The organism is Verrucomicrobiaceae bacterium, from assembly GCA_016713035.1.
Classification (GTDB): domain Bacteria; phylum Verrucomicrobiota; class Verrucomicrobiia; order Verrucomicrobiales; family Verrucomicrobiaceae; genus Prosthecobacter.
The window spans coordinates 632916-690586 of the sequence record JADJPW010000001.1; the positions used below are offsets into that span (position 1 = coordinate 632916).

53 protein-coding genes and 2 pseudogenes (2 of these 55 cut by a window edge) are annotated in these 57671 nt (G+C 58.9%); 22 read left to right on the top strand and 33 right to left on the bottom strand.

From position 1 onward, the window contains the following. A protein-coding gene (locus tag IPK32_02660) for a class I SAM-dependent methyltransferase (protein MBK8090916.1) crosses the window boundary here: on the bottom strand, positions 1–433 show its start. The gene continues 512 nt to the left of window position 1, outside the view; 433 of the gene's 945 nt are visible here — the first part of the coding sequence; the start codon lies at positions 431–433; its stop codon lies beyond the left edge, outside the window. Positions 434–569: 136 nt separating this feature from the next. Between IPK32_02660 and IPK32_02665 the strand changes: the two genes are divergently transcribed. Beyond that, entirely contained in the window at positions 570–1229 is a 660-nt protein-coding gene (locus IPK32_02665) for a hypothetical protein (GenBank protein ID MBK8090917.1), read from the top strand. 14 nt (positions 1230–1243) lie between these two features. Here IPK32_02665 and IPK32_02670 read toward each other — a convergent pair whose 3' ends face one another. The 5 genes from IPK32_02670 to IPK32_02690 are packed head-to-tail and all read right to left on the bottom strand — an operon-like array spanning position 1244 to position 5051. Next, positions 1244–2521, bottom strand: coding sequence for a hypothetical protein (locus tag IPK32_02670; protein MBK8090918.1), 1278 nt, complete (start codon positions 2519–2521; stop codon positions 1244–1246). 49 nt (positions 2522–2570) lie between these two features. Beyond that, positions 2571–3431 carry a hypothetical protein gene (locus tag IPK32_02675; protein MBK8090919.1) on the bottom strand — a complete coding sequence of 287 codons (861 nt, stop codon included), beginning with the start codon at positions 3429–3431 and terminating at the stop codon, positions 2571–2573. Continuing rightward, positions 3355–4311 carry an AAA family ATPase gene (locus IPK32_02680; GenBank protein MBK8090920.1) on the bottom strand — a complete coding sequence of 319 codons (957 nt, stop codon included), beginning with the start codon at positions 4309–4311 and terminating at the stop codon, positions 3355–3357. Before IPK32_02680 ends, IPK32_02675 begins: the two co-directional genes overlap by 77 nt. 6 nt (positions 4312–4317) lie before the next feature. After that, on the bottom strand, positions 4318–4800 hold the full coding sequence (locus IPK32_02685) for a DUF3368 domain-containing protein (GenBank protein MBK8090921.1): 483 nt from the start codon (positions 4798–4800) through the stop codon (positions 4318–4320). Then, positions 4797–5051, bottom strand: coding sequence for a UPF0175 family protein (locus IPK32_02690; protein ID MBK8090922.1), 255 nt, complete (start codon positions 5049–5051; stop codon positions 4797–4799). The genes IPK32_02685 and IPK32_02690 overlap by 4 nt, the downstream gene beginning before the upstream one ends. Before the next feature lie 213 nt (positions 5052–5264). Here IPK32_02690 and IPK32_02695 point away from each other — a divergent pair, with 213 nt between their 5' ends. Continuing rightward, complete coding sequence (locus IPK32_02695; protein ID MBK8090923.1) at positions 5265–6383, top strand: DNA-directed RNA polymerase subunit alpha; 1119 nt, start codon at positions 5265–5267, stop codon at positions 6381–6383. Between the two features lie 66 nt (positions 6384–6449). Further along, complete coding sequence (gene rplQ, locus IPK32_02700; GenBank protein MBK8090924.1) at positions 6450–6998, top strand: 50S ribosomal protein L17; 549 nt, start codon at positions 6450–6452, stop codon at positions 6996–6998. A gap of 231 nt (positions 6999–7229) precedes the next feature. Here the strand turns inward: rplQ and IPK32_02705 are convergent, their stop codons facing one another. The 3 genes from IPK32_02705 to IPK32_02715 form a co-directional block, all read right to left on the bottom strand. After that, entirely contained in the window at positions 7230–7475 is a 246-nt protein-coding gene (locus IPK32_02705) for a hypothetical protein (protein MBK8090925.1), read from the bottom strand. A gap of 6 nt (positions 7476–7481) precedes the next feature. Beyond that, positions 7482–7703, bottom strand: coding sequence for a hypothetical protein (locus IPK32_02710; protein MBK8090926.1), 222 nt, complete (start codon positions 7701–7703; stop codon positions 7482–7484). A gap of 276 nt (positions 7704–7979) precedes the next feature. Next, entirely contained in the window at positions 7980–11504 is a 3525-nt protein-coding gene (locus IPK32_02715; protein ID MBK8090927.1) for a CHAT domain-containing protein, read from the bottom strand. Between the two features lie 35 nt (positions 11505–11539). Here IPK32_02715 and IPK32_02720 point away from each other — a divergent pair, with 35 nt between their 5' ends. Both IPK32_02720 and ggt read left to right on the top strand, forming a co-directional pair. Further along, positions 11540–11734, top strand: a complete 195-nt coding sequence (locus IPK32_02720) for a hypothetical protein (GenBank protein MBK8090928.1) — start codon at positions 11540–11542, stop codon at positions 11732–11734. A gap of 203 nt (positions 11735–11937) precedes the next feature. Beyond that, on the top strand, positions 11938–13599 hold the full coding sequence (ggt, locus tag IPK32_02725) for a gamma-glutamyltransferase (protein MBK8090929.1): 1662 nt from the start codon (positions 11938–11940) through the stop codon (positions 13597–13599). A gap of 36 nt (positions 13600–13635) precedes the next feature. Here ggt and IPK32_02730 read toward each other — a convergent pair whose 3' ends face one another. Next, positions 13636–14967, bottom strand: coding sequence for a CCA tRNA nucleotidyltransferase (locus tag IPK32_02730; GenBank protein ID MBK8090930.1), 1332 nt, complete (start codon positions 14965–14967; stop codon positions 13636–13638). A 142-nt stretch (positions 14968–15109) separates the two neighbouring features. On the opposite strand from IPK32_02730, the gene IPK32_02735 reads away from it, so the two are divergent. Further along, entirely contained in the window at positions 15110–16552 is a 1443-nt protein-coding gene (locus IPK32_02735) for a DUF1501 domain-containing protein (GenBank protein MBK8090931.1), read from the top strand. A 63-nt stretch (positions 16553–16615) separates the two neighbouring features. Here the strand turns inward: IPK32_02735 and IPK32_02740 are convergent, their stop codons facing one another. The 5 genes from IPK32_02740 to IPK32_02760 all read right to left on the bottom strand — a co-directional run bounded on the left by IPK32_02740 (position 16616) and on the right by IPK32_02760 (position 20385). Continuing rightward, positions 16616–17773, bottom strand: a complete 1158-nt coding sequence (locus tag IPK32_02740) for a 1-deoxy-D-xylulose-5-phosphate reductoisomerase (GenBank protein ID MBK8090932.1) — start codon at positions 17771–17773, stop codon at positions 16616–16618. Positions 17774–17807: 34 nt separating this feature from the next. Continuing rightward, positions 17808–18341 carry a hypothetical protein gene (locus tag IPK32_02745; GenBank protein MBK8090933.1) on the bottom strand — a complete coding sequence of 178 codons (534 nt, stop codon included), beginning with the start codon at positions 18339–18341 and terminating at the stop codon, positions 17808–17810. 312 nt (positions 18342–18653) lie between these two features. Continuing rightward, a complete protein-coding gene (locus IPK32_02750; protein MBK8090934.1) occupies positions 18654–19382 on the bottom strand; it encodes a segregation/condensation protein A in 729 nt (242 codons plus the stop codon). Positions 19383–19424: 42 nt separating this feature from the next. Further along, positions 19425–19973, bottom strand: coding sequence for a hypothetical protein (locus IPK32_02755; protein ID MBK8090935.1), 549 nt, complete (start codon positions 19971–19973; stop codon positions 19425–19427). 25 nt (positions 19974–19998) lie between these two features. Further along, on the bottom strand, positions 19999–20385 hold the full coding sequence (locus IPK32_02760; GenBank protein ID MBK8090936.1) for an iron-sulfur cluster assembly accessory protein: 387 nt from the start codon (positions 20383–20385) through the stop codon (positions 19999–20001). A gap of 217 nt (positions 20386–20602) precedes the next feature. On the opposite strand from IPK32_02760, the gene IPK32_02765 reads away from it, so the two are divergent. Together IPK32_02765 and IPK32_02770 are read left to right on the top strand one after the other, a co-directional pair. Beyond that, on the top strand, positions 20603–21430 hold the full coding sequence (locus IPK32_02765) for a hypothetical protein (GenBank protein ID MBK8090937.1): 828 nt from the start codon (positions 20603–20605) through the stop codon (positions 21428–21430). A 305-nt stretch (positions 21431–21735) separates the two neighbouring features. Then, positions 21736–22881: a hypothetical protein gene (locus IPK32_02770; protein ID MBK8090938.1), complete on the top strand. Its 1146-nt coding sequence runs from the start codon at positions 21736–21738 to the stop codon at positions 22879–22881. A 5-nt stretch (positions 22882–22886) separates the two neighbouring features. Here IPK32_02770 and IPK32_02775 read toward each other — a convergent pair whose 3' ends face one another. The 10 genes from IPK32_02775 to IPK32_02820 form a co-directional block, all read right to left on the bottom strand. Continuing rightward, the gene (locus tag IPK32_02775) at positions 22887–23324 is read right to left on the bottom strand and encodes a prepilin-type N-terminal cleavage/methylation domain-containing protein (protein MBK8090939.1); all 438 of its coding nucleotides are present in this window, start codon (positions 23322–23324) and stop codon (positions 22887–22889) included. 8 nt (positions 23325–23332) lie between these two features. Further along, a complete protein-coding gene (locus IPK32_02780; GenBank protein ID MBK8090940.1) occupies positions 23333–24016 on the bottom strand; it encodes an arginine-tRNA-protein transferase in 684 nt (227 codons plus the stop codon). After that, positions 24013–25518 (bottom strand): hypothetical protein, encoded by a 1506-nt coding sequence (locus IPK32_02785; protein MBK8090941.1) that lies wholly within the window; start codon positions 25516–25518, stop codon positions 24013–24015. Before IPK32_02785 ends, IPK32_02780 begins: the two co-directional genes overlap by 4 nt. Positions 25519–25582: 64 nt before the next feature. Continuing rightward, positions 25583–25723: a hypothetical protein gene (locus IPK32_02790; GenBank protein ID MBK8090942.1), complete on the bottom strand. Its 141-nt coding sequence runs from the start codon at positions 25721–25723 to the stop codon at positions 25583–25585. Positions 25724–25763: 40 nt separating this feature from the next. Then, positions 25764–26594, bottom strand: a complete 831-nt coding sequence (locus IPK32_02795) for a hypothetical protein (GenBank protein ID MBK8090943.1) — start codon at positions 26592–26594, stop codon at positions 25764–25766. 81 nt (positions 26595–26675) lie between these two features. Then, positions 26676–27374, bottom strand: coding sequence for a hypothetical protein (locus IPK32_02800; protein ID MBK8090944.1), 699 nt, complete (start codon positions 27372–27374; stop codon positions 26676–26678). 20 nt (positions 27375–27394) lie between these two features. Then, on the bottom strand, positions 27395–27577 hold the full coding sequence (locus IPK32_02805; GenBank protein ID MBK8090945.1) for a hypothetical protein: 183 nt from the start codon (positions 27575–27577) through the stop codon (positions 27395–27397). A gap of 31 nt (positions 27578–27608) precedes the next feature. Then, the gene (locus IPK32_02810; GenBank protein ID MBK8090946.1) at positions 27609–28259 is read right to left on the bottom strand and encodes a GNAT family N-acetyltransferase; all 651 of its coding nucleotides are present in this window, start codon (positions 28257–28259) and stop codon (positions 27609–27611) included. A 12-nt stretch (positions 28260–28271) separates the two neighbouring features. Beyond that, positions 28272–31805 (bottom strand): pyruvate carboxylase, encoded by a 3534-nt coding sequence (locus IPK32_02815; protein ID MBK8090947.1) that lies wholly within the window; start codon positions 31803–31805, stop codon positions 28272–28274. Between the two features lie 109 nt (positions 31806–31914). Then, positions 31915–32652: a hypothetical protein gene (locus IPK32_02820; GenBank protein ID MBK8090948.1), complete on the bottom strand. Its 738-nt coding sequence runs from the start codon at positions 32650–32652 to the stop codon at positions 31915–31917. 239 nt (positions 32653–32891) lie between these two features. On the opposite strand from IPK32_02820, the gene IPK32_02825 reads away from it, so the two are divergent. From IPK32_02825 to IPK32_02850, 6 genes are all read left to right on the top strand, one after another. Next, entirely contained in the window at positions 32892–33974 is a 1083-nt protein-coding gene (locus tag IPK32_02825) for a hypothetical protein (GenBank protein MBK8090949.1), read from the top strand. 50 nt (positions 33975–34024) lie between these two features. Continuing rightward, complete coding sequence (queD, locus tag IPK32_02830) at positions 34025–34390, top strand: 6-carboxytetrahydropterin synthase QueD (GenBank protein MBK8090950.1); 366 nt, start codon at positions 34025–34027, stop codon at positions 34388–34390. 51 nt (positions 34391–34441) lie between these two features. Continuing rightward, positions 34442–34927: a GNAT family N-acetyltransferase gene (locus IPK32_02835; protein ID MBK8090951.1), complete on the top strand. Its 486-nt coding sequence runs from the start codon at positions 34442–34444 to the stop codon at positions 34925–34927. 78 nt (positions 34928–35005) lie between these two features. After that, positions 35006–35878 carry a UTP--glucose-1-phosphate uridylyltransferase gene (locus IPK32_02840; GenBank protein ID MBK8090952.1) on the top strand — a complete coding sequence of 291 codons (873 nt, stop codon included), beginning with the start codon at positions 35006–35008 and terminating at the stop codon, positions 35876–35878. A gap of 74 nt (positions 35879–35952) precedes the next feature. Further along, positions 35953–37164 carry an ankyrin repeat domain-containing protein gene (locus IPK32_02845; protein ID MBK8090953.1) on the top strand — a complete coding sequence of 404 codons (1212 nt, stop codon included), beginning with the start codon at positions 35953–35955 and terminating at the stop codon, positions 37162–37164. Positions 37165–37253: 89 nt separating this feature from the next. Next, on the top strand, positions 37254–39275 hold the full coding sequence (locus tag IPK32_02850) for a VCBS repeat-containing protein (GenBank protein MBK8090954.1): 2022 nt from the start codon (positions 37254–37256) through the stop codon (positions 39273–39275). 199 nt (positions 39276–39474) lie between these two features. Here IPK32_02850 and IPK32_02855 read toward each other — a convergent pair whose 3' ends face one another. The 7 genes and pseudogenes from IPK32_02855 to IPK32_02885 form a co-directional block, all read right to left on the bottom strand. Next, the gene (locus IPK32_02855) at positions 39475–41175 is read right to left on the bottom strand and encodes an arylsulfatase (protein MBK8090955.1); all 1701 of its coding nucleotides are present in this window, start codon (positions 41173–41175) and stop codon (positions 39475–39477) included. Positions 41176–41321: 146 nt separating this feature from the next. Then, positions 41322–41747 (bottom strand): DUF393 domain-containing protein, encoded by a 426-nt coding sequence (locus IPK32_02860; protein MBK8090956.1) that lies wholly within the window; start codon positions 41745–41747, stop codon positions 41322–41324. Then, a complete protein-coding gene (locus tag IPK32_02865; GenBank protein ID MBK8090957.1) occupies positions 41744–42196 on the bottom strand; it encodes a hypothetical protein in 453 nt (150 codons plus the stop codon). The genes IPK32_02860 and IPK32_02865 overlap by 4 nt, the downstream gene beginning before the upstream one ends. Further along, positions 42193–42609 carry a hypothetical protein gene (locus IPK32_02870; GenBank protein MBK8090958.1) on the bottom strand — a complete coding sequence of 139 codons (417 nt, stop codon included), beginning with the start codon at positions 42607–42609 and terminating at the stop codon, positions 42193–42195. Before IPK32_02870 ends, IPK32_02865 begins: the two co-directional genes overlap by 4 nt. A gap of 54 nt (positions 42610–42663) precedes the next feature. Beyond that, entirely contained in the window at positions 42664–43587 is a 924-nt protein-coding gene (locus IPK32_02875) for an acyl-CoA desaturase (GenBank protein MBK8090959.1), read from the bottom strand. Between the two features lie 87 nt (positions 43588–43674). After that, a pseudogene (locus IPK32_02880) lies at positions 43675–44198 on the bottom strand (transcriptional regulator). Positions 44199–44250: 52 nt separating this feature from the next. Continuing rightward, positions 44251–44829 (bottom strand): hypothetical protein, encoded by a 579-nt coding sequence (locus IPK32_02885; protein MBK8090960.1) that lies wholly within the window; start codon positions 44827–44829, stop codon positions 44251–44253. Positions 44830–44879: 50 nt separating this feature from the next. Between IPK32_02885 and IPK32_02890 the strand changes: the two are divergent. The 6 genes and pseudogenes from IPK32_02890 to IPK32_02915 all read left to right on the top strand — a co-directional run bounded on the left by IPK32_02890 (position 44880) and on the right by IPK32_02915 (position 55883). Then, positions 44880–45778, top strand: a pseudogene (locus IPK32_02890) (DUF4159 domain-containing protein). A gap of 234 nt (positions 45779–46012) precedes the next feature. Beyond that, positions 46013–46726 (top strand): hypothetical protein, encoded by a 714-nt coding sequence (locus IPK32_02895; GenBank protein MBK8090961.1) that lies wholly within the window; start codon positions 46013–46015, stop codon positions 46724–46726. A 179-nt stretch (positions 46727–46905) separates the two neighbouring features. Next, a complete protein-coding gene (locus IPK32_02900; protein ID MBK8090962.1) occupies positions 46906–49389 on the top strand; it encodes a DUF1549 domain-containing protein in 2484 nt (827 codons plus the stop codon). Positions 49390–49449: 60 nt separating this feature from the next. Further along, positions 49450–50757 carry a DUF1501 domain-containing protein gene (locus tag IPK32_02905; protein MBK8090963.1) on the top strand — a complete coding sequence of 436 codons (1308 nt, stop codon included), beginning with the start codon at positions 49450–49452 and terminating at the stop codon, positions 50755–50757. A gap of 149 nt (positions 50758–50906) precedes the next feature. Then, positions 50907–54689, top strand: a complete 3783-nt coding sequence (locus IPK32_02910) for a c-type cytochrome (protein MBK8090964.1) — start codon at positions 50907–50909, stop codon at positions 54687–54689. 156 nt (positions 54690–54845) lie between these two features. Continuing rightward, positions 54846–55883, top strand: a complete 1038-nt coding sequence (locus tag IPK32_02915) for an IS30 family transposase (protein ID MBK8090965.1) — start codon at positions 54846–54848, stop codon at positions 55881–55883. A 95-nt stretch (positions 55884–55978) separates the two neighbouring features. Here the strand turns inward: IPK32_02915 and IPK32_02920 are convergent, their stop codons facing one another. Beyond that, entirely contained in the window at positions 55979–56521 is a 543-nt protein-coding gene (locus IPK32_02920; protein ID MBK8090966.1) for a hypothetical protein, read from the bottom strand. Positions 56522–56870: 349 nt separating this feature from the next. Between IPK32_02920 and IPK32_02925 the strand changes: the two genes are divergently transcribed. Both IPK32_02925 and IPK32_02930 read left to right on the top strand, forming a co-directional pair. Next, on the top strand, positions 56871–57344 hold the full coding sequence (locus IPK32_02925; GenBank protein ID MBK8090967.1) for a hypothetical protein: 474 nt from the start codon (positions 56871–56873) through the stop codon (positions 57342–57344). After that, positions 57262–57671: the 5' portion of a hypothetical protein gene (locus IPK32_02930; GenBank protein ID MBK8090968.1), read on the top strand. The gene runs 373 nt beyond the window's last position; 410 of the gene's 783 nt are visible here — the first part of the coding sequence; the start codon lies at positions 57262–57264; the stop codon falls past the right edge of the window. The genes IPK32_02925 and IPK32_02930 overlap by 83 nt, the downstream gene beginning before the upstream one ends.

The following is a 57671-nucleotide window of genomic DNA, read 5'->3' on the forward strand; positions in this document are numbered from 1 at the left end:
GTGCTGCGTGCAGTTTGGCACGGTTCGCCCGCTGATCGAGGAATAGGCCGTGGCTGTAGCCAGCGCCGAAGTCCAGTGCATATCGGATACCTGCCTCTGTGACCACCGTGGTCAGTGGCAGGGCGGCATCTCCACGGCGCAGCACAGGGGCGATGCGGTCGGCATTTTTCAGCGGCAAAAAGCGGGTAAAGACGCGTGCTGGTGCCCATGGGCCGGGGCTGCACCATGCGTCCAGGGCTGCGGCGAGCTCATCGAGCGCCGCATCATTCTTGTGGGAGATCATCACATCCTCTCCGAGCCGCTCTACCCAGCCCTCGGAGCCAGAGGCTAGGCGGTGTGCACGCGTGCCCGCTGCCTCGATGGCCGCCATGTCCTCTGGCGTGATCCAGAGCGCAGGTTGGACAGGTGGGCGGCGGTGGGGGGATGGATTCACAGGTGGTTAGCCTGTCGCAAGATCTCGACGTGAGCAATGAAGCATGCTTCTGCGGATTTGAAAAAGCGCATGATCCGCCCGATGGAGGGCACCGGCTCTGAAAGAACCCAGGCCACCAACTAGTTTCGATCACATCATGATGAAAAATATCCTCTCCACTTTCCTCCTCGCCGCTGCACTGCCTGCCACCGCGCAGGAGATGAAGAAGCTCGATATCCGATTCGATGACATGGCAGCAGGTGCGCCGCCGGAGCAGGTCTTTGTGATCGACGGCAATATCCAGATCGCTGAAAAAGACGGTGGCAAGGCCCTGGTCATCGACCCAGGGACCGAACTGGTGGAGGGAGCCGCCCAACTCGGCGACTCTGCTGCTGGGAATGCCAGCGTGCAGGTCAAAGTGTTGGCGAGCAAGCAAGGGCGCAGCACGCCGCGTTTCGGCATCAGTGTGCATGGCATGAGCGGCTACCGCTTCTATGTGAATCCCGCGAAAAAGCAGCTGGAGCTCATCAAAGCGGATCAAACCGTGGCCTCTGCCCCCTTCATCTGGAAAAGTGATGCGTGGCTACACCTGAAGCTAGAGGTCAAAAAAGCCGCTGGTGACGCATGGTACATCACCGCTAGCGCCTGGCCCGCTGCGGACACCGCTGCACCTGCCGAGCCCCAGCTCAAGCACAGCGACAAGGGACTCAAAGGACAAGGCAAATGCACGCTATGGGCCACGCCCTTCAGCGGCAAGCCCGTGTACTTCGATGATGCCCATGTGGAGGTAGAGACAGCGCCTGCTGCTGCGAAGTAAGCGCTACGACTGGATCAGGCCGTCATGAGGCGGCCATGCTTTGGCACGCTGGGTCGTTTGCTGGCATCTTTGAGGTGTGCGGTGACGAGGTCGATGAAATAGCGCACAGGAGCATCATCGCGGTCCTCAATGGTCGCATTTTGGAAGCTGGCGAGCGCTTTGTCGTTCTCGCCCTGGCGATACTGCACCACCCCCTGCCAGAAAGCATCACGGGCGCGGGCATCTGCCTCTGGCAGGGTGCCTTTTTCAGCCAGTAGCTCGTAGATCTCACCGAGTGGCTGCCCACTGGCGGTGTAGAGCATCTCCAGAGGCCGCACCTCGATGCTGTCCTTCACCTTTGCGTAGGTGCGTGGGGCGATGAGGACGCGGGAGCCGTAGATGCCATTGAGCACGCTGAGGCGGTCGGTGAAGTCGCAGGCCTCGCCGCTGGCGCTGAAGCTCTGAAAGTCCTCCATGCCCAGCAGGCCGCACATGGCCTCACCTGTATTCAAAGCCACGCCGAAGCGTGCCTTCACACCACAGAGATGCTCTGACTCACGGGCGAGGGCGCTGAGCTGTGCCCGCAGTGCAGCAGCTACCTGCGCGGCATGCAGTGCATGGTGCTCATCCGCATGGGGGTAGCCGAACAGCGCACGTATGCTGTGTGCATCACAGTCATCGAGATACCCGCCGCGTGTGACGATGAACTCCGACACACCGCGCTGGAGGATGCTGATGAGGCTCTCGTATTTTTCACCGTCTGTCTCAGAGCCGAGCTCGGTCGGATTGAGCAGGCGGCAGCTCAGGATGGTGAGCTCACGCTTTCCAGTGAGCTCGGCGGGCTTATCCCGCTGCACCAGCTCATCAAAGGCCTGCGCGGAGATACGGCCCGCAAAGAGACCGCGCATGATGTGTGCTCTGCGACCATTCAGACTGCCACTGACGGCGATGGCGGCGATCCCAGCTCCCCAAATGGCCGAAATGCCAGAAACAGGCTCAAAGAGCGTGCCGGTGAAAACCAGGATGAGTCCGAGTGTGCGGGTCAAAAATGTCGCTGCGAGCAAAAAGGCCAAGCGTGGCCAGTTCGCGGGCATCTCGATGCAGACCCAGGCTGAAACGAAGGCCATGAGCGTGTAGTAGCCGTATTGCAGCATCTTCCCATGCCACAAGGGCTCCTCCACCGCGAAGATGCGTGCATACAGTGCATCAAACCAACGTGCGACATCCGCGAAGAAGCCTAGCTCATAGAGAGCCAGTAGCGGGATGCAGATCAAACAACCGATGAGGATGGCTGCGGTGCGATTTCGATTCATGGGGACTGGGGAGTGCGGTTTTGACGATGGGGAATGGGTAGCAGAGGCATCAGGCGGCAGCAGCAGCAGGCGGTGCGGCGTCTTCCACCGTGGTGGCTTCTTCCTGTGGTGGGCGGCAGGCTTGGACCACGAGCTCACTCAGGTAGGAGTCTGTATTGGCGATGGCGGATGCGGGGATGTCGAATTCATCATTGTCCGTGCCGCGTGCGACGAGCGTCAGGCCAAAGGGGTAGTCTTTAAAGAGCTTCTGACACATGCTGGGCACATCCAGCCCCTCTAGCAAGGCACGGCGGGCGATGGCCGTGATGGCCTCTGCATCGAACCGCAGGAGAAAGCCGTGCTCACGATCAAACCGCTCCACAAAGGCATTCACCTCCCCTGTATGCGCAGCGCTGAAATCATGGACGATGCGGGATGCAGCCTCACGGCAGCGATGCATGGCCGCAGCGGGTTTTTCGATCAAAGCGGCGTCGATCTCGATCTCTGGCAGACCCAGGCTGGGCAGCTCGAATTTAAAATCCCGCAAAACACGCTCCCAGGCTGTGACTAGGCCGCGTGCGCCCGTTTTCTCCTCCGCAGCTCGTTTCGCGATGAGATGCAGTGCATCGTCGGTGAAGGTGGCTTTGACCCCATAGGCACCGAATTCACGCTCATACTGGCGGATGAGGCTGCCCTCAGAGGTTTTCATGATGTCAAAGAGGTCCCCCGCACTCAGCGGGTCACAGACGACTCGCACCGGCAGACGACCGATGAATTCTGCCTCGAATCCGTAGTCGATGAAGTCCTTCGTGGCAGACTCACGGAAGAGGTGCTCGACCGGTGTGCGCTCACCATCAGCCTGCGGTGACGAAACCGATCGCCTTGCGGTTCGTGCGGCGCTCGATGAGCTTTTCCAGGCCACTGAAGGCACCACTGACGATGAAGAGGATGTTCCGCGTATTGATGATCTCGCGGCCGGTGCGGCCTTTACGCGTATCAAACATCATCTGCATCTGGCTGCGGATGTCATTCTGAGCGTAGAGTGGCACCTCTGTCTCCTCCATGATTTTCAGCAGCGCGGTCTGCACGCCGCGCCCGCTGACATCACGTCCGAGCTTCTCCGTGCCGGAGCAGAGCTTGTCGATTTCATCGAGATAAATGATGCCATGCTCCGCCAGCTCGATGTCGCCATCTGCTTTGTAAACGAGCTCGCGGATCATGTCGTCCACATCAGCGCCGACATAGCCGGTTTCGCTAAATTTGGTGGCATCCGCCTTCACGAAGGGCACACCGACGAGATCGGCGATGTGTTTGACGAGATAGGTCTTTCCCACGCCGGTGGGGCCGATGATGATGACGTTTTGCTTGGAGAACTCCAGCGGGGTGCCATTGGGATTCGCCTCCCGGTGCTCACGCAGCATGCGAGCGTGGTGGTAATGGTCACAGACAGCCGTGGCGAGCACCTTCTTGGCCTCATCCTGGCGGATGACGAAGCGGTCCAGATGGTTCTTGATGTCGATGGGCTTGAGATTGAACTCAAAGCGGGCGCTGTTATCCGGCTGCGGCTCGGCGTCAGCGTTTTTATCGTCGCCATCCTTTGCGGGGCGCGGGCCTTCGATCCGGGTGAAGAGCACCTGCCCACCGAGCGTGTTCTTGATGAAGTCCTCCAGCTTGGTGGTGATCTCCTCCGGGGAAAAGGGCTTCGGACCATCCGGCGGCGGTGGCGGCTCAGCCTTTGCCACCGGCTCAGATGCGGGGGAATCTGGTGCGGGCGGTGAATCAGGCGGGGAATCTTGCGTGGGGGCGCTCATGGAGGCTCAATTTAAGTGAAGTTCGTTGCGGAAGCGATGCAGCAGACTGGAAGAAAGGCGGAATCCATGCCTTTGAAGCTCTTCCATGGCACTGTCAAAATCGAGTTGCCCTTTGCGATGCGCCTCCGCGACCAGCGCCGCCAAACCGCGCACTTTCAGGCCTAGTGCCTGAGCAATTGCTCGACCTGAGCGTTCATCAATCAGGAGGAGCGATTCGGAGCGGTACTGCCAAGCTAGGCTGATGGCAGCAGACTCACCTGGGTCCAATGACACGGTTTCAGGCAAAATCGCTTGGGGCTCCTCTACCGCTATAAATGAGGGTAATTGACCACTGAACACCCGGCGAAGCTCCAGCGGAGCCTCTGGGTGCAGGCATTCATCGAGCACTTTCTGCGGCAAAATAACGTGCCCGAAGAAACTCTTCAATAGTTCCAATTTTCCGATCAAGGCCAGATAACAGAGAACCGATGTATCACTAATGACCGTCATGCCGAGAGTGAAGTGAGCTCATCTGCCATGTTCGACTCATCGTAGGAAGGCCAGGCTCCCATTTCAGAGAGAAATCGCTGGGTCGCCCAACGAGAATCTAGACAGAGCAACTCACCGACCTGGGCCATCGAAAGGACTCCACGGCGATAGGCACTCACCGCGACCCCCTCCAAAGCTGCACGGTTCAGATCTAGCAGACGCTCCTGGAGAGGCGCACGCAGAGCTTCAGGAATGGATATTTCGATATTCATATGGGTAAACATGCGGCATGTGCGGCAGCCTGACAAGCACGGTCCGTTCCCAAGGCAAAATCCGTGCTTGCAAAGGGAAGACGGCCCCGCATTATCCGCCCCCCGCGAGTTCCCCCCCACAGACAATTCGCCGTTGGTCTCCGAGCCACGTATTCTTTCAGAATGCGCTGGATGCTCGCCCGGAGGTAACCCGGCCAAATCCTACAACATCCCATGTCCGCACGTCTTGCCCGCTTCGAGATGCCGAACCGCCTCGTGAAAAACGAAGCCACGGCCACCGAAACCTACGCCCAGTTCGTCGCCGAGCCTTTTGACAAAGGTTACGGTCACACCATCGGCAACTCCATCCGCCGCGTCCTGCTTTCCTCCCTGGAAGGTGCCTCCATCACTTCCGTGAAAATTCGCGGTGTGGAGCATGAGTTCTCCACCCTCCCTGGCATCGTCGAAGACGTCGTCCAGATCGTCCTCAATCTGAAGAAGATCAAATTCCGCCACAACAGCGAAAACAAAGAGCCCCGCCTGCTCTCCATCCTGGTGGACCGCGCTGGCGTCGTCACTGCGGGTGACATCAAAGAGGACAATCACTTTGAAGTGATCAACAAAGACCAGGTCATCTGCACCATCGACAAAAAGACCAAATTTGAGGCCGAATTCGAAGTCCGCGTGGGCCGTGGTTTCTCCACCTGGGAAGAAAACAAGCGCCAGGACACCCCCATCGGCGTCATCCCCATCGACAGCATCTACAGCCCTGTCACCCGCGTCAAATACGCCGTCGAAACCACCCGCGTCGGTCAAAACACCGACTATGACAAGCTCGTGCTCGACGTGTGGACCGATGGCCGCATCACTCCGCAGGATGCCCTTCTCCAATCCGCCGCCATCCTCCGCCACCACCTCGACGTCTTCGTCAACTACGACGACAAAGCCATCGAGTTCGAGGCCGCACCAGAAGCCCAGAGCGAGGAAAACGCCGAGCTGCGCAAGCTCCTCAACATGAGCGTCAACGAGATCGAGCTCTCCGTCCGTGCCGCGAACTGCCTCAACAACGCCAACATCACCAGCGTGGGCCAGCTCGCCATGAAGACCGAGTCCGAGATGCTGCGCTACCGCAACTTCGGCAAGAAATCCCTCACCGAGATCAAGGAAAAGCTCGCCGAGCTGGGTCTGTCTCTCGGCATGAAGTTCGACCCTGCCCTCCTGGAGCCCATCCCTGGTGGCGTCAGCCTCCTGGCTCGCAGCAGCATGATCGCAGAAGACGAGGACGACCTCGCCGACGCCGCCGGCTTCACCAAGCTCGTGGACAGCAACTTCAGCGACGACGAAGACGAGTAATCACACCCGCACCCGCAAACCACCCCTCACATAGATCACTTAGAAAAGGAAAGACTGTAACAGGACATGAAACACGGAAGGAAAACCATCAAACTCCAGCGCAAGCAGGACCACCGCGACGCTTTGCTGATGAATCTCGTGTGCTCACTCATCGAGCACCGTCGCATCCGCACCACGCTCGCCAAAGCCAAGGCCGTGCGCCCCTTTGCCGAAAAAATGGTCACACTCGGCAAAAACGGCACGCTGCATGATCGCCGCAACGCCATCAGCTACCTCCGCCACCCCAAAGTGGTGAAAGTGCTGTTTGACGAGATCGCCACGGCATCCAAAGACCGCAACGGAGGCTACACCCGCATCACCAAGCTCGGCCAACGCCGCACCGACTCCGCCCCGATGGCCTACATCGAATGGGTGGACGCCTTTGTGCCAAAATCCGCCGCTGCCCCTGCTGCTGAGCCTGAAGGCGAAGCCGCTCCAGAAGGCGAAGAAGCCGCTGCCGCCGCACCCGCCAAAAAGAAAGCTCCGGCCAAGAAAAAAGCCGCTGCTGCTGAAGGCGAAGAGGCTCCTAAAAAGAAGCCAGCCGCTAAAAAAGCCGCCAAGAAGAAGGAAGACTAATCCCTCCCTCTTAGCAGACCCCATCCACAACAGCGCGGGAGCCCTTCAAACGGCTCCCGCGTTTTTTTGCACCCACAATTCAGGGGAGGCCAGCAGATTATCTCAGAAACCCAATCTGTGGGCTTCCCTGAATCTTGTATGTGGAGCAGTCCTGATTCCTGGCTGCGGGAGAATTTCTGGAACTTATTTCGGGAGATCGCAGAGGTGCGCAGAGATGAATGTCATCTAAGCTTATGCTTTTGCCTGCTTCTCAGGTTCGGCAGCTAAGTGACATTCCATGCCACACGGTGGTGCGTCCGTGGGTACCTCGACCTCGGGGGCTGTGTCACTCACCGTGATCGGCAGCAGGGAGCGATACAGGCTGCCGGGGCGGCCTTTGCGCACCTCATGCACGACGGCGTGGCCTTGGCGGATCATGCGATTGAGGAAGGTCTTCACCTCTTTGTCACCCGGCCAGCGCTGGGTGAGGGCCTTCACGCGGCTTTAGAAGTCCTGCGGAGCAAAAGGGCGGCCTCCGGTCGCGGCGAGGCATTCCTTCAGCACCTCCTCACGCGGGCGTTCGGGTGCTTTCGTCGTGAAAACGGGCGTGGCAGCCATCACCGCCACAGCAGGCTGCGGCACGCTCAAAGGGCTGCTGCCGCTGCTACCGAGCTGGAGCTCCTCCAGCAGTGCCCGCACCTTCCGCACTATCTCCAGGTCCGCCATGAGCTTTGCCTCCAGCTTCGCCAGAGCATCCGGGTGAGATCAGCCGCAGTCATGCCGCAAAGGATGTCTATTGCAAATGGAAGGCTATTGAGCCAGTCGTAAAACCTCTGCGGAACTCTGCGGCCTCTGCGGTTCAATCCGTGGGCTACCGCCGAGAGCGCAGAGTTCCGCAGAGTGAAAAAACGGAGGAACAGAGGGGTTTTGCAACTGGCTTTATTGGAATGCTGAATGACACATGCGCTGCCGCTTCCAGCTCAGACCCGGCGAGAGTCCCTTTTACGACGCTTGTGCTCTCCAGTGCTCCAGAATGGCTTCGGTGTATGCGATCTCCCGCGCCCAACCGAGCTTTTGAAAACCAGCCAAGGATCGTTCCAGGATCGCGAGTCCTTTCTGCTGCTCTCCAGCGGCGCAGAGGAGCCGCCCGAGATCCAATCCCACGAAACTGATGCCGTCGAGGCGGCCAAGTTGGAGATTGATGGCATAAGAAGCAGCTAAGTGCTCATAGGCCGCCTGCCACTCCTGCTTTTCGACTTCGATTTTCGCGATCGACCAGAGGGCATTCGCCTCGCCATCCCTATCGCCCAGTTCCTCGAAGATGCCCAGCCTCTCCTGGTGCAAGGCCAGCGCCGCGTCCACCTCGCCCTTGTCGGCGCGAATCCGCGCGATGTCGCCCAAGGTCACCGCTCGCTCGCGCTTGTCGCCCAAGCCCTCGAAGATGCCCAGCATCTCCAGGTGCAAGGCCAGCGCCGCGTCCACCTCGCCCTTGGCGGCGCGAATCCGCGCGATGTCGCCCAAGGTCACCGCTCGCGAGCGCTTGTCGCCCAAGCCCTCGTATACCTCCAGCTCTTCCTGGTGCAAGGCCAGCGCCGCGTCCACCTCGCCCTTCTTGGCGCGAATCCGCGCGATGTCGCCCAAGGTCACCGCCCGCGAGCGCTTGTCGCCCAAGCCCTCGAAGATGCCCAGCATCTCCTGTTGCAAGGCCAGCGCCGCGTCCACCTCGCCCTTGGCGGCGCGAATCCGCGCGATGTCGCCCAAAACGACCGCCTTTTCGCGCCCCTGAGGCAGCAAAGCATCGGCGGCTTGGAAGTGTTTCAATGCCTCGTCTGGCCGACCTTGCTGAACCAAAGCGCGTGCATGAGTGATCAGCGTCGCCGCGTGGTCGATGCCGCCAGTCGAGTGGCCGTCACTGAGACTCTGGAGTGCTCGTTCAAGCAAACCGCCCGCTTTTTGGACATCTCCCACCTGCGTGAGCCTCTCCGCAGCCGTGCGCAGCAAATCAACAGAGGCCGCTACTCCTGCCTGATCCAAAATTTCCATCACCTGTGCCGCCCAAGCGGCGGCGAGTTTGTATTCGAATTGCTGAGCCAAAAAACGTAAGGCACCCGCTACGCAGGCAACAAGAACACGCGGCTGCTGGGCCAGCAGAGCGAGGCGTGTCAGTTCAAAGCTCTGGAGGGAGCCATGCTCCTCGTTTCCACCTTCTGCACCCCAGCACTCGAAGAGGGACTCCACGCTGACGGTGGTGAGGTTGATGTTTTCTTCATCGGTCAATTCACCGGCCAGGGGCTTCACGAGAGCGTTCAGGGCCAGGGCGCGTTGCTGGTGGTCATGCAGGTCTTCAAAGACCTCCCAGAGACCGAGGGCGAGTAGGCGGGGGATGGCGTGCTCGTCTGCGCCGACGGCGGTGGCGAGGGTTTGCATCACGGGGACTGGCACCGGAAGCTGGAAGAGGGTGGAGGCACGCAGCAGCTCACGTGCAGGCGCAGTCAGGAGGCCGATGAGGGAATGAATGGCGAGATTTTCCAAGAACTGCCGAACGCGGTCTTCCTCCGGTGACTGACCGGTCTGGGAATACGTCTCCATCTGCTCCAAGCAGGCATCGCACTTCGGCGGGGACTCCAGGCAGAGGCTGTGGAGCAGGTCTTGCAGGCCAGGATTGCCCTGGGCGGCAGCGGTGATGCGCTCCAGGCGATCCACCAGGGCGGGAAGGTTTTGCTGCTGCGTGAGGGTGAGTGCGGTCTGCTGGCGCAGCTTGGCCCAGAGCTGTTTGCGGGATTCGCGGCCGGTCATGCCGTGCAGCGGCACTTTCAGTAGGCGATCCGTCATTTCCTGGCCGCTGCTATCTAGCAGGCTGAACTCGTAGCGGCAGGTGAAGAGCAGGCGGGAGTCGGTCTCTGCCGTTTGAAAGGCACGGATGAGGCTGCGGAGGGCGGGGACAAGCTCCGACTTTAACCGATGAGGGGCATCCGCTACGGCCTCCAAGGCCTGCTCGAAGTCATCGACGATGAGCAGCACGGGACGCGTGCCGGGCTTCTCTTGGCAGCAAGGCCCCTCTAGCAGTGCGGGGAGGGCGGGAAGGAGCAAGGCGGCATCCTGCTCCACACGCGGCAGCCAGTCGCTCACCAGTGCTGTGACCTCCGGTGTGCTGATGCGCTCGCGGAAGGCACTCAAGATGGAAGCGGCATCATAACGGCCAAAGAGTACCAGCACCTCATGCGTGTGCTCCAGCCGCCGCGCCACACGGGCAGCGAGGCTGGACTTCCCCTGGCGGCCCATGCCATGGATGATAACACCAGCATGGCGCTGGGCGGAAGACGCACGGAACTCACGCAAAAGAGTCTGCACCTCTCGCCGACGGCCCACAAACTCCGCCTCACCAGCGACGGGCACTTTTTGGCCTTTCACGTCGAGGAAGGTCTTCGCCGCCTGGCCGCGACCCATGAGTCGATGGGGGCCGCCCGCTGTGGCAAACACGCCACCGCCTTTCGCCTCCAGGTACAGCCGCGCGAGATGCCAGTCCCGCGCGGCAGGGCTGCCATCCGGCGACTCGGGCAGGCTGTCATGATCGGCTAAAGCCAAGCGAGCGGAACCGAATGCCTGCGCTAGCTCCATGCCCTCCGAGAGCTGCCGCAGCAGGAGCGATGAAAACAGCGCGGCCTCATGATCCAGCACTGGCGCAGCCCAACCGAGCACGGCCCGTGCTCCCAAGCGCACGAGCGACTGGGCCAGCGAATCGAGCACGGCATGGGACTCCGCCGTCTGGCAGGCGGAAAGAAACAGCAGCCGTGGATGATGCGCGGCGAGCCGCTGGCTGAGCTTCGCCGCAGTGACGTAGGCCACATCACCCACCTCGTCCTCCAGCAGCAGGCCCGGCTCTGGCTGCAAACTGCCATGGCAGGAAATCTGCACCACCTCTGGCTGCTCCCGCGCCACGCAGGCGGCTAGCAGATCGAGCGTGCCACTCTCCTCGACCACGAGATCGAGGCCGAGGCCCTTCGTCGCATCCAAGATGGCTGTTTCCTCGTCCTCGTAGTTCAGATTATCCGCCCCATGGGGTGCGGCGGCCATGAAAACCACGCCCAGACGATGCGGCGCAGCAGGAGAAGGCGTCTGCGCTTTGCCAATGCGGCGAATCACCGTCAGGCCGACATCCGCGCGAAGTGCGAGGTGCTGCCCATGCAGCGCCAGCAGCTCCCAAGGCGCATCCAGGAAGGCTCGCGCCTTTTCCGAGCTATCCAGCTTCCCCACGATCATCTCCACGATCATCGGCGCACTACCCGCCTCCAGTACTCGCGTGGCCTGGCCCGTGCTGCCCTCCAGCCAAGTGGTCATCTGCTGCCCCAGCGCCAACAAACCGGCTGCGTTATCCTTTTTCGCCAGTGCGAGATGCTGCGCCGCCCACTCGCGTAGCTGCTTCACTGCAATGTCATCCAAACGAATGTCCTCTGACACATGGCCCGCTGGGCAGCGAAGTTGGATGAATTCACCTTCGAGTAGGAGCGTGGCATGGGGAGTGATCATGAGGATGCTCACGCATCCTAGCGAAAGATCAGGGAATGCCAGCAATAGCTAGCGGGAGTACGAGGGACAGTCTCCCGCGAGACGCGGCAGACAGCACGCGAGGACGCGTGCGCTCCGTTCTCCAGATCCAAATCGCCACCGGCAAACTCATCTGGGGCGCGGGAACGGACACCAACATCGAACTCGCCTCGATCAAAGCCGTGCTCAGCGCGGTGAATCGGGCGGGGTGACGCATTTTGTTTCTACACCTCGCCTCATCGGGATTTGTTTTTTACCGTTATGATGAGGCTCATCCCCAACCATTTCGAGAGAAGGTCTGCCAGCGTTTCATTCGCGGTTTATGTCTATTCGAACCACAGAGGGAATACACAAATCATGAAGGCTCGGCCCCTCGCGCTTGCCTTTTCGCTCGGTGAGCGGCTATGCTCGCGGCATGAGAACGATCCTCTCGCTGTTTTTCCTCTCGGCATCGCTGCTCGCAGCGGCGGAGAGTGCCTACAAGCAACACGCTGTCGCCACGGTGCACCCGCTGGCCACACAGGCGGCGCTGGAAGTCTTTGAGAAAGGCGGCAACGCCATCGACGCTGCCGTCGCCGCCGGTTTGACGCTCGGCGTCGTCGATGGGTATAACTCCGGCATCGGCGGTGGCTGCTTTTTTGTCATCCACGCGGCGGATGGCACCATCACCTGCATCGACGGACGCGAGATGGCACCAGCGGCAGCACATCGCGACATGTACCTCATCGGTGGCAAGCTCGATGAAGAGGCGAGCAAGACCGGTGCGCTCGCATCTGGCGTGCCGGGCTATCTCATGGCCTGTGAAGCGGCTCGGAAAAAACACGGTCGCCTGCCGCTAGCGGACTTGCTGCTGCCCGCCGCGCAGATCGCGGATAGAGGTTTCCCCATTGATGCCGTGTATGCGCGGAAGCTCGCCGCTACCGCGTCGAAGCTCGCTCGTTTCCCCGCATCTGCCGCCATCTTCCTGCGCGATGGCAAGCCGCTCGCCGTGGGCGACACGCTGGTGCAGCGCGATCTTGCGGCGACGTATCGTGCCATCGCACAGCATGGTATCACGTGGTTTTACGAGGGGAACTTTGCCCAGCGAGCCGCAGAGTGGATGCGCGAAAATGGCGGCATCATGACCGTGGCCGATTTGGCTGCGTATCGTGCCCCCGAGCGCGAACCGGTGCGCAGCAGCTATCGCGGGCATCAGCTCATCACCATGCCGCCGCCGAGTAGTGGTGGGGTGCATGTGGCGCAGATTTTGCACACGCTGGAGCATTTTCCTATTCGCACGCTGGATGTCGCGACGCGTGTCCACGTCATCACGGAGGCGATGAAGCTCGCTTTCGCGGATCGCGCTCATTGGCTCGGTGATCCCGACTTTGCCAAAGTGCCGCGTGGCCTCGTCGATCCGGCTTACGCAGCCGATTTGGCCCGTAAAATCGACCCCGAGCACTCCACGAAGGTTTCCGGTCATGGAATGCCTCCGCACTGGGAGGGCGATGTTTTCGGCAAACACACCACTTTCCTCTGCACCGCCGATAAAGAGGGAAATTGGGTCGCTCTCAATCAAACCATCAACACCTCCTTCGGCAGCAAAGTCGTCATTCCCGGCACCGGCGTGCTCATGAATGATGAGATGGACGATTTCGCCGTGCAGCCCGGCGTGCCGAATGCCTTCAAACTCATCGGTGCAGAGGCGAACGCCGTCGCCCCCGGCAAACGCCCCCTCAGTAGCATGAGTCCCACGATCGTGCTCAAAGACGGACGCCCCATCCTCGTCACCGGTGCCGCTGGTGGCCCGACGATCATCACGCAGGCGCTGCTGCTCATCACGCACGTGCTGGATGATGGACTCACGCCTGGGGAGGCACTCTCCCGCCCGCGTTTTCATCACCAGTGGAACCCCGACGAGCTCAAGATCGAAAAAGCCTTCGGCGCAGACGTTTTCGCCGATCTCAAAAAACGCGGACACCGCCTCGCGCCATCGGAAGGCTTCGGTGCCTGCCAAGCCATCTCCTTCGATGCTGAGACAAAAACCTTCCTCCCAGCTCACGATCCCCGTGTGCCTGGGAAAGCCGGTGGTCGCTGAAAAGGACCACATGGACCCGTTTGACTGTTTTGCCTCTCACTCCTCAAACACACCGGCAACAGGCGCATTCGCTGTGATCCACGCTAGCGCCTGCTCTTTGGTTTGGAGTTCGCCGTCGAGTTGGAGGGTTTGGAGGGTGTTCAGGAGTCGCCCCATCGCCGGGCCAGCGTGCCAGCCCAGTCGGATCAAATCCGCCCCATTGATCAAGCGCGGCGGCACCAGCGGCGCATTGGCGAACTCCTCCCGTTTCGAGAGCATAAACTCGTAATTATCCAGCCGCCCATTGCTCCCCAGGCAGTCCACCCGGTGCAGCGCCAGCTCATCGTCGATGGTGGGACGACTTAGCATGCGTTTCAGCGTCGCCGTCCGCATCTTTTTCACCTCCATAAAGGTCATGTGATGCTCCACAGCCACCACCGTGGGCTCGATCACGTCATTGGGGAATTTCATCCGGCGCATGATCACATCCGTCATCTGCGCCCCCAGCTTATCATGCCCATTGAAGCGGATACGGCCCGTATCCGCATCCCGCGTCTGCGTCGCTGGCTTGGCGATGTCATGCAGCAGCACACTCATCACCAGCGGCAGACTCACCTTCGCAGGCAGCAGCCCCAGCATCATCCGAGTATGCACAAACACATCCCCCTCCGGGTGAAACTGCGGTGGCTGCTCGCATCCCTGGAGTATCAGAATCTCTGGCAAAATATGCTGCATCAGCCCAGAGCCCACCAGCAGGTCAAAACCACGCACCCGATTCTCATGCAGCATGATTTTGCTAAACTCCTCACGCACACGCTCGATGCTCACACTGGTGATTTTTTCCGCCAAACCACACACCGAGTGCCAAGTCGAGTCCTCCATATCAAAACCCAGCACCGTCGCAAAACGCACCGCCCGCAGCAGCCGCAGCCGATCCTCCTCAAAGCGCTGCGCCGCCACTCCGATCGCCCGCAGCAGCCCCACTCGCAGATCATTCTCACCGCCCACATAGTCGATGACCTTTTTGGCCACAGGATCGAAAAACAGCCCATTGATCGTGAAATCACGGCGTTGGGCATCTATCTCCGGCGTGGAGAAAACCACGCTATCCGGCCTCCGACCATCCGAATAGCTGCCATCACTGCGAAACGTCGCGACCTCGACAAAATCCGATTTCCCCGCCCGCACAACGACGACACCGAAATGCGCCCCAACCGTCTTCGAGCCCGGAAAAAGCGCCACGACCTGCTCCGGCCTCGCACTGGTGGCTACGTCATAATCCTTCGCCTCCCGCCCCAGCAGCATATCCCGCACACAACCACCCGCCAGCAACGCAGTGTGCCCGGCAGCATGAAGTTTCTCAATAATCTGAATCGCGACCTCTCTCATTCCCTCCAGTAAGACTAAATCATCCCCTGCTGCAATGCGTCATTCGCAGGCAGACGCAGCCGCTGCAAAGAAACTCCAAAAATCGAAACGCGATCCCCTTTGAGAGAAAGCATGCAATGGGCCGGGCCGTACTTTCGGGCGCATGGTTTCTCCGCATCCAGTTCATCCGTTTTCACGCCGGGAGGTGATCCAGGCGGGCGCGGTGGGGCTTTTGGGATTGGGGATGAATCATCTCACAGCCTTGCAGGCGATGGCGCAGCCCGTGGCACGGCCTGCACGGGCGAAATCGGTGATCTACATCTTCCTTTCCGGTGGGTTGGCGCAGCAGGAGAGCTTCGATATGAAGCCGGATGCGCCGATGGAGGTGCGCGGCGAGTTTAAGCCGATACGCACTCGCACGCCGGGCACGCACATTTGTGAGCATCTGCCGCACTTGGCCCGCATCTCGGAAAAGTGGTCGCTGGTGCGGTCACTCACGCATGGCAGCAGTGATCACTCTTTGGGCCATCATGTGATGCTCACGGGGCGTAGTGATGCGCCGTTGGGCTTCGATCCGTCGCGTCCGAAGAAGTCGGATCATCCCAGCATCGCCGCGCTGGCGACGGCGCTGCTGCCACGGCGGAAGGATAATCTGCCGCCTGCGATCGTGCTGCCGGATAAGCTGGTGCACCGCACGGGGCGGACGCTGGCAGGGCAGTTCGGCGGGATGCTGGGCTCACAGCATGATCCGTGGTTCTTGGAGATGTCGCCGTATCACCCGGAGCACTATGGGGCCTTTCCACAGTATTTGTTTCACCATGAGCGTGGCTTTGAGACGGATGCGAGCATGCGTTTTCAGGCTCCGCATCTGTCACTGCCGCAGGGGCTCTCATTGGATCGTGTGCTAGACCGTGTGTCGCTGCGTGATTCATTGGAAAATCAGGCCGATAATCTGGCGCAGCTCGCTGGGGATGTGTCTTTTGACACGTATCGGAGCGCGGCGGTATCGCTGCTGGGGAATCGTAAGGTGCATGACGCTTTCAGCTTGGAAAAAGTCGATCCGAAGTGGCTGGATCGTTATGGGCGGCACAGTTTCGGCTGGTCGCTGCTGATGGCGCGGCGGCTGGTGGATAGTGGGGTGCGTATGATCCAGGTGAATCTGGGTAATAACGAGAGCTGGGACACGCATCAGGCGGCGTGGCGGAATCTGAAGAACTATCTGCTACCGCCGATGGACCAGGCCGTGTCTGCGCTGATCGAGGATCTGGATGCCAGTGGTCAGCTCGATGAGACGCTGATCGTGATGGGCAGCGAATTTGGCCGCACGCCGCGTATTTCGAGCATTTCGAAGACGGCGCTGCCAGGACGTGATCACTGGGGGCATGTGCAGAGTGTGCTGCTGGCTGGCGGGGGCATCCGTGGAGGACGTGTCATCGGTAGCAGTGATCGAGTGGCCGGTTATCCGGCGAGTGATCCGCAGACGCCGGAAAATCTAGCCGCGACGATCTATGAGGCACTCGGTCTGCCGCGTGAGACGATCTGGAAGGACTTCACAGGTCGTCCGCATACGCTTTACATGGGCTCACCGATCACGGGGCTGGTTTGAGAAGGCGCTGGGGCGTGGGCCGAGCAGGGATTATCCACAGATTACGCAGATTGAAGATCATCATCAGAGCAAGCTACTGGCGTGCTCGCGGGCCCAGGTGTCTGCGGCGATGATTTGATCCAGGCTGGGGTGCGCGGTGGTGCTGTGGGCACTCATGGTGCGCTCGACGATGCGCCAGATGCTGGGGAAGCTGATTTTCTCCTCCAGGAAGGCAGCGACGGCGATTTCGTTGGCCGCATTGAGCACGGCGGGGAGTGTGCCGCCAGTGCTGCCTGCGTGGCGGGCGAGATCGAGCGCTGGGAAGTCCTGGGTGCGCGGTGCCTCAAAAGTAAGTGCAGCGAGCTGGGCAAAATCGAGCGGTTTGAGATTGTTCGGCACGCGATCGGGCCAGGTCACGGCATACTGAATGGGGAAACACATGTCGCTGTGACTGAGCTGGGCGATGACGCTGTTGTCCGTGAACTCGACCATGCTGTGGATGATGCTCTGGGGATGCACGACGACTTCGATTTGGCTCATCGGAACATCAAAGAGCCAGCGTGCCTCGATCATTTCCAGGCCTTTGTTGAAGAGCGTGGCGCTGTCGATGGTGATCTTTCGCCCCATGCTCCACGTGGGATGCTTCAGCGCCTGGGCGACGGTCACACTAGGGAGCTGATCTGCGGGCAATTGGCGAAATGGGCCCCCACTGGCGGTGAGCAGGATGCGGCGCACCTGACTGTGGCGATGGCCTTCGAGGCACTGAAAGATGGCATTGTGCTCACTGTCCACGGGCAGGATGTCCACCTTCCGGCGCTTCGCAGCCTCCGTGACGGCTTCGCCGGCCATGACGAGGATTTCTTTGCTCGCTACGGCGAGGTGCATGCCGCGCTCGATGGCGGCTAGCGCGGGTGCGAGCCCGGCGGTGCCGACGATGGCGACGAGGACCATGTCGGCCTCGCAGGCGTTCACCAGATCGACGAGGCCCCGGGCTCCGACGTGCAAAACGACATCCGCAGGGAGCAGCGAGCGTGCTTTGGCCGCCGCGGCCTCGTCCGTGAGGGCGACTTGCTTCACGCCGGTCTGGCGGACTTGCTCGATGAGGGCATCCACACTGCTGTGGGCGGCCAAACCGGCGATCTGCATGCGATCCGGGATGTCACGAGCTACTTTGAGCGCACTGGTGCCGATGGACCCGGTGGAGCCGAGGAGCAAAACGCGACGTGGAGCTGGCGAAGGCATGCGTGGGGCAGCTTGGATGAAACGGAGAGCTTTTTTAGCGCAGTGGCTCCTTCAGCAGCGCGAGGGCTTCCAGGGCGGAGAGGTCTTCATGCACGATGCCGGCGAGACTACGTGCGATGGCGGGCGGATTTTTGTGCTGCCAGACATTGCGACCGATGGCGATACCTGCGGCGCCTGCGTCCATGGCATCCTCCACGGTTTTGAGCAGCCCGGCGTCGTCATTCATGGCGGCACCGCCGAGGATGATGACGGGGACAAAGCAACTCTCCACGATGCGGCGGAAATCATCCGGGGAGCGTGCATCGACAGGATATGGGGTCTTCACCACATCTGCGCCCAGCTCGGCAGCCAGTCGCACAGCGAACTGGATGTTTTCACAGGTGTATTTGGCACTCTGACCGAGGCCGAAAGGCAGCGCCTCGATGATGACGGGCACATCCGTATCCATGCTGCCGCGGATGATGTCCGCGCATTCCTGGAAATTGATGTTCTCGTAATCGATGCCGGGGTAGAGCATGGTCATGAGGGCGTTCGCGCCGACCATCTCTGCCTCTTCGCAGCCCCACATGCCGATGCTGCCTGCGCCATGGCCGGTGGTGCGGGTATTGTATCACATCTGCGCGGAGACAGATGGCCTTTTCCTCCACCAAGTCACCTGAGCGCAGCGCTAGGCCGAGATTCATCACATAGCCGTCCACGTAGGGGTTCACCTTTTCGATGAGGGCGAATGGGTTCTCCAAGCCGGGCACTGGAATGGCGCAGCCGTGGTCAATGGGGAGGATGACGGTTTTGCCGTCGCGAAAGAAGCAGTCGAGATTTTCCTGTCGGTTCATGGGGGAGCGGCCTCTCTGCCCCAATGCGGCGCGGATGCAATGTGAAATCAGAGTGCAGGGCGTACGATGACGATCTCGCCGAGGAGCTGCTCCTGCTCGACCTGGAGGTGGTTGAGCTTGATGAGCTCCAGCATGGCTAGGAAGGTCACGATCACCTCACCACGGCTGCTAGCGCTGGAGAAAAGATCCTCAAACTTCATCCGCCCACCCTCTGGCACGATGGTGAGCAGTTCCTCGATCTTGTCAGCGACAGTGAAGCGGTCATTGACGATCTCGCGGAAGTCATCGGTATTCTCGAAGCGCTTCAGCACCCGCTGGAAGGCGCGGATGAGGTCAAAGATGCCCACCTGCCCCATCGTCACCACCGGAGCCTCCAGATCGGGTAATTCCGGCGTCGTGGCAAAGAATTCGTCCGCCTTGATCTCCTGGATGCCCAGGAAGCCTGCGGCTTCTTTGAACTTCTTATATTCCACGAGCTGGCGGATGAGCTCCCAGCGCGGATCATCTTCATCCGCCTCCTCATCGGGCGGCTGCACATCCTTGGGCAGCAGCTCGCGGCTTTTGATGTACATCAAATTCGCTGCCATCACGATGAACTCGCTGGCGAGCTCGATGTTCAGCATCTTGAAGGTATCGATGTAGTCGAGGTACTGCCGCGTGATACGCTCCAGGGACACGTCATAGATGTCGATCTCATCTTTTTTGATGAGATAGAGCAGTAGGTCGAGGGGGCCCTCGAAAATCTCCAGTTGGACCTTGTAGTCGGTGTCTTCCACGCGGCGAGATAGACGAGTCCGGCGGGCGGCGCAAGGCGGCTGTCAAACCAGTGCGAGCAGCGCCTCACGAATCTGCGTCCGCCATTTCGCCAAATAGGCCAACGTGGCCTGGATCGTCTGCAAAGCGGCGAAATCCTGCGTGGGCGCTTGATCCCAAAGCGGCAGCTTTTCGAGCTCCTGGCTGCGAAAGGCCTCGATTTGGGCATTTAGGGCCTCCAGAGCCTCCTTCAGCCGCATCTCCTGCGGAGCGAGCAGTGCCCGAACCAGCGCGGAGGAGGCGGATTGGCGCTTTTTGGCCAAAATGGCCGCATTTTGCAGCTCGGCCCCCATTTTCATGAAAAGATCCATCAACTCCGCAGAAATCGGCACCGTCCGCCACGGCTCGGCATGCAGCTCTAGCAGGTGCTTGAGGCGTTTTTCAGGCTGGGAGAGGATTTCATGTGCGGCGTTGATATCCGCAGCCAGAGCAGCATCACCGCCAGGACTATCTGGATGAGCGGCACGGCCCTTTTCATGCCAAGCAGCCTGGAGCGCGGCCTCGTCCAGTGCCGCTGCACGCGGCAGTCCGAGAAGGGCAAAACAATCCGTCATGGGTAGGCGAGTTTATCCGATCTGATCACGCGGAAAAGCTCTCCCCACAGGAGCAAGTGACCACGGCGTTGGGGTTTTTCACTTTGAAGCCACCACTTTGCAGATCGTCGCTGTAATCAAGCTCGGAACCGGTGACGAAAAGGGCGCTTTTGGGGTCGATCACCACCCGCACCTCCGCCGAGGTGACAACGATGTCCCGATTCGCCGGGCCATCCACGAGATCCATCTTGTATTGGAGACCAGAGCAGCCGCCCCCCACCACCGCGATGCGCAGGGCACCATGTTCCGCACGGCCCTGCTTCCGCAGGAGCCCCAGCAGTCGGTCAGAGGCCCCTGGGAGCACCTTGATGAGCTTCTCGCTGCCGATTTTGATACTAACTGCCGGTCCAGCGGCAGGTGGGATAGCTGTCATAGAGCGCAAAGTGGTCCTCTTTACTCCCCTGCCAAGCCGGAAGTTCAGTTTGGTTGGATAGGCCAAATAAGCCCCATAGGACTTATACGACCTATTCGAACAGCTAAGCCCTGTTCGCCTGGTCTTTTTCTCAAATTTACGAATTTATCACACTTCTATGATAAATGGTTGATGTGGCTGTTGTGGTTGTTATATTTTCCATAACAACACAACTGCCATGCACCCCCTCGCCACCCCTTTCGCCTTCAGCTCTGCTCTACGCACTGCTTTCGCTGCTCTGGCTTCCCTCTGCCTCCTCCTGCTCGTTCTGGCAGCGCCCTCTTCCTCACTGGCCCAAAACGGCTATTACGCCGCTGGCAACTACACCGCTGCTCAGGCTCAGGCTGCTTATCAAGCCCAACAACAGGCCTACGCCCAGAATCAGGCCGCTTGGGCTGCCTACCACCGCCAGCAGCAGGCTTATGCACAAAACCAAGCCGCTTGGGCGGCTTACCATGCCCAACAGGCTGCTGCGGGCCGTGCCCCTCGTCAGCAGCAGGCCGCGGCTCCGCGTGCGGTCGCTGTGGCTCCACGCCAGGCGGCTCCCGCTCCTCGTCAGGCAGCTCCGCAGGCTGCTATCGGCGGTGGTGGCTCTTCTTCGATCCGTTTTGATGGTCGTTTTGCTTCCCTAGCCTCCGGTGCTCCTGCGGCGGTGCAGCATGCGGTGTATGCGGCTAACAAGATTCAGAACAAGCCCTACCTGCGCGGCGGTGGCCACGCCAGCGTGGAAGACAGTGCTTATGATTGCAGTGGCAGCGTCAGCTATGTGCTGATCAAAGCAGGACTGTTGCGTGCGCCTTTGGCCAGCGGTGCTTTCATGAACTATGGCGAAGCCGGTCAGGGTCGCTTCATCACGGTGTGGGTGAAGCCAGGGGAGCATGTGTTCATGACGATCTGCGGACTGCGCATGGACACCAGCGGTGGTAGCGTAGGCGAGGGCCCGAGATGGCGTGTGAAGAGCCGCAGCATGGCTGGCTTCGTTGCTCGTCATCCTGCTGGCCTTTAATTCTCACTTTTGTGACGCGATTCTCACTCTCGAAACGAACGAACGAACCGAGAATGCGAATCAGGGGAGCGGGATCGGGGCAAAGCGGTGCCCGGGAGGCGGAAAAGGGTGCGGAAGGTGCCGAAAAGGGCCTCAAAGCGGGCCAAAACGGCGATCAGCGGGCAAAATGGGCCGATGAGAATTGGGAGTCGCTCTCACGGCTGTGAGGCAGGTTACCCAGGGATGCGAAAAGTGAGCCAGTGGAGCCGAAACTACGGACTGCGGCAATAGATCGCAGTGGTGGCCGTATTTTGAGTCCTCACAGGATGCGACGTTTTCTATTTCTTCTCCCATTTTGTCCGCTGCTGAATGCTAAGGACATCCACGTCGGCAAAGATGTGCCGAGCATCGCCGCAGCCATCAAAGCAGCGCTTCCCGGCGATACGATCCACTTGGAACCGAAGGTGTATCATGACTATGCGGGCTTTTACGTGAAAAAAGGCGAACCGGGGAGGCCGATCACGCTCGACGGTCACGGGGCGACGTTAGAGGGCAGTGATCCGATTGATCCGACGAAGTGGCGTGAGGTGGCGCCGGGTTTGTTCGCAAACGATGCGCTGATGCCGGGCCTCAGTGATGCGGTGATCGGGCGCTGGTTCTTCCTCTTTGATGGCAAGATCCAGCTCATGGGCCGCACCTCAAAAGGCAAGAGTGCACCTCTGAAAAAGCCCGAGGACCTGCAAAGCGGTGAGTGGACCTTTGTCAAAGACGTGAGCCGTGAAAAACCACCCTCGATGGCGATCTACGGCACCTTTTATCTCCGACTACCACCAGGAAAGCCGCTAGCAGATGCAAACATCTCCGCGCCGATGCGCAGTGCTGGTGTGCAGTTCGGCGGAGAGAATGCGCATCTCGTGATCAAGAACCTCACCGCAACGCACCCCTATAATGATGGCTTCAACATTCATGGCGACTGCCGCGACGTGGTCTTTGAAAATATCCGCGCCATCGAATGCGGTGATGATGGCATCAGTGCCCACGAATCCGCGCAGTATCGCGTCGATGGCTTTGTCAGCATCGGCAACAGCACTGGCATCTGCGATACAGGCACTGCACAGACGAGTTACCACCGCGTCTTCATCGCTGACTGCATCGGATTTGACCTGTTCTTTCTCGATGATGGCCGCTACCGGCTCACCGATGCCGTGATCTTCTCCTCGGCCCAAAATCCCTTCACCGTCACGGGACGCGAGGACAGGCACTGCGAGCTGGAAATGGACAACGTCATCTTCCGCAGGCTCACAGAGCCCAAAAAGGCACTCATCGCCGCCACGGCTATCGTGCGTGCCAAACGTCTGACGATGGAAAACATCTCCTTCGATGCCCGTGGTGAACTGAAAATCGACATGCCAGAAACCCATGCAGATGTGGCCGAACTCATGAAACTCGTGCCTCCAGACTACCAACCATGAACGAATCACTGCTGTAGGCGCGGCATCAGTGGGGGGAATACCCACGCCACGTCCTCCGCCGTTTGCAGGCTGCCGCCCTCCATCCACTCGGCGGTGGTGATGATCTCGTAGATGTTATCGAGCAGTTGTTTGTCTTTATTGACCAGATCTTCGATCTTCCGCGTGACGACTTTATAGCTCACGCCCTCAGCCTCCACGGCATCTGGGATCATCGGACGTGCCCCCTGCTGCGTCAGGGCGATGAGGCGCATCGTCTCAGCGGAGAGAGCTGTCATGCGATCATGGATCTGCATGTCACGCCGGATCAAGTCAGAGGTGCGGCCAGCCTGCTGGATAGCCTCTGCCAGCGCCACGGCGGCGATGCTGAAAATGAGCAGCGCCAGCATCGTCTCCATCAAAGTGAAGCCCGAAGCCTGCTCTCGGCTGCCGAAAGGAATGCGCATGCTTGCTTTTAAATCGTAACCGAGCTGCCGTCACCCAGGATTTTCCAGCCAGCTCCCCACTCCAGCCACTCACTCGGGCGAAACAGCTTTTTGTAATCATAAGCACTGTGCTCCTGCGTGGCATAACCAGTGTAGAGATGCTCCAGGCCATGCATACGGCAAAAGTCCACCTCTAGGAGCAGTGTATAAGTCCCCAGGCGGCGATTTGACTCCGTGGGATCAAACATCGCATACACACTAGAGGCAGCTTTCGCACCGACATCGAAAAAGCTCGCCGCCAGCAGCCGCTCGCCATCAAAAACACGCAACATGCGGCTCACACACGGGCCACGCTCCGGTGTATCACCGAGAAAGTCCTCGATCGACTCCGGCACATTCGATTTGAAGCGTGTTTTGTGTTTTTGAAACAATGATCGCAGTTCATCATCCATCCGCACAGGGGCGATTTCGTGCCGCAAGCCGCTATTCCCCATCCATACACGCCGCTGGCTCTTGCTCGGCCTAAAATCAGCCACGCGGATGCGCAGGGGCGTGATTCGCTGCTCAGAGCCGTCATCAGACTCCTGCGTGCTATACCGAAAAAAATAGTTCCCAAAATGCCTCCATCCCGCTGCCCACAGCCGATCCATGATCAACGGCAGAGCCGAATCACAGATGAATGCTTCGTGGAACTGCGCAGGAGGTTCGTTCATTCGCTTCGGCTCAGTGCCCGCCTCAGGGCATTCGCAGTGATGCGCTGCACACGTGCATCTGGGCCGTGGGGGCGTGAGTAGTGGCTCCATGGCGTCATGTGACCGGGCGGCATGCTCAACCCCTGCCCCCAGAAGATGGTGCTGGCATTGAAAACGATATTCCCCTCTGGCCCGCTGAAAATGGTCGCAGCGTATTTCCCCAATCGAGTACCGCCCGCCCAGACATGGCCTTCAGCGACGACTTCGAGCCCTTTTCTCCCCGTATCAGGATCACCGTGAAACTCCCAACCGACCAGCCCAGGGATGCTCTCGCCCTTTTTCATACCCGTGCCTTCAAAGAGCCAGTGATCCGGCAGCGCACAAGTCCAGTCGCCACCACCATTGAAGGGAACGATGGTGCGTGCGCCGATGATCTGCCGCTCATCCGGCCCAGGATTCTCAAAGGGGCCAAGCACCTTCGAGTAAGCCGCCTTTTCCTCCTCACGGAATTCCCCGTAGCACGTCTCGCGAGTCAGTCGGCGATTCGGCTGGCCTTCTGCATTCGCGGTGAAGGGCGTGACCATGTACACATCGTTCGCAGAGAGCCACAGCACACTGAGCCCCTTTTCGATCGCAGTTTTGACATTTTGAAACTGCCGCACGTCCCAATACTCATCATGACCTGGGCTAATCATCGCTTTCACACGGGAGAGATTCGCCGCATCTAGATTATCCACGTTCGAGCAGTAGGTGACATCGTAGCCCTCCTTCTCCAGCCAGTAGCAAATGGGGAACTCCCATAGCAAAAACTCGCCACTCCCCATGCTCAGTGGCTGATCAAAAATCTGCACATACTTGCCGTAGGGACGATCAAAGCTCACGCTCACTCCAGGTGCATGCGCGGCACGCGGATCGGTGTAAAGCGATTCATCGACAGGCCAGCGATTGTAGGCCTGCCAGGTGTTGTCACTGCATTGAAAGAGAATATCCGCTGGACGATCATCTTTGACGATGAAAACGACATAGCTCTGCCAATAGGGCAGCTCTGCGCTATCTGGCAGTGTGCTCAGACGGCCCAAATACACGCCGCTGGGCCAGTCAGCGGGGATTTCCAGTTCCGTGCTAGCCTCCCAGGCACACTCACGGAGTCGTTGAGCCGCCATTTCAGGCACAGGCTGTGTCTGCCCTTGCAAGGGCCCCACAGAGCGCATCAGCCGCGATCCCGCACCGCCGTAGTAACCCATGCGGAAGATGTCGATGATGAATTTCGCCGTTGGCTTCGTGCTGACGAAGATTTTCAGCACCTCACCTGCCTTTACAGACTGATGTGAGCAATAACCCTCGATACGTGAGGTGCGGTATGACTTCGCACCATCTGGGATCATGCGTGTGAGTTGGAAAGAGGCACCCGCGTGGGCATTCTCTGTGCGAATCAGCGATGGAGCCCGTAGAGCACCTGCTCTCGCAGAAGTCAAAGCAGCAGCGGCAGAGGATACGGCCAGAAAATCACGTCGAGTAGGCATCAACTGGGTACGCCATAGCCAGCCGAATTTTCCACCCGCATCCTTCCCGCCCTCAGTTCATTCTCTAGTTCGACCGTCCTAGTTGGCGATCGGTTTTGGAATCACTGACGGAGAAGGCGATGCAGCCGAATTGCCAGTGGAATTTGGAAAGCATGGGATCGCGCTGGGCCTGCTCGATGAGCCCGGCGGTGGAGGCGCGTTTCATTTCCTACAGCCAATCCGCCACCGTGATCGTGCGGGGAGGATTATTTCTCATCCCTAGGCATCGGCGGCAAGTCTGGAGCCATGTCGAGGATGCGGCGCATGTCGCCGGGAAGTCCGCGTTGGGTTCGGTCTTCGAGTGAGGGGCTGAGAAGACCGAGGGATTTCAGGGCGGTGAGGCGGGTGGCGCGGTTGTCGAAGTAGAAATGGGCGTCGATGGGGTGCAGCCAGCCGGTGGCGTCTTGGATGACGTTGTTGGGGTGCAGGTCGAAGACATCGACTTCTCCGAGGAGGTCATGATCGAGGATGAATTTGCCGCCTAGGGCTCGCGGAGCAGGATCGCGCAGGTTTTGGCGGATGAGGCCGGCTTTGAGGGCTTCCCACTCGGGATGGATACCGTCGATGTAGGGCTGCGTGAGGACGAGTTGGAGTCGCCCGCCTTCCATCGTGCCGCCAAGCAGTTGGATCTCGTCGTCGAAGAAGTGGTTGGAGAGCAGTTGATCACTCAAGTAGTCGAACAGCGACTCCGTGGCGCGCTTTCGGGCATCGGCGACCTTGAGGACGAGGTTCCGGTCAGGCAGAAGGGCCACGCGATGCTCTTTGCCGCCCTTCAGGGCATCGTCTCGCAGCACCTGCTCCACTTCATCGACTGACAGCCAGCGGCGTTTGCGGTCAAGCAGATCGCTCAGGGCACGGATTTCATCGTCAATTGATTCGCCCGCGCTTTCTGGAGCGTCACCACACCCTGCGTCCGCAAGGCTCTGCGCCGCGCGTCGGAGAAAGCCTGCCGCACGACCGTGAAGGGCTGGATCACAGGCTTGCCCGAGGGCTTGGATGATGGAGATGAACTGCTCAATGCCGAAAGGATGCGGCAATTGGCCCCGCCTGTCAAAACCAGAGTCAACGTTGTGGGGTAACAACCGAGTGGGCGAGTTTCATGGTTGAGTTATTTAAACTCAATCTGCTGACCAGATTACCGTGTTAGGACCGGTTATGCGTGAGCAACTTGTCTGATGATACCAACGCAAGGGAGATGTTGAGATTATACCCTGATTCGTCGTCAACTCGCCTTCGCAGGTGCCATTGTAGTTTGCCTTCAGAATGTGAGGCGACTTTTGCCCTTCTTCGCATTCAACCATGGGATTACTCCATTCGACCCGAATTGGTGGTGAATCGCATTGCACTCCATAACCCGTTTCTGTAAAAACCAAAGCTCGCCTGATAAACACGGATTTCGTTTTTACGATACCACAGCTCATTTTTCGATTTGTGGAATAATCAACAAGGGAGAAGTGCCAATGCGTTAGTCCATTTGAATCCACCTCACCGCGCTTCACTTGGTAACCGTATTCATTGCCCACTTTCCAAGCGAAGGGCGTATTTGTGCGTCCATTACCTGCATAGCCGGCCCAGTCAGAACCACCACCCCAGTTAACCCCTTTGTTTGACGATTCTTTATATGCCTTATCCTCAGCCCACTGGAGTCCACCGTGCGCCCATTCATCATGGCCTGTAAAATTTATCTGAAGCGCAAGGGAATAAAGCCATTTAAACGGCGCATTTTCAGGAAACGTGGATATGCAAATATCCACTGAATAGCCAACCATGCCCACAGCATCAGATTCAAACCATGTGTGTATCGACTTCGGTTCCATGCTTATGTGATCGAAGATGATCAGGCGGCAACTTTGGCCCGCTTGACCGTTTTGCGGCGGCGGGCCGCTGGCTTGGCGATGAAGAAGCTGTTTTTGTTACCGAGGACTCCAGGGAAGTCGCCTTCCAGTTCAACGAGCATCTGCATGTGCTTCGTGAGGCGGCTCTTCTCTGCCGGGGTCATTTGGGCTAGGGGCTTCATCATGTTCGGAGGCTAGTACAAAGGCTGTGCTCGTTCAAGCCCTGGCTCCAGGATTGTCCACGCGGGCTGCAAACATCTTTATCTCGTGCTTTTCGATCGCAAACAGTTCTTCAATCGGCCTGAGTAGCTGGCGTTCGTAGAATGGAGCCGAGTCGAGCGTGGCCTCACCCCAAACACGTTTGCAGCCTAGTTCGCGGGCCAGCAGACAAACAGATTGGAGCATCTGCAATCCGACTGCCTTCACTCCTACAAGCTGCCCGCAGATGCTGGGATGCACGAAAAGGAAGTCGATCATCAGATGATGACACCAAGTGCGCCGGACCATCGCAGCCCCCAAGATGCCCAGAAACCAGTCCGCCGTGACCTTGAGGTGAAAGCAAAACTCTCCTTGGGAATGATCGGCGATGAGCCGTTCCAAATGCACAAGGCTGGTAGCAAACGTCTTGGTGTCCCGGTAGTGCCGCCAGCGCTTGGCGGCGAGCTGGGCAAACTCACACGCATCCGCAGCGCGGCTTCTCATAGCGGGTTTGCCGCTCAGCTTGGGAGAGACCTTCCAACGCTTCACGGCACGAATATCGAGATCAGTAGCAAAGCTCATCAACGCCTCGGTGGTCACGCCATCCTTCACCACCGGAAAGCGCAGTGGCATCTGAAACGGTGTGGAGGATGGCTTTTTCGAGGCCATGGATGTTTCGGGCTACTTCACCAGCCTCACCAGCAGATCCTTGCTCTCGACGCTTTCGCCGATTTTGATGCAGATCTCGCTGACGGTGCCGACACCGGGGGAGGCGACAGCGGCGAACATCTTCATGGCTTCAAGCGTGAGGAGGGTTTCGCCTTCTTTGACTTTTTGGCCGACGCTGACGGCGATGCTGGCGACCATGCCGGGCATGGGGGCTCCGACTTGAGTCGGATCGGCGGGATCGGCTTTGGTTTTGGTGACGGCGTTTTTGGCGAGGGCTTTGTTGGTGACGGTGGTGTGGCGTGGGTAGCCGTTGAGCTCGAAGATGGCGGTCTGCTGGCCGGCGGCGTCGGGCTCGGTCATGTTGAGGAGGCGGACGAAGAGGGTTTTGCCTTCTTCGAGGCTGATGTGGATCTCTTCCTTGTCACGCAGGCCGTAGTAGTAGGCGGGCGTGGGCAGGACGGAGACATCGCCGTGGGCCTTGCGGAAGTCGGCGAACTTCAGGAAGACATCGGGATACATGAGGTAGCTCCACACATCGTCCTCGGTGGGCTTCTTTTTGAGCTTCTGCTCCAGCTCGGCGCGGACGTCGGCGAGGTTGATCTTCGCGGCGTGGGTGCCGGGGCGGCCTTTGATGCGCTTGCCACCTTTGCCGACGATGGCATCGGCGAGCTTGTTCCACTTTTTGCGGCTGTCGGCGGCTTTGTTGGCCTCCATGCCGTAGAAGGGCTCGCCCAGCCAGCCTTCGAACATGCTGGTGACGTCCTTGCTCCACTTCGTGCCGGTGAGGTTGAAGATGTCGGTGGGCTTCACGCCACGGGCGACGCACTCGATGGCGAGGTCGCCGACGACTTTGCTGGATGGCGTGACTTTGACGATGTCGCCGCAGAGTTGGTTCACCTCGGCGTAAGCGTGGGCGATCTCCGGCCAGCGGGGGCCGAGGCCCATGCCGTGGGCTTGCTCTTTGAGATTGGTGTATTGGCCGCCAGGCATCTCGTGGAGATAGACCTCAGCGGTGCCGTAGGGCTCTGCGGTGTCGAATGGCTTGTAGAAGGCTCGGACGGCAGCCCAATAGTCGCTGAATTCCTGCAACGCCTCGGAATCGAGGCCTGTGTCACGCGGCGTGTGCTGCATGGCAGCGACGAGGGAGTTCAGGTTCGGCTGTGAGGTGCCGCCTGAGAGCGAGCTGATGGCTGCATCGACGACATCGACATTGGCGATGGAGGCCTCCAGCAGGCTGGAGGCATTCAGGCCACTGGTGTCATGCGTGTGGAAGTGGATCGGCAGGCCGACTTCATCCTTCAGGGCTTTGACGAGCTTTTTCGCGGCAAAGGGGCGGACGAGGCCGGCCATGTCTTTGATGCAGAGCATGTGTGCACCCATCTTTTCGAGCTCCTTGGCGAGGCGGACGTAGTATTGGATGTCGTACTTGTCGCGCTTCGGATCAAGGATGTCGCCGGTGTAGCAGAGCGTGCCTTCGCAGATGCTGGTGGTGTCTTCACGCACGGCCTGCATGGCGGCGGTGAGGTTTGGCAGGTAATTCAGCGAGTCAAAGATGCGGAAGATGTCCATGCCGTTCTCGGCGGCATGTTTGATGAAGCCTTTGACGACGTTGTCGGGGTAGTTCGTGTAGCCGACGGCATTGGAGCCACGGAAGAGCATCTGGAGCAGGATATTCGGCACCTTCGCACGGATCTGGCGTAGGCGCTCCCAGGGATCTTCGCGGAGGAAACGCATGCTGACATCGAAGGTGGCACCACCCCACATTTCGAGGCTGAAAAGGTTCGGCGTGCGGCGAGCGACTGCATCCGCCACGGCGAGCATGTCAAAGCTGCGCATGCGGGTGGCGAGCAGCGACTGATGCGCATCACGCATGGTGGTGTCGGTGATGAGCAGGCGCTTTTGCTTGGCGACCCAGTCTTTGCAGAACTTCTCCGGGCCCATCTCGGTGAGTAGGTCTTTGGTGCCTTTGGCCGGTGCGACGCGGTGGTCACTTTTCGGAATGGGCGGAGCGATGGAGACGGCGTCGAGTTTGTGGCCTTTGGAGAATGGATTGCCATTCACAATGACGTCCGCGAGGTAGTTCAGCAGCTTCGTAGCGCGGTCTTTGCGTGCGACGAACTTCAGTAGTTCGGGGTTGTTATCAATGAACCGCGTGGTGGCCTGTCCAGCGCGGAATTCAGGGTGATGCACCACGTTCATGATGAACGGGATGTTCGTCTTCACACCACGGATGCGGAACTCACGCAGGCCGCGGTCCATGCGGTCGAGCGCCTGCTCATAGGTGCGGGCAAAGACGGTCATCTTCACGAGCATCGAGTCATAGTAAGGCGTGATGACTGCATTCGTGGCTCCGAGAGCTCCATCGAGACGGATGCCGAAGCCACCTGCGCTGCGGTAGGTCAAAATTTTGCCAAAGTCGGGTGTGAAGCCGTTTTCGGGGTCTTCGGTGGTGATTCGGCACTGCACGGCGAATCCGCTCTTCTCGATCTTGTCCTGCACGGGCAGTGCGAGAGGCTCGTCATGCATTTTGTGTCCCTGAGCGATCAAGATCTGGCTGCGCACGATGTCGATGCTGGTGATCTCCTCTGTCACGGTGTGCTCCACCTGAATGCGGGGGTTCATCTCGATGAAGAACCACTCGCCGGTCTCGTGATCGACGAGGAACTCGACGGTGCCGGCGTGTGTGTAGTTCACTTCGCGGGCCAAATTGACCGCCGCATCGCATAGCCTGTCGATGATCTCTTGTTTCACGCCATAGCTCGGCGCCTGCTCGATCACTTTTTGATGGCGGCGCTGCACGGAGCAATCACGCTCGTGCAAATGGAGCACGGTGCCGTGTTTATCGGCCAGGATCTGCACTTCGATGTGCTTGGCCTTGCCGACGAATTTTTCCAAAAAGACGGCTCCATTGCCGAAAGCGCGTTCCGCCTCGGTTTGGGCCTCATCGAGCAGTTTTTCGAGATCTTTAGCATCACGCACGATGCGCATGCCGCGACCACCACCACCGAAGGCTGCCTTGATGATGAGCGGGAAGCCGATTTTTTTCGCCACAGCGATCGCCACTTTACGGTCACTCACGGGCTCGTCAGTGCCTTCGAGGATGGGCACATTCAATTTGCGGGCCACATTGCGGGCGGCCGTTTTGTCGCCCATCATGGTCAGAATCTTCGGATCTGGCCCGATGAAGATGATGCCAGCTTTTTCACATGCCTTTGAGAAGTCTGGATTCTCACTGAGGAAGCCGTAACCAGGGTGAATCGCGTCCACGCCCTTTTCTTTGGCCAATGCCACGATGCCTTCGTAGTCGAGGTATGCACCGAGTGCTCCTTTGTCTTTGTTCAATTCATAGGCCTCATCTGCTTTGAAGCGATGCGGACAAAAGCGGTCCTCCTGCGCATAGATGCCGACGGTGCGGATACCCAGCTCCGTAGCCGCCCGCATGACGCGAATGGCGATTTCAGAGCGGTTCGCGACCATCAGTTTTCGGATCGGGCGGATGGCGGGGCCGGAGATGCGAAAGGCGGTATCAGCGGGAGTCTTGGGCATGGTGTTTTAGGGGGCAAAAAGGGCGGCTATTCTCCCGTGATTTCCCCCCGTGGCAAGGAGGACGATGCAAAGACCTCTAAAGCGATGAAATAGTGCCTTTTTCAGGAGCTCAGGACCGCCGCCCGATGACCAGCGTGGAAATGAGCAGCCCCACCACGACTCCTGCGAGGGCGATGAGCCAGAAATTCCCCGTGGTATCACTGACCGGTGAGCGCACATTCATGCTGAATAGCCCCGTGAGCGCGGTGAGCGGCAAAAACAAGGCCGCAAGCACATTGAGCCGGTGCGCCGTGGCAGCCATGCGGCGGGCACTGGCGGCCTGCTCCTCCGCCTGCTTCACCTGGGTGAAGTCCAGACCGAACTGCGCATCCTGGAGCAGCAGCTCGGCATTCCGCTCGATGCCTGCGGCCTGGTCGCGTAGATTGATGATGTCGCGGTCACTTTTCACGAAATCCCGTGCCTGCTGAAGCGCCCGATGCAGTCCCCGCGAGCTGCGCAGCACCGGTGCGATGGCCTCCAGCACCCGGTGATACTCACCCGCTGACTGGGCGACGTGCTCCGCCTTGTCCAGCTCATCGAGTCGGGAGCTGAAGCCCTGAAGGTGGTTTTGCAGGCCCAGCAGGCCACCTGCATCGGGCGAGGATTTCCAGACACCATCAGGCTGCCGCCAAAACAGAGCGGGCTTCCGTGAGGCGTCATCTGGGCCAGGAATCTGGTGCAGGATGATGAGTAGGTGCTGCTCCTCCAGGATGGCACGCTGCATGCCGGGCTCGCGACCGACACGGTTGCGAATGGCTTCGGGGATGGTGGTCCAGAGTTTCGGCAGGAGGGAGATTTCGGGCTTCATGATCGGGAGAGCTCGGATGAGCACGGCCAAGAAGAGCAGGCGGCGGCCATGAAGGCCACGGGAAAGTTTCCTCCCGTTTCCACCTGAAGAGTGACCGGGATCAGCCTGAATCTCCTCCTTTTAGGACTGAGATGCCAGCTGGCCAATTTGACCACCGTTTCCAACAATATCCCTGCATGCCTAGTTGCAGTTTCCCCGGAAACGAGGCAGCACTCGCCGCACCCACCGAGACATCTTTTATGCGCTTATTTACGACACTCCCCTTCCTCGCCCTCCTCTGTGCTCCACTCGCTGCGGCGGAGTGGACGATCTCGACTTTCGCAGGCACCGGGGTGAAAGGCGGCACGGGCGATGGCGGCCCCGCCACCGCAGCCCAGATCGACAATCCCTTTGGCGTCGTGCGTGGGCCAGATGGAGCCATCTGGTTCTGCGAATACACGGGCCAGCGCATCCGCCGAGTCGCCCCAGATGGCACCATCAGCGCCATCGCAGGCACAGGAGCCAAAGGATACAGCGGCGATGGCGGCCCGGCTCTCCAGGCCACCTTCAATCTGCCGCATGAGCTGCGTTTTGATGCCGCAGGCGATCTCTACGTCGTCGATATGACCAACCACGCGGTGAGAAAGATCGACCTCAAGACCAAAACCATCTCGACCATCGCTGGCACCGGGCAGGCGGGTTACAGCGGCGATGGTGGCCCTGCCGCCAAGGCGCAGTTCAAGCAGCCTCACAGCATTCAGTTCGGCCCTGGTGGCGATTTGTTCGTCTGCGACATCGGCAACCACGCCATCCGCCGCATCGACATGAAAACGGGCCTCATCAGCACCTTTGCAGGCACAGGAAAAGCCGGCCAGACGCCTGATGGTGCCCCCATCGCCGGCACCCCGCTGAAAGGCCCACGATCCCTCGATTTCGACAAAAATGGCAATCTCTGGCTCGCCACCCGCGAGGGCAATCAGGTCTTCAAACTCGACCTAAAGGCGGGAACGATCCACCACATCGCAGGCACGGGCAAAAGCGGCTTCACCGGCCACGGTGGCCCTGCCAAAGAGGCCACTCTCAGTGGCCCCAAAGGCATCTCCATCGACTCCGCTGGCAATGTCTGGCTGGCTGACTGCGAAAGCCACAGCATCCGCATGATCGACATGGCTACGGGCAAAATCGAGCTCATCGCCGGACTGAATCAAAAAGGCGACGGCCCAGACGGCGACCCACTCGGATGCAAAATGGCCCGTCCACACGGAGTCTTCTGTGACGCCGACGGCACCGTCTTCATCGGTGACAGTGAAAGTCACCGCGTCCGCCTGCTCCGCAGGAAATGATGCGGAAGAAAACACAAAAAGTCACTCAGCCCATCTCCCCTACCCTCTCCATGCGTGCCCGTATCATCAAAGACTTCCGCTTCGAAGCGGCCCAGACCCTGCCGAATCTGCCCTGCGAACACAAATGCACCAAGATGCACGGCCACTCCTTCAAAGTGGAGATCGCGATCGAGGGTGAGGTCAATCCAGCCATCGGCTGGGTCTATGACCATGCAGAGATCAGCCGGGCGATGAAGCCGCTGCTCGACCTCCTCGATCACAGCTATCTCAATGAGATCGAGGGGCTGGAAAATCCCACGATCGAGTACATGGCGGCCTGGCTTTGGAAAAAGCTCGCTCCTCAGCTCCCAGGATTGTGCGAGATCGTGATCTACGAGACACCGAGTGCTCGCTGTGTCTTCCGGGGTGAGTTTTGAGCGAGAACCGCCGTTTCACCTTCTCAGAGCATCCACACACATCGCCCCGCTATGTCTGATGCAGCTCCTGTCCACATTCGTCTAGCTCTCGAAAAAGACCTCCCACTCCTGCGACAGATCACAGTGGACTCCTTTGGTGGCGTCTCGCTCGATCAGTTGTTGGAGCAAAAACTCGGCCGCTGGAGTGAGCGTGATTGGCGGGCTCGGAAGGCAGCGCATATCGACGATGACTTCACCGCACAGCCGGATGGCTGCTTCGTCGCGGAGCGTGATGGCGAGATCCTGGGCTACATCACTGTGCGGCTGGATACGCTGAACTCACGCGGCCGTATCCCGAACCTCGCCGTGGTGGAGGCCGCACGCGGGCTCGGTCTAGGCAGGCGACTCATCGTCTATGCTCTGGATTTCATGCGGGCTCGTGGGATGAAGCTGGCGCAGATCGAGACGATGGCCTCCAATGCCATCGGGCAGCATCTCTATCCGAGCTGCGGCTTTGAGGAGGTGACGCGGCAGGTGCATTATGCGATGCGGCTGTGAGCGAGGGCTTTTTTCCTGCTTCCATGCCTCACGGCTCCGGCTAACATCACGGAGCCCACTTTTTCTCTCATCCTTCCCATGCCTCCTGTCCGCAAAGCTGTCATTCCTGCCGCCGGTTACGGCACACGCTTCCTCCCCATCTCCAAAGCCGTGCCCAAGGAGATGCTACCCCTGGTAGATCGCCCTGTGATCCAGTATGTCGTGGAGGAGGCTGCCGCATCGGGCATCACCGACATCCTGATCGTCATCTCGCGGTCCAAGCGGGCCATCGAAGAGCACTTTCATCCCGCAACGGAGCTAGAGGCCGAATTGGCGATGAAGAACCGCGTCAGCGATCTCGAGGACCTGCACCGCCTGCAAAATCTGGCCCGCATCCACTACGTCTGGCAGCCGAAGATGGGTGGCCTGGGCGATGCCATCCTGTATGCACGCGATCACACGGGCAGTGAGCCCTTTGCCGTGCTGCTGGGCGATACGGTGGTGACTAGCGCTGGTGAAAAACCTGTCACCAGGCAGCTCGCGGATGTGGTGGAGCAGCACGGAGGCAGCGCTGTGGCGCTGCAACGCGTGGAGCCAGATAAAGTCAGCCGCTACGGCATCCTCGGTGGGCAAGAGATCGCGCCAGGGCTGGTGCGGGCAGATGTTTTCGTCGAAAAACCAAAGCCTGAGGATGCTCCATCGAATCTAGCCGTCAGCGCACGCTACGTGCTGAGTCCCCGCATTTACCAGCACCTGGAGACCACCGCTCCGAGCAAAGGCGGCGAGCTCCAGCTCACCGATGCGATGCGCAGCCTCATGCGTGAGGAGGCCCTGCACGGACTCGTCTATGACGGCAAACGCCACGACATCGGCAACAAGCTCGATTTCATCAAGGCGAACCTCCACTTCGGCCTCCAGCGTGATGACATCGCCCCAGCTCTGATGGACTACCTACGCACCCTGGTGAAATGACGATGGCCGCATGCCGATCCTCAATCCCCAACACAGCACCCTGGCGTGTGTGGCTACGGCATGCAGCATGCCTTTTGCTCCTCTGTGCCTGTGATGACCCGCAGCAGCGTGCGCTCAATGATGTCGCGAAACGTGGCTACAGCCTCAGTGTGGCAGAATTTCACCGCGCAGCGGAAAAGGGCGATGTGGGAGCACTCGAGTCGTTTTTAGCCGCCGGCACCGCGATCGACGTAGCAGACGCAGAGGGTGTCACGGCGCTCTCTTCAGCCATCGCGGCAAAGCAGGGCGCGGCGGCAGATTTTCTCATCGGCAAAGGCTGCCGCCTCACTGCAGCACCCGCTGCAGAGGCCTCCACACTGCTACTCGCCGCCAGCGCAGGTGACGCCGCACTAGTCACCAAATTACTGCCTGCACACCGCCCCGAGCAAGTCGTGGAGGCACTGCTGGCGGCGACACGGCAGGGCCACTTTGATGCCGTGACAACGCTCCTGCGTGATGCCAAGTCACAGCTACGTCCCCACACCGCCCCTACCCTGCTCCTCGCGGCTGAAAATGGCCACATCGACTGCATGGATGCCCTGCTCCAAGCTGGCGCAGATGCCGACATGCATGACAGCACCACAGGCATGACGCCGCTGCATCTCGCCGCGAAAAACGGCCACCTCGAAGCTGTGCGATTGCTCCTGCGCAATGGAGCAGACCTCTTCGCCCTCACCCAGGAGGGGAAAACCGTGTGGGAGACCGGTGCAGAGGCTCTACCGGCAGACATCGCTGCTCTCTTGGCAGAGGCAGACCAGGCTCTCGCTGCCGCACCACCGCCACCACGCATCACGGACGCCCAGATTCTGGGCACGCTCATCCTCACAGACACGCATCTCACCGAGCTGCCCTTCCGTTTCACCGACATGGATGGCCGTGCAGCGGTGCTCCAGATGAATGAGGGCGGCCCAGCGCTGCACGTCCGCCCCGGCGAGCAGATCGGCACCACGCCCTGGCAGCTCGTGGAGCTGCGCACCGCCAGCCCGGCACTGCCTGCCGCGCTCCAGCCCGCTCTTTTCATCAGTGACTCACGCGATGGCCGCCGCCACCTGCTCATCCGTGGCCGCGCTGCCTACGGCACACCACTGGCTGCCACCGTGCAGGTCACAGGCACGGAGACTTCTTATGAAGCACGGCCAGGAGATGTCTTTTCACTCCAAGGTGAAAAAGTGACCGTACAAAGCGTCACGCGTGACCATCTCGTGCTGGTGGACATTTACGGAGCCACCAAAGAGATCGCCTGGTAGGAACGTGGTCACTCACCGCCTTTCAGGTCATGAAAATGAGCCGAAATGCCCTGCATCTAGTGCCATTCATGTTTCGTTCTTAGATTCCTATGTTGTGCAAGACACTCTCCCGGCTCGGCCTCACCTTTTCAGCCCTTTTCATCCCTCACGCACTGCTCCAGGCAGACGCACTCACGCCGCTGAAGTACAATCACCCAGGCCTCGTCGTCGATCTAGGTGTGGGTTTGTGGGCATGGCCGCTGCCGATGGACTTTGATGGGGATGGAGACCTCGATCTCGTCGTGAACTGCCCGGACAAGCCCTACAACGGCATCTACTTCTTTGAAAACGCCACGGGTGACACCGCGAAGAACAAAATGCCCGTCTTCAAGCCCGCCAAACGCATCAGCAAAGGCGCTCAAAATGTCCAGGTCAGCTACATCGACGGCAAACCGGTCGTGCTGACTCCTGGATATGCGCATCCAGACTTCCTCAAATCCGGCATCGAAAAGCAAGTGAAGCTCGGGCCACCGACCAACATCCACATGAACAAAGTCCGCGCCAACATGTGGCGCAGCGCCGACTACGATGGAGATGGCAAAAACGATCTCCTCGTCGGTGTCGGCGACTGGACCGAGTACGGCTGGGACAATGCCTACACCACCGATGGACGCTGGATGAATGGCCCCCTGCGCGGCTATGTCTATCTCCTGGCCAATACCGGCACCAACGACAAGCCCGCGTATGACAAGCCAAAGAAGCTCATGGCCACCGATCGCCCCGTGGAGACGTATGAATGGCCATCACCGAATCTCGGCGACTTCGATGGCGATGGGGATCTCGATCTGCTCTGCGGCGAGTTCCTGGATGGTTTCACCTATTTCCAAAACACCGGCACTCGCACGAAGCCAAAGCTCGCGCTCGGTAAGCGCCTCCAGACTGCCTCTGGCGGGTATCTCACGATGGATCTCGAAATGATCACCCCCACCGCCATCGACTGGGATAAGGACGGCGATCTCGATCTCATCTGCGGTGATGAAGATGGCCGCGTGGCCTTCATCGAGCACACGGGCCAATATGCTGCCCAGGTGCCCATTTTCGCGGCACCACGCTATTTTCAGCAGGAGGCCGATCAGGTGAAATTCGGCGCTTTGGTCACGCCCGTGGGATTTGATTGGGATGGCGATTCGGACACGGATCTCATCTGTGGCAACACAGCGGGTTATGTCGCCTTCATCGAAAACCTGAGCGGAAAAGGCGTGGAGACGCCGAAATGGGCCGCGCCGGTGAAACTCACCGCTGGCGGAAAAATCATCCGCCCGATGGCTGGCCCGAATGGCAGCATCCAGGGCCCCTGTGAGGCCAAATGGGGCTACACCACACAAACAGTGGCCGACTGGGACCTAGACGGGCTGCCAGACCTTCTTTTGAACTCCATCCTGGGCAAAGTCGTGTGGTTCGAAAACATCGGCACACGCCAAAAACCGCAACTCGCCGCCGCACAGCCCATCCATGTCGAGTGGAACGGATCACAGCCCCGTCTGGCTTACGGTTGGCTGCGACCGGAGGGCAAATCCCTGCTCACTCAATGGCGCACCACACCCGTCGGAGTCGATTGGAACAAAGATGGCCTCACCGATCTCGTGATGCTCGATCAAGAGGGCTTCCTGGCCTTCTTTGAGCGTGCGAAGCAGGGCGACAAACTCGTCCTCAAGCATCCGCAGCGTGTCATCTGCGCTGCCGCAGATACAGCGAGGACAGGCATGCTCGATCGAGTGCTGAGCCACCTCAAAGTGAAGACGCCTGTCGCTATGTCGCCCGGCCAGCCGCTCCAGCTCAACTCCGGCATCGCAGGGAAAAGTGGCCGCCGGAAAATCTGCATCATGGACTGGGACCAAGACGGCCAGCTCGACATCTTGCTGAACTCCGCCAACGCCAACTTCCTCCGCCAGCAAAGCCAGCGCGATGGCAAATGGTTCTTCACCGACATGGGACTGCTCTCTGACGCCAATATCGAAGGCCATGACGTCAGCCCCACCACAGTCGATTTCAATGCCGATGGCATCCCCGATTTCCTCGGCGGAGCAGAAGACGGACACCTCTACTACATGCGTAATCCGCAGGCGAAATGATGCGGTCGCCCGTGAATCGACATCGCTAGCCTGGATTTCTCACACATTTTCAGGAACGAAGTGCTCAGTTCTCAGTGCTCAGTGGCAATCACCAGGAGCAAATCAACTGACCACTAAGCACTGAGCACTCCGACGAGGCGGACACGAAAACAGACTGAGGTGTTTTTTACCCAGAGTGTGAGGAATGCAGGCTAGGGCATTACTTTTTCCCTTTGCCCTTCTTTCCCTTACCGGCTTTTGGCTGCTGCTTGGGGATCACGCTCTCCCAGGGCTCGACATTGGCTCGTTTCGCGTAGGTGTCATACATGGCGATCATTTGCTTCACTCGCTCCGGCTCTGCGGCACTGAGATCATGCTGCTCGGAGCGGTCTTTGGCGATGTTGTAGAGTTCCCAGGGCTTGGCGTGTTCAGCGACGAGCTTCCAGTCGCCTTGGCGGACGGCGCGGTTCCCCTCGTGCTCCCAGTAGATGGCTTCGCGCTCGATTTTGCCGCTAGAGAAGAGTGGTGCGAGGCTGCGGCCCTCCATGGGCTTCACATTCGCAGGATAAGTCGTCTTGGAGAGATCGACAGCCGTGGCCATGAGGTCGATGAGGTGGCCAGGGGTATTTTCCAGCTCTCCATGCCGCTGTATACCTGCGGGCCAATGCGCGATGAGCGGTGTGCTGATGCCGCCTTCATGCACCCAGTGCTTATGCTTGCGGAAGGGCGTATTCGATACGGTAGCCCAGGCCTCGCCGTAGCCGATGTAGGTGTCACCAGCACCAGCCATGACGCCTTTCCCCTGCCGCATGGGGTAGCCGTCGCGGGTTTGTTTCGGGATCATATCGGGCTGGAGATACTCTTTACTCAAAGGCGGCAAAGTAGCTGCATCCGCACGCTGCGGGCCTTTCCCCACACGCCCCATGTTTTCTGCGCAGCCGCCATTGTCCTGCAAAAAGCAGATCAGCGTGTTGTCATACTGACCAGCATCTTTCAGCGCCTGCACGATGCGGCCGATGCCCTGATCCATGCTGTCCACCATGGCCGCAAAGACCTCCATATTGCGCTGATCCCACTCCCAGAACTCCTTCTCCCCCATCTGCGCTGGCAGCGGCCAGTTGGTGGTGCTGGAGGCATGGATGACGCCTTCTTGGAGCATGTTTTCGTAGCGTGCCTTTCTCACAGCCTCGTAGCCAGCGGCATAGCGCCCCTTGTATTTCGCGATGTCTTTTTCTTTCGCATGCATCGGCCAGTGAGCCGCTGTGTAGGCGATGTAGAGGAAGAAGGGCTTTGCCCGATCATGCTCGCGGATGAAGCGGCTGGCATGATCGCTGATGGCATCCGTGTAGTAGTAGTCGCTGGCCGGATACTCCGCATCGGTGAAGGGCGAGATGAAGCTGTTGTCGCGAGTGAGCGTGTTCGGGTCAAAAAAGCTGCCAGCACCGTGGATGGTGCCGTAGAAGCGGTCAAAGCCACGCTGGAGCGGCCAGTTGTGCTTTTCGGCTTCGTTTTGCGGTTTCGTGACATTGGTGACATGCCATTTGCCGACGGCGTAGCTCTTGTAACCAGCGGGCTTCAGCGCCTCAGCGATGGTGACGCATTTCCGGCTCAGATTACCGCGATAGCCCTCCATCTGCCGGTCCTCCATCATGTGGCCGATGCCCGCCTGATGCGGATATAGCCCGGTGAGTAAGGATGCACGCGTGGGGCAGCACCGCGCGGTGTTGTAGAATTGCGTGAAGCGCAGCCCGCCCTTCGCTAGCGCATCGAGATTCGGCGTGTCGATCTCGCCGCCATAGCAGCCGATGTCGGAAAAACCCATGTCATCCGCGAGGATATAAATGAGATTCGGCCGCTGCTCCGCAGCTGAAGACGCGTGAATCACCGAGCAAAGCGCCAGCGCCAGCACCGTGAAGCGCATGCGGCCATGATTGAGCAAACGACGTGTGGCAGTAGCGAATGAGGAAGGAAGGACAAGCAGTGGCTCCATAGAGCGGAGGGTAACGCAGCGAATGATTCCGGCTTTCGGAGCACTACGTCCGTGCACATGCCCGGAGATGGCCTGCATCATCCCGCGAGCGAGCAGGTGGATGCCTCCGTGACCTCTGGGAGACTTCGCAGAGCATCATCGCTGCGCAGGCGGAGCAAGGCAGATAAGGTGAGGCGATTTGAAGAGACGAGGTGGACGATTTTTCTGGCCAACGCCTGCATCACAGGAGCTGCGAAGCGCTGGGACCACTCGCGGAAATCCCGCAGCGCCCACAGGCACATCACCCAGGCACCAGCCCCCTGCCAAAGCTCGCCCGTATCGGCCATGACGATGATTTCACGATCCGCATGGAGCTGACGAATCGGCGGACAGCGCACCGAGGCCTCTGGAGAGTCGTAAGGCAGAAAATCGATCTGCACATACGCTGGCTGACTCATCAGCCAGCGACGCACACTGCTGCACAGGCCGCAGCGTGCGTCGTAGAAGATGGTGAGGGTGTTCATGGCGTGCGATGTTTTATGTCCATCCGGCAGCGGGTATAAGCGGCAACGGCACCGGTGATGCATGCTAGAACTCCGTAAACCGATAAACCGCCAATCAACTCCGCTTCCAATTTCAAATCACCCCAAATTGAAGCGATGCTCAAGCCCACAAGTATGTTGGCTATTGCACCAGCGACCCCACACAGGCCCGCTGTGCCTGGAATTCGAAGCTTAGAATGATCTGGAACGAGCAAATCTACTGGCAAAAAAAACACCAACCACGCAAACAGAATGACGATTCCAGAAACTAAACCAAACAAAGCGTAGAGCCTCCAATCTGGAACGGGCGCAACTCCCATCTGAATGAGTAGAATCAAACATGACACTATCCACACCACCAGATTGACTACGATCCAAGCCAAGGTCATCGCCAAGAAAGACAGTCTGGCTTTTCGAAGAAACGTTTTCATAGTGTATCCAAAGCGTTTGGAGTTTTACCCACACGCATCATGGGAGCGACGGGCGGCGGCAGGTGGGCGATGTGGCCGCGTTTGCGCATGCGAGTGAAGACGTAGAGATTGAAGAAGTGCATGCCGCCCAACAGGAGTAGCACGACGCCCATTTTATCGCTGAGCAGCTCAAAAATGCCACGTGCTCCGAGCACTTCGTCCGTGGTCTTTAAGTAGAGGGATACAAAGCCGATGTTGATGAGGTAAAAACCGACCACGAGGAGGTGATTCACGCTGTCAGCGAGATCGGTGTTGCCGTGAAAGCACTCGATCAGAAAGATGCGGCCATTTTTATGGAGGGTGCGGGCGACCCAGATGGTCATGCTGACTGCGAGGGCGAGGTAGAGGGCATAGGTGATGACGGTTTCGTTCATAATGTGGTTCCTTTCATGGGTGGGTTGGGTGTTTGTGAGATGAGGCGGATTGCCTCAAAAGAGTCCGAACAAGCCTGCGTGCTGCGAGCAGCGTCGAGCTGGGCGTAGGGCGATGCGCTCTGGGCGCGGCGGTTGATTGGCGGGGAGCTGTACATCCCAGGCGAGGCCGCAGGCACGCAGCGTGGCGATGAACCACCAGCCTGGATCATGCTGTCCGCTGCCCAGTCCGAGGCGGGCACTGCGTGGGTAGGCGTGGTGGTTGTTGTGCCAGCACTCGCCCATGGTGAGAAGGCCTAGCTTGGGGAGATTGTATCCCTGCACGGCATGGCCACGTAGGTGCCAGTCACGCTGACCGTGATTATGGGCGAAGTAACCGATGAGCCAGTGCCCCGTGAGGGAGGTGACGATGCGCACCGAAACACCCCACACGATCCATGCACCGCCACCGCAGTAGCCCAGCACGCAAGCCAGCGGGAGCTGCTGGAGCATCCAACTGCGTTGCACGAAGCGATAAAAGGCATCCTGGGCGATGTGGGGCTCTATTTCGAGACGCGGCGGGTGGTCCAGGCGGATCTCGCAATGCAGATTCCACCACCCATCACGCCAGATGGAGGCCTGATGGATGAAGAAGGGATGGCAGCGGCCATGACGCTGCGCCCAGTCGCGTATCTCATGCAGGTAGATCATGTCAAATGGCCCACCCATGCCCACGAGAGTGCCTAGATAGACCAGCGCCCGCTCCAGCCAGCGCGGACACTGAAAACTGCGATGGATGAGCAACCGATGCAGCCCGACGGTGTGCCCCAGGCAGAGCGTGCTGACGGTGAGCACCGCACTTAGCAGCACGGGAGCCCGCCCGAAGGTCCACAGGCCACCGATGAGGGCGATGAGGAGGTGGGAAGTGTACCAAATCGACTTCGCAGGGCTCCATTGCACTACTCCTGCCATGGGGTCAGTTTCTGGACCTCGTGGATGCATCCGGGTGATTTCGTGCGCAGCGCTCATGATATTAAATTCTGTTATTTCAGTTATTTGTGAAACTTTAACTCAAAAAAAGGGAACCTGTTAGCTGAGGAGCTTCATGGCCCATTGGAGGGCAGAGGCGTGTTTCATGCTAGAGACGGTGTCGGAGACTTTGATGCCGAATTCGACGAATTCCTGGAGTTCCTTCATCTGATGATGAAACTCACGGCCTGCGGGCGAGGGGTCGCTTTGCGTGCGTTCGGAGCAGGATTTCAGCACTTCGAGAGCGGGGACGATTTCGCGACGTTTGCGCTCACGAGCGATGATGATGAACATCTTCCAAACGTCCTTTTCTGCTTGGAATACTCCCGCCGCTCGCCTTTGCGATGGATGATCTGAATGAGCCCCCAGCCGACGAGTTCACGCAGATTGGTGTTGGCGTTGCCACGGCTAATTTCGAGCTTTTCCATGATCTCGTCCGTGAACATGGGCTCAGGTGCCGTCATGAGCAGGGCGTGAATCTGTGCCATGGTGCGATTGATGCCCCAATGACTGCCCAAGGCGCCCCATTGGGCGACGAAATCGTCGCGGGCGGCTTCCCAGGGTGAATTTGGCGCTTCAGGCATGTTTTCAGATAGTTCTGAAAGTTTGTGCCCGCAACCCGTTTTTTGCGAAAGCTCAATTTTTGACCCGCTGCCACCATTCCAGCGCAAAACCGAGCCCTGCGCCGAATCCCAGACCATGCAAGAGACCCCAACCGAGCTTAGCAAGCGTGGCGACCTCTCGCTTTTCCCAACCGGAGATGCCGCGATCCAGCAGGCCATACATCCAGGCACTCCCGGCGAAATAACCCGCCGTATGCAGGACAAACAATGCCACAGCTCCAGCCCAAAAGCCCGCTGGCCGGCCGAGTCCGCGCCACATCATCCATGCCATCGTGACGGTGCCAGCCGCAGCACCCAGCCACTCCCCTGCCGGACCACCGAGCATGAACCACGCCGCACTCCAGAGAGCCGCGTAGAGCACAAAGGCGGGCAAAAACAGCGCATAGAAGCGGCGCATGCGGTTTTCCCCCTGCAAAAGGCCACTCAGGGCCAAACCGGTGCCAGCGAGATACACGAGGGCGATGAGTGCATACATGCCACCTTCGCTGCCAGCGGCTTTCGGCGCAAAAGCCCAGATGGAGTATGCCGCGAGGCTCACGAGTCCCAAACCGAAGCCGCCATACACAGCGGAGCGTAAGATAGAATTCTTCATCACTGCATCAAAACGAGCTAAGACCTCGCTTCTCACGCGTTTCAAAGCACATGCGTTTTATCCTTCCTCTTCTTCTGGCCAGCCTAGCCCTTTCGGCTTTGCTCGTCCCGGCCCAGGAGGGTGGTGATGCAGCACAGGGCGGCACACCGAAGAATTTCGGCATCCAAGATGGCTCCACGGCGGAGAATCCGCGTGAGAACAGTCAGTATCGTGGTCGTGAGTATCCAGACTGGTCGGTGAGCAAAGCGATGCCCAATGACGTCTTCACCTTTGCCCGACTTCGCTATAACTCAGCCTATAGTGGACGTGGTGGTCGCGGGCGGAATCGGAACTGGGCCACGGACTACCCAGACTCCGACCTGAACATGTCCTACCGCCTCCAGCAGCTCACATCGCTCCAGGTGAACCCGAATGGGGCCGTGGTGGACATCGAGGCAGATCAGATGCGTCATTACCCCTTTCTCTACATGATCGAGGTCGGGCACATCGACCTCAGGGACGAGGAAGCACTAACCATGCGTAACTACATGCTCAATGGCGGCTTCATCATGGTGGATGACTTTTGGGGCACGGAAGCCTGGGAGAATTTCGATATCGCGCTGAAACAAATCTGGCCTGACCGGAAGATCGAGGAGATACCGCTGGAGCATGAGATTTTTCACTGCGTCTTCCCCATCAAGGTGAAGCCGCAGATCCGCACATCCGCTATGCCGAGTACGTCATTCAGCAGGGCATCACCTGGGAGTTCGATAAGCCTGGCAGTGAGCACGTGCATTACCGTGGAGTCTTTGATGACAAGCGCCGCCTCATGATGATCATCTGCTGGAATACAGACACGGGCGAAGGCTGGGAACAGGAAGGCACCGACCCATGGTACTTCCGCGAGTTCTCCGAAAAGTATGCCTACCCGCTGGGGATCAATATCATTTTCTATGCGCTGACGCATTGAGGTAGGCAGTCGGCATGCTTGAAGGAAAAGTGGACCGCTTGTCAGAGCGATGTGAGACCGCATGCGGATGCATGAAAGGTCGCTGACAAATCTGATCATTTTCAGCCACTCCCGAGGATCATCTTTCAATCGAGACATTGAGCTAGGTAGGGGGACTAGGGCATCGTGAGGACGCACAGCCAGAGCAACAGCCGCCCTCAGTCATCCTCAACCCTACACCTCTCGATCCACCACATGAAAAAGCTGCTCCTAGCCCTCGCTACACTACTGTCGCTGCACACTGCCGCTCTCGCTCAAGTCACCACTCTCGTCGGATACAATTTCGACAACCTCGTAAACAATAGTTCTGCAAACGTCCCCTCCACACTCTCCCCATGTGTGACGGCGACGAATCTCACGCTCAATGGACTCAATCAGAGCTTCCACACGACCGGAGGAGTTGGTAATTCCAAATTCCGTTGTTTTAGCGGATGGGACACTACCTATGACTACTCCCTGATTCGCGGCAACCTCGCTCAGTATGCGGATACGCTGGCATTCAATATGACAGTCAATCCAGGTGACATGGTTAGCATTTCGAATCTCTCCCTGGCCTGGAAACGCCCATTCACCAATTCTGTCACTGGACTTAAGGCAAGCATCTTCTGGGCAGATGACAACGGCATCATTCAGCACCGCACCTCCAATAATCTCACGCTGGCTGGCACGGGGGTATGGAACTCCGCCGTCTTCGACTTCACTACTGGCAGCGCTGCATTCCCCACTGGCTCAGCTTCCTCTAATGAAACCTTCCATGTCGAGCTTTATGCCTGGGGCAGCGCTGGAAATATACTCTTTCTCGACAACATTGCGCTCAATGGCACCTGCTCTCCCGTGCCTGAGCCTTCTGGAGCCCTGCTGCTCGGCAGCGCCAGCTTCATTCTCCTGCGCCGCCGCACCCGCAAGTGAAGCGCCCAACTCAAGGCGAGTAAATAATCCCATAGCGCCTCCTCCAAGTAAAAGCCGCGAAGTTTCTTCGCGGCTTTTTCCTGGATACAAGCCCGCCCTCAGAGACGCAACAGGTCGTCATTTTCCGCGAATGACTGAAAAATATGCAAATATCAGCCAATTTTGGCGTTCAGGCTGACATGAAGCGCCTCCTCGCCTCCACTACGACCGTCCTTTGCCTTTCAAGTTTCGTCCTCGCTGCCCCGCAGCCAGAGATGACTGCCGCCGCAAAACAAATCGACACCATCTTGGCTGCCGATTGGGCAAAGCACAAACTCCAAGGCAACCCAACTACGGATGACAATACCTTCGTCCGCCGCATCTATTTAGACACCATCGGGCGCATCCCGACGACACGGGAGGCCGACGCCTTTCTCGCCGATAAAGCCACCGACAAGCGCACCAAGCTCATCGACAAGCTGCTGAATTCCGAGGCCTATGTACAGCATTTCTATAACTACTGGGCAGACGTACTGCGCCTCACCAGCAACGGAAACCAAACAGGAGGTATCACCGGCTCTGCATACGCAAATTTCGTCAAGGACAGCCTCCGCGCCAATAAGCCCTACGACAAATTCGTCGCCGAAATGATCGCCGCTCAAGGCAAAGCCTGGGACAATGGTGCCATCGGCTATTACATGCGTGACCGTGGCATGCCACTCGATAACATGGCGAACACTACGCGCATCTTCCTCGGCACCCGTATCGAGTGTGCTCAGTGCCATAACCATCCCTTTGATAAATGGACGCAGATGCAGTTCTACCAAATGGCCTCCTTCACCTACGGCGTGCAGACCCAGGATTACAGTGGCGGCGTCATCGGTGAAGTGCGTGACATGCTCCGCGAACAAGAAAATGCCGCTCGCAATGCCATCCAGATGCCAAAGCGCCCAGAGCGGCCTCGCTTCAAAGGCAAAATCACCGACGCCGAACGAAAAGAACTCGAAAAGAAATTCGCCGCTGAGATGAAGGACTACGACGCCAAGATCGTCGCCGCCAACAAGCAGCGCCAAGAAGTCTCCGATAAACTGCGCAAAGAGCAGCGCAGCTATCAGGAGTCGATGAATGACATCCGTGACACCATGCGCTACACCAGCGTCAGTGTGCAGGATCGCAAACCCAGCCTCCCCCACGATTACCAGTACACCGACGCCAAGCCTAAGTCCCAAGTCGCCCCTGCCGCCATGATGGGCCATGAGTGCAATGTGCTCCCTGGTGAAACCCAGCTCCAAGCCTACGCCCGCTGGATGACCAGCCCGCAGAATCCCCGCTTCACCACGGTCATCGCCAATCGCCTCTGGAAGCGGGCCTTCGGTCTCGCTCTGATCGAACCACTCGATGAGCTCATGGACACCACCGTCCCCATGATCCCCGAGATGGAAAAACACATCGAGCAACTCGTCATCGACCTGAATTACGACATGAAAGCCGTCATGCGTGTCCTTTACAATACCAAAGCCTACCAAGCCCAGGCCTCACGCCAAGAATACGCCGCAGGCAGCACCTATCACTTCACCGGCCCCCTCCTGCGCCGTATGTCTGCCGAGCAGATGTGGGACAGCTTTGTCACCCTCATCAATCCCAGCCCAGATATGATCAATCAGGCCAACCGTGACGTCATCGAGCAACGCGTCCTCCAGGCCAAAAAGATCGCTGACAGCCTAGAGTCTCTCACCCCTGAAGAAGCCCTCACTGGCCTCAAAAAATCCGCCGACATCTACACCCGCAACCGCAGCACTTCGGACAAGCTCCAAAAGCAATACGTCGAAGCCCGCCGCGTCGCCAAAGAACAAGCTGATAAAGCAGACATGCTCCCAGCCGGCCCTGCTAAAGATGCAGCCTTGGCCAAAGCCAAAGAGCTTCGTGATGCCTCCGACAAAATCCGCAGCGAAGTGAACCGCGTCCAAGATGAAGGTCGCCGCGTCACTTACGCCGAAGTCATCACCACCGGACAAAAGAAGCTCTTCCAAAAAATCACCGGCAAACCCTACCAAAATGTGGCTCTCAATACCAAAGGTGGCACCGAGGCAGCTCCAGCCATGATGGCTGGTGACTCCATGATGATGATGTCCAACGGTACCCGCACCGAAAAGGTCATCATCCCCGGTTACGACCGCAAAGAGCTCACCAAAGAAGAAAAACAGGCCGTCGCCGACAAAGCCCGCGCTGCCTATGCCGAAGAAGCTGAATTCTATGGCATCACCGATAAAAAAGACCTCAGAAACTACGTTAGCACACGCGAACAAGTCAGCCGTAACTGGCTGCGTGCTGCCGAGCTGGAAAGCCCCGCCCCTCGCGGCCATTACCTCCGCGAATTCGGCCAAAGCGACCGCGAAACCATCGAAAACGCCAACAGTGACGCCAGCGTGCCCCAGGCACTCGCGATGATGAATGGCAGCCTCCTGCCACAGATCATCAGCCGTTACAGCCAGCTCATGCTCGGCATCAACAAGGCCCAATACCCGGATGATAAAGTCGAAGCCGCCTACATGGCCATCCTCAGCCGCAAACCTACTACCAATGAAAAAGCTGCATGGCTCAAGGCCCAAGATAACGGCCTCACCAACATGGATGACCTCATCTTCTCGCTCCTGAACACCCAGCAGTTCATCTTCATTCAATAAAGGCCATCCTCAATTTCACCCAAGACAGACAAAGTAACCAACAACACACGCCACACCGCCATGAAACACGACCTCGCCACCAAACTGCTCCGCTCCGGCGAACTCAGCCGCCGCGACTTCGCCGCCAAAACAGCCTCCAGCCTCCTCGGAGTCGGCATGCTCGGCCATTCGCTCACCAGCAAAGGTTTTGCAGCCTTTGAGGGCTCCTCCAAGCTCAAACAAGCTGCCACCGCGAAGAACGTCATTTATCTCTACATGAGTGGTGGTCAGTCCCACCTCGACACCTGGGATGTCAAAGAAGGCGTCGAAACCGCCGGCCCGACCAAGCCCATCAAAACCAGCGCAGACGGCGTCCGTATCTCTGAATACCTGCCACTCACCGCACAGCAGATGCACCACGGCACCATCGTGAACTCCCTCACCTCCACCCAGGGAGCACATGAGCAGGGCAACTACATGATGCACACCAGCTACGAGATGCGCGGCACCATCCGCCACCCTGCCATGGGTGCCTGGCTGAACGTCTTCCAAGGCGGTGGCAACAGCACGCTGCCAAACTTCGTCTTCGTCGGCAACGACAGCCGCCACCCCGGCGCAGGCTTCTTCCCTGCTGCCCAGGCACCGCTTTTCGTCTCCAACCCCGAAAACGGCCTCAAGAACATCAAATCCAGCGTCCCAGAGCCCCAGTTCAAAGCACGCATGGCACTCGCGGATGAACTTGATAAAGACTTCCGCAGCACCTTCCCCCATCGCAACGTCAAGGCCTACGCCGACATGTATGACGACGCCATGGCCATGATGAAATCCGAAGACCTCAAAGCCTTCGACCTCAGCGAAGAGCCCGGTGACCTCCGCGCCGCCTACGGACGCGAAGCCTTCGGCCAAGGCTGCCTTCTCGCCCGCCGCCTCGTCGAGCGCGGTGTCCGCTTTGTCGAGGTCTCCCTCGGCGGCTGGGATACGCACAATGCCAACTTCGTCGCGGTCCCAGAACGCTGCGACACCCTCGATAAAGGGCTCGCCACACTCGTCAGCGACCTGCACAACCGCGGCCTGCTCCAAGACACCCTCATCGTCCTCACCTCCGAGTTCGGCCGCACGCCCGACATCAATCAAAACGTCGGTCGTGACCACTACCCGAAAGCCTTCTCCGCCGTCATGTTCGGCGGTGGCGTCAAAGGTGGCCATGTCCACGGCAAAACAGACAAAGAAGGCCGCGAAGTCGTCGAAGACAAACTCAAGATCATGGACTTCAACGCCACCATCGCCTACGCCCTCGGTCTCCCGCTCGATCAGGTCATCTACAGCCCCAGCAAGCGCCCCTTCACCATCGCTGACAAAGGCCAGCCTGTGACGAGCCTCTTTGCCTAAGGCATCCAAAAAAGCCCATCACCCCACAATGAAGGCGCGGACTCACCTCCGCGCCTTTTTTTCGCCCCCATTGCCCCTCTCGCCGCAATATAGCATTCCAGGCGAGTTTGCTCTCATGGGCCACGTTTGCTAACGAAGAAAAACTCCCCATGCGCCTGCCCCCTGCCCTCCTTTTTGCCTTCCTGACTGCCACCGCCGCAGCGCAGCCCTTTGAACTCAGGCCCCATGACGTCATCGCCCTCACGGGTGGCTCCAACATGGAGCGCACGCGATTCAATGGCTATCTGCAAACCAGCCTCATCGCCTCCAAACCAGAGCTGAAGATCAAAGTGCGCAATTTCGGCTGGGAAGGCGACACCGTCTTCGAGCAATGGCGCGACGGCGGCCACACCGAAAATCTCGATCCCAAACGCGCTGCCGCCGAGAAACGCATCCAGGCCGAAACCGGCACCGATAGCTGGCGGCAACAACGCGACTGGCGCCAGCAGCTCAAAGAAGTCGGCGCGACGGTGGTGATCGCTCAGTTCGGGCAGATGGAATCGCTGAATGGTGTCGAAAAGCTTCCGCAATTCATCGCAGCGTATGAGCGGCTCATCGCCGAGTTTGCGGATGAAGGAAGGCGCGTGGTGCTGGTGGCTCCTGTTTCATTCTTCAAGAAAGAGGAATCAAGCTGGCCCAACTTAACCAAGCGGAATTCCAACCTAATTGCCTACTCCTCAGCTATTCGCGAATTGGCAATGCGGCAAAGTTTGTTGTTTGTTGAACCAGATTTCACAGCATGGATGGGGACACCTCCGAAGATCACTTCGAATGGCTACCAGTTGACTGATGCAGGGTACCGCTTACTCACACAAAGCATCACGAAAACACTGGGACTCACAATCAAGCCTGAATCCGAGGTCAATGCCATCCGCACCCAAGTCCTCGAATTCGAGCGCCTCTGGTTCGACTACTGGCGACCCATGAACTGGGCTTTCCTCACGGGCGACCGCACGAACGTGCCTTACTCGAAGGACTGGAAGGACACCTCCAAGCGCATCTTCCCCCAGGAAATGGAGGACTTCCGCCCGTTGCTCGAACAAGCCGAGCAAAACATCTGGAACGCCATTGAGGGCAAGCCAGTCACGCCCATCGGTATCCGCTCATCCATCCCCGTCGAGCCACCGACAGCGAAACCACAATCGCCGGAGGAAGAACTGGCGTCGTTTCAGATCATGGACGGCTTTGCGGTCAATCTCTTCGCCAGCGAGAAGGACGGCATCATCAAACCCATCCAGATGCGCTGGGATGAACACGGGCGCTTGTGGGTGGCATGTGCGTTGAGCTATCCGCAGATCAAACCAGGCGAAAAAGCCAACGACTACGTCCTCGTCTGCGAAGACACCGATGGCGACGGCAAAGCGGACAAATCTCACAAGTTCGTCGAAGGCCTTTTCATGCCCGCAGGCATCGAACTCGGTGATGGCGGCCTGTATGTAGCTCAGGGCACCGAATTGCTGCACTTCAAAGACACCGACGGCGATGGCAAAGCGGACAAGCGGCGCATTGTTCTCGGCGGATTCGGCACCGCCGACTCGCATCAGATGATCAACTGCATCAACTGGGGCTTCGGCGGCGAGCTGTGGTTCACACAGGGCCACCACATCTACTCGCGTGTCGAGACGCCGTTTGGCGTCGAGACACTCAACCGCGCTGGCGTCTGGCGCTACCGCCCACGCACTGGCCATCTAGATCCCTTTTTCCAGTGGTCCTCCGCTGGGGCGAACTGCTGGGGCGTCGTCACCACCGAATACGGCCAACCGTTTCACAAAAGTGGTGCCAACATCGGCTCCTACTATTCCACCCCTGGACTCGTGCGCTCCGATCTCGCCGTGAATGCGCAGGCGCTGAACCTCTGCCTCGCGCCGATCAAGCAAGTCGGTCAGGAGTTCCTCCATAGCAGCATGTTCCCGCAGGAGATGCAGGGCCGCGTGCTCATCGGCGGCTACTACGCCAACTTGCTCGAATGGCATGAGCTAAAGCTCGAAAACGGCCTCTTTTCGACCACACGCCTTCCCAACATCATCGAAACGAAAAACAACGTCTTTCGCCCCGTCGAAGTCCGCATGGGCCCCGATGGCGGCATCTACGTCGCAGACTGGTACAACCCCATCATCGGCCACTATCAGGCCAGCTACCGCCACCCCGACCGCGACAAACAGCACGGCCGCATCTGGCGCGTGACCTGGAAAAACGGCAAAAAGGTCAACCCAGTCAATCTCGTCCAAAAAAGCACCGAAGAGCTCCTGGAACACCTCGACTCCAAAGAACGCTGGGCCTGGTATCAGTCGAAGCGCCTCCTCATCGAACGCGACGCCAAGGAAGTCACAGCGGCACTTGATGCCTGGTGGCCAAAACAAAACGACTACCGCCAACTCCAAGCCCTCTCGCTCTACGAAGCCCACGAAACCCCACGCCCCGAGCTGCTCAAAACACTGCTGCGCAGCCCCGACGCCCGCATCCGCGCCTACGCCACACGCACCCTCTCCACCTGGGCACGCGATGGCCACCTGCCAGACGCCTTGAAGCTCCTCGAAGCCCAAATCGCCGATGATGATGCCCTCGTGCGTCTGGAGGCCATCGTCGCGGCCAGTTATGTGCCTGGCGGAGCCAAAATCGCCGTGCGAGCATTAGACAAGGACTTCAACGCCTACCACCTCCACGCCCTCACCAAGACCCTGCACGCCACCAATGCGCAGTGGTCCACCAAGCTCGACTTTGAAAAAGACGAGCACCTCATCTTCGCCCTCCAAAGTGGCTGGGTAGAAAACAACCCCGACGACCTCAAAAACCTCAGCGGTGCCCCCGTGGCCTACAAGCCAAATACAGGCGGAAAAGCTGCCGCCATCATGCGCGATCAAATCACCCGGCACGAAGGCAATCCCGAGCGTCAGGCGACATGGCTCAAAGCCCTCGCTGCCGTCGCCAGCGTGGACGATGTGCCCTTCATTTTCGAACGCGGAGGCCAAAATACCGCCGTTTTAGCCGCGCTACGCTCCGCCAAGCCGCAAAACGCCGAAACACTGCTCAAACCACTTTTTGAGAGCCAAAACCCCGCTTTGAGAGCGCAGGGCGTCCGCCTCGCTGGAGCTTGGAAAGTCGCTTCTTTTGCCGAGCTTATCCGAAAACTCGCTTTCGAGGAAAAATCGCAGCAGGCGCTGGATGCGCTCATCAGCCTCAAACCGGACGAAGTCGTCGCACACACGCTACAGGGCCTACAAAGTGCCGAAAAAGCCGCACCGCTGCTCAATGCCCTCGTTTCTCGTGCCGAAGGCCACAGTGCTCTCATGCGTGCCTTGCAAAAGGCCGATGCCATCCCGGCAGCGAAAGCCAAGATCGTCCTGCAAGCGCTCAACAGCCTCGGCAAGACCGACGCCAAGCTCTCGCCGTTGCTCATGAAGCTCGCTGGCATCAATACCGCACTGCCCACCTACACGCAGGACTACCTGCGCAACGTCGTAAAGGCAGCGAACACCTTTGGAAATGCGGCAGAAGGCAAAAAGATCTATGAATCCGCAGGCTGTATCGCCTGCCACACGCCTGGGCCTGCGCAGAGCAAAATCGGCCCCGACTTGAGCGCCATCGCCCGAGGTTTGCCCATCGACATGATCGTCACCGAAGTCGTCTGGCCCGCGCTAAACGTGAAGGAAAACTACGAAGCCGCCACCGTCACCTTAAAGGACGGCAGCGTTCTCACTGGCTTCAAACAGACCGAAACCGCGGAGGCCATCGGCCTCCGCGACATGGCCACCGGCACCATGAAGCAGATCAAACGCAGCGACACCCAAAAGATCCAAACCGGCGGCACCGTCATGCCCGACGGTTTGACTAGCACGATGAACGAGCAACAGCTCGCCCACCTTATCAAATACCTCAGCGAGCTGGGAAAGTAACTACCGCTAAAGTTCATGGCGACAGTCCTTTACAAAGCTTTTCAGACAACCGTCAATCGCCTTGTAAAAGGCGACTTAGCAAAGGAAGTAGCGGTTGTTGAGGCACTTCTTCTTGGTATACTTGGATTCAATCCTGAAGTGCGTCATGGTTGCCAAATGGGATATCAACAATTGGTCACAGAGGAAAGACATAAGATCGCAGCGATGCGGAGTTTGTACTTAAGCGTGGAGGAGATCGCCCGTCGGCTCGGACGGCACCGGAGCACGCTCTACCGCGAACTCAAGCGCAATGCCTCGGCGCATGACGGCAACTACCGCGCCTCGCACTCGGTGCAAAAAGCCAGCGGCAGGAAGAGTCGCTCTAGGCGCAACGGCCGCTTTGGGGCAGATGACTTCGTGTGGATCGAGAGGTTGATCCGTCTCCATCTCAGCCCCGAGCAGATCGTCGGCAGGATGAGACAGGAAGGCACGAAGGTCATGAGTCATGAAACCATCTACCGCTGGATCTGGAAGGAAAAGGCAGAAGGCAGCTGGCTTTGGACCTACCTGCGCGGAGCCCGCAAGCAGCGGCGGAAACGCTACGGCCCCTACGACAGCCGAGGCCGTCTGGCGGGCAAGAAGATGATCGGCAGCCGCCCAGCGTCTGTCGAGAGCAGGAAGCGCATCGGTCACTGGGAATCGAAACGAAGTGGAGATAGACAGGAGCGAACGCGACGTGCCCGAAGGGTGAGCGAAGCGAATCAAATCGATACTGTGCATGGCAAGAGCACCGCGTGCGTGCTCACCGTGGTGGAACGGCGCACGGGCCTGGTGCGCCTCGGAGCGCTGCGGCGTGCGACCAAGGAGCTGACCACTCGCCGAACTCTATCTCTGCTCGGCAAAGAAGCCCATCGGGTCCGAACCATCACGGCAGACAACGGCTGCGAGTTTCACGACTACAAGAAGATCGAAACCGGACTGAAGATCGATTTCTACTTTGCCAAACCGCACCATGCCTGGGAGCGCGGTAGCAATGAGAACACCAATGGCCTGCTCAGGCAGTATCTGCCCAAAGGCACGGACCTCGCCGGACTCACCCAGCCGCAGTGCAATCGCCTCGCCGAGATCCTCAACAACCGGCCCCGCAAGCGCCTCGGATACAAGACCCCAAACGAGGTTTATTACTCACGTCCAGTTGTCGCACTTCAAAGCTGAAAGTATTATACCTCCATAGTCTCTCAATCAGGTTCAGATTGGGGCTATAGGCAGGCAAAAACAACAGCTTAGTGTCCTTGCAACCGCATACTTCATCACCAGCTTGCAATGCTGGTAGCGTGCATTGAACCTGGATTATGCAATTGAGTAAGCGAACGGCGGTGGGCGAGCCTCGATTTGGCGGAAGATAGCGTCCATCCAGGGACGTTTTTGCCAGGCAGTGAGAGCTTGAGCACTCGCTTTCGAGCGTGTTGTCTGACCCAACCGCCTATTGCAAAGCAATAGGATCGCAGCATCGCCAAGGTGGCTTGATTGTGACTGTTGAGTCCAAAATGCCGGAACAGACTCATCAGATTGTAGGCCACCATGATGAAGCGGAACGAGGCCTCCGTGGCCCAAAGCCGAGCTGCCCGGCGGGCAGCGAGACAGACTGCACGCAGTGCAGCCCGCAGGGCGAGGGAGCCGTGAGGCGGCGACCGAGTCAACTCCTGCAGGCAGAACGCGTCGAGGCCGAAGTCTTGCTTCAACTCTTTGATCCTGTTCTCGCAGTCGGCCCGAGTGTTGTAGATATACCATATCTGATCGAGCGGCAGGTCGAGATTGGTCACATACAGGCTAAAGCCAATGCCGCTAAGCAAAAAAGCGAAGAGGAGCGAAAAGAGTGCTGTACAACTGAGTAGCTGAGTCAACTAGCGGTAGATGGTAAAGCCATCCAGCCCACCGCGATACGAACATCATCTCTCTGCACGCATCCGCAAAAACTCGGCGTCGAGCAGTTGCCCGAGGAACTGCGGGCAGAGCCAACGCACCAAGGGCCGCGACGCAAACTTCTCGGTTGGCAACTCATCGCCGGCATGGTCGCCCAAAGTCTGCACGCTTGCGGCAGCCTACAGCAGATCATCGGTCGTTATTTTGCTGTGCGCATCAGGCTCCGCGGCGCTAAGCCAGCGTCGTTTGAAGATATCCACCCAAGCTTTCGATGCCTGCATGCGCCACTCCCTGGTGCCGCTAGCCTGTGAGCAGCGGCATCCAGCGTGTTTTTTCGCCGGGCTGCGCTTGGTCGGCATCGACGGTGGGCAGTGGAACCTGCTTAACACCGTGCAGATCAACGCCCAAGTGCCCAAAAGCCGCAGTCGTCGTGCGCAGGCAGCCTTTGCCAAGCTCTCCATGAGCACGCTGGTCGAGCTCGGCACCCATGCACCGCTGGCCGTATCGATGTCACTGGGTGCGCTCAATGAGAAATCGCTGGCCGATCCGCTGCTCGCCGCGCTACCAGCTCGCAGCCTGCTCATCGCCGACCGCTATTACGGGCAGGCTCCGATGCTCAAAGAACTGCAAAAACATTCGCAGCGCACGCAGAGTCACTTTTTTGGTCCGAGTGCGGCAAAAGCTCTCCGTGCGAGTGCAAAGCGTGCATGCCGATGGCAGTGCGGAGGTGGTGGTGAGTCTGCGCGAGCGTGAGAGCCCATGCGCAGACTCGTCAACAACAGCTCCGTCCAAAGCTGACGAGAAGCAGACACCCGAGGCGAACAAAGCGCGGGGCCGCCCGCGCAAACATCCGCCGATGCGCCAGAGCGAGTTGCCAGTGCGCGAGATCGTGGGGCGAGTGCGCAACGCCGCTGGAGAGTGGGTGAAGGTGCGGCTGTGGACGAGCCTGAGCGTGCAGCAGGGCAGTGCGCGTGAGTTGTTGGCGTTGTATGCGAAGCGCTGGGAACAGGAAGTCTTTTACAAAGAACTCAAGCTCGTGCTTCACGGAGGGCATTTGCTCAGCGCACAACGCACCGAGAC

Bases quoted from the DNA above. Each gene is read 5' to 3' on its own strand.
- IPK32_02760 (MBK8090936.1), bottom strand. From the start codon at position 20,385: ATGACAGCTATCCCACCTGCCGCTGGACCGGCAGTTAGTATCAAAATC.
- IPK32_02850 (MBK8090954.1), top strand. From the start codon at position 37,254: ATGTTGTGCAAGACACTCTCCCGGCTCGGCCTCACCTTTTCAGCCCTT.
- IPK32_02730 (MBK8090930.1), bottom strand. From the start codon at position 14,967: ATGAGAGAGGTCGCGATTCAGATTATTGAGAAACTTCATGCTGCCGGG.
- IPK32_02855 (MBK8090955.1), bottom strand. From the start codon at position 41,175: ATGCGCTTCACGGTGCTGGCGCTGGCGCTTTGCTCGGTGATTCACGCG.
- ggt (MBK8090929.1), top strand. From the start codon at position 11,938: ATGAGAACGATCCTCTCGCTGTTTTTCCTCTCGGCATCGCTGCTCGCA.
- IPK32_02800 (MBK8090944.1), bottom strand. From the start codon at position 27,374: ATGGAACCGAAGTCGATACACACATGGTTTGAATCTGATGCTGTGGGC.
- IPK32_02925 (MBK8090967.1), top strand. From the start codon at position 56,871: ATGCGCCACTCCCTGGTGCCGCTAGCCTGTGAGCAGCGGCATCCAGCG.
- IPK32_02735 (MBK8090931.1), top strand. From the start codon at position 15,110: ATGGTTTCTCCGCATCCAGTTCATCCGTTTTCACGCCGGGAGGTGATC.
- IPK32_02875 (MBK8090959.1), bottom strand. From the start codon at position 43,587: ATGCATCCACGAGGTCCAGAAACTGACCCCATGGCAGGAGTAGTGCAA.
- IPK32_02665 (MBK8090917.1), top strand. From the start codon at position 570: ATGATGAAAAATATCCTCTCCACTTTCCTCCTCGCCGCTGCACTGCCT.
- IPK32_02910 (MBK8090964.1), top strand. From the start codon at position 50,907: ATGCGCCTGCCCCCTGCCCTCCTTTTTGCCTTCCTGACTGCCACCGCC.
- IPK32_02835 (MBK8090951.1), top strand. From the start codon at position 34,442: ATGTCTGATGCAGCTCCTGTCCACATTCGTCTAGCTCTCGAAAAAGAC.
- IPK32_02820 (MBK8090948.1), bottom strand. From the start codon at position 32,652: ATGAAGCCCGAAATCTCCCTCCTGCCGAAACTCTGGACCACCATCCCC.
- IPK32_02805 (MBK8090945.1), bottom strand. From the start codon at position 27,577: ATGATGAAGCCCCTAGCCCAAATGACCCCGGCAGAGAAGAGCCGCCTC.
- queD (MBK8090950.1), top strand. From the start codon at position 34,025: ATGCGTGCCCGTATCATCAAAGACTTCCGCTTCGAAGCGGCCCAGACC.
- IPK32_02780 (MBK8090940.1), bottom strand. From the start codon at position 24,016: ATGAACGAACCTCCTGCGCAGTTCCACGAAGCATTCATCTGTGATTCG.
- IPK32_02710 (MBK8090926.1), bottom strand. From the start codon at position 7,703: ATGGCGGACCTGGAGATAGTGCGGAAGGTGCGGGCACTGCTGGAGGAG.
- IPK32_02885 (MBK8090960.1), bottom strand. From the start codon at position 44,829: ATGAAGAATTCTATCTTACGCTCCGCTGTGTATGGCGGCTTCGGTTTG.
- IPK32_02755 (MBK8090935.1), bottom strand. From the start codon at position 19,973: ATGACGGATTGTTTTGCCCTTCTCGGACTGCCGCGTGCAGCGGCACTG.
- IPK32_02775 (MBK8090939.1), bottom strand. From the start codon at position 23,324: ATGCGCATTCCTTTCGGCAGCCGAGAGCAGGCTTCGGGCTTCACTTTG.
- IPK32_02810 (MBK8090946.1), bottom strand. From the start codon at position 28,259: ATGGCCTCGAAAAAGCCATCCTCCACACCGTTTCAGATGCCACTGCGC.
- IPK32_02720 (MBK8090928.1), top strand. From the start codon at position 11,540: ATGCCAGCAATAGCTAGCGGGAGTACGAGGGACAGTCTCCCGCGAGAC.
- IPK32_02680 (MBK8090920.1), bottom strand. From the start codon at position 4,311: ATGAGCGCCCCCACGCAAGATTCCCCGCCTGATTCACCGCCCGCACCA.
- rplQ (MBK8090924.1), top strand. From the start codon at position 6,450: ATGAAACACGGAAGGAAAACCATCAAACTCCAGCGCAAGCAGGACCAC.
- IPK32_02815 (MBK8090947.1), bottom strand. From the start codon at position 31,805: ATGCCCAAGACTCCCGCTGATACCGCCTTTCGCATCTCCGGCCCCGCC.
- IPK32_02905 (MBK8090963.1), top strand. From the start codon at position 49,450: ATGAAACACGACCTCGCCACCAAACTGCTCCGCTCCGGCGAACTCAGC.
- IPK32_02790 (MBK8090942.1), bottom strand. From the start codon at position 25,723: ATGAAACGCGCCTCCACCGCCGGGCTCATCGAGCAGGCCCAGCGCGAT.
- IPK32_02900 (MBK8090962.1), top strand. From the start codon at position 46,906: ATGAAGCGCCTCCTCGCCTCCACTACGACCGTCCTTTGCCTTTCAAGT.
- IPK32_02745 (MBK8090933.1), bottom strand. From the start codon at position 18,341: ATGTGGGGCTGCGAAGAGGCAGAGATGGTCGGCGCGAACGCCCTCATG.
- IPK32_02715 (MBK8090927.1), bottom strand. From the start codon at position 11,504: ATGATCACTCCCCATGCCACGCTCCTACTCGAAGGTGAATTCATCCAA.
- IPK32_02895 (MBK8090961.1), top strand. From the start codon at position 46,013: ATGAAAAAGCTGCTCCTAGCCCTCGCTACACTACTGTCGCTGCACACT.
- IPK32_02785 (MBK8090941.1), bottom strand. From the start codon at position 25,518: ATGCCTACTCGACGTGATTTTCTGGCCGTATCCTCTGCCGCTGCTGCT.
- IPK32_02870 (MBK8090958.1), bottom strand. From the start codon at position 42,609: ATGAACGAAACCGTCATCACCTATGCCCTCTACCTCGCCCTCGCAGTC.
- IPK32_02860 (MBK8090956.1), bottom strand. From the start codon at position 41,747: ATGAACACCCTCACCATCTTCTACGACGCACGCTGCGGCCTGTGCAGC.
- IPK32_02765 (MBK8090937.1), top strand. From the start codon at position 20,603: ATGCACCCCCTCGCCACCCCTTTCGCCTTCAGCTCTGCTCTACGCACT.
- IPK32_02825 (MBK8090949.1), top strand. From the start codon at position 32,892: ATGCGCTTATTTACGACACTCCCCTTCCTCGCCCTCCTCTGTGCTCCA.
- IPK32_02690 (MBK8090922.1), bottom strand. From the start codon at position 5,051: ATGAATATCGAAATATCCATTCCTGAAGCTCTGCGTGCGCCTCTCCAG.
- IPK32_02685 (MBK8090921.1), bottom strand. From the start codon at position 4,800: ATGACGGTCATTAGTGATACATCGGTTCTCTGTTATCTGGCCTTGATC.
- IPK32_02695 (MBK8090923.1), top strand. From the start codon at position 5,265: ATGTCCGCACGTCTTGCCCGCTTCGAGATGCCGAACCGCCTCGTGAAA.
- IPK32_02840 (MBK8090952.1), top strand. From the start codon at position 35,006: ATGCCTCCTGTCCGCAAAGCTGTCATTCCTGCCGCCGGTTACGGCACA.
- IPK32_02670 (MBK8090918.1), bottom strand. From the start codon at position 2,521: ATGAATCGAAATCGCACCGCAGCCATCCTCATCGGTTGTTTGATCTGC.
- IPK32_02915 (MBK8090965.1), top strand. From the start codon at position 54,846: ATGGGATATCAACAATTGGTCACAGAGGAAAGACATAAGATCGCAGCG.
- IPK32_02740 (MBK8090932.1), bottom strand. From the start codon at position 17,773: ATGCCTTCGCCAGCTCCACGTCGCGTTTTGCTCCTCGGCTCCACCGGG.
- IPK32_02865 (MBK8090957.1), bottom strand. From the start codon at position 42,196: ATGAAAACGTTTCTTCGAAAAGCCAGACTGTCTTTCTTGGCGATGACC.
- IPK32_02770 (MBK8090938.1), top strand. From the start codon at position 21,736: ATGCGACGTTTTCTATTTCTTCTCCCATTTTGTCCGCTGCTGAATGCT.